The sequence below is a fragment of the Microbacterium sp. NPDC059771 genome (assembly GCF_042732495.1).
GTDB classification, from domain to species: domain Bacteria; phylum Actinomycetota; class Actinomycetes; order Actinomycetales; family Microbacteriaceae; genus Microbacterium; species Microbacterium sufflavum.
The window spans coordinates 620,714-675,609 of sequence record NZ_JBHWHK010000001.1; the positions used below are offsets into that span (position 1 = coordinate 620,714).

57 protein-coding genes (2 of these 57 running past the window's edge) are annotated in these 54,896 nt (G+C 70.6%); 32 read left to right on the forward strand and 25 right to left on the reverse strand.

What is annotated here, in order from left to right; genetic code table 11:
• Window positions 1-347: the 3' portion of a hypothetical protein gene (locus ACFV3I_RS02990; RefSeq protein WP_247638157.1), read on the forward strand. It extends 169 nt beyond the left edge of the window; the window shows 347 of its 516 coding nt (coding positions 170-516); the start codon falls outside the window, past its left edge; its stop codon occupies window positions 345-347.
• A gap of 10 nt (window positions 348-357) precedes the next feature.
• Here the strand turns inward: ACFV3I_RS02990 and ACFV3I_RS02995 are convergent, their stop codons facing one another.
• Entirely contained in the window at window positions 358-1,590 is a 1,233-nt protein-coding gene (locus tag ACFV3I_RS02995; RefSeq protein ID WP_378822346.1) for an MFS transporter, read from the reverse strand.
• 82 nt (window positions 1,591-1,672) lie between these two features.
• On the opposite strand from ACFV3I_RS02995, the gene ACFV3I_RS03000 reads away from it, so the two are divergent.
• Window positions 1,673-1,978, forward strand: coding sequence for an ArsR/SmtB family transcription factor (locus ACFV3I_RS03000; RefSeq protein WP_378822347.1), 306 nt, complete (start codon window positions 1,673-1,675; stop codon window positions 1,976-1,978).
• Here the strand turns inward: ACFV3I_RS03000 and ACFV3I_RS03005 are convergent.
• From ACFV3I_RS03005 to ACFV3I_RS03020, 4 genes are all read right to left on the reverse strand, one after another.
• On the reverse strand, window positions 1,975-2,199 hold the full coding sequence (locus tag ACFV3I_RS03005; protein WP_206252005.1) for a helix-turn-helix transcriptional regulator: 225 nt from the start codon (window positions 2,197-2,199) through the stop codon (window positions 1,975-1,977). The two genes, ACFV3I_RS03000 and ACFV3I_RS03005, sit on opposite strands and share 4 nt — an antisense overlap.
• Entirely contained in the window at window positions 2,199-2,687 is a 489-nt protein-coding gene (locus ACFV3I_RS03010) for a DUF2975 domain-containing protein (protein ID WP_378822348.1), read from the reverse strand. Before ACFV3I_RS03010 ends, ACFV3I_RS03005 begins: the two co-directional genes overlap by 1 nt.
• A gap of 79 nt (window positions 2,688-2,766) precedes the next feature.
• Window positions 2,767-4,269, reverse strand: coding sequence for a DUF4127 family protein (locus tag ACFV3I_RS03015; protein WP_378822349.1), 1,503 nt, complete (start codon window positions 4,267-4,269; stop codon window positions 2,767-2,769).
• Between the two features lie 48 nt (window positions 4,270-4,317).
• Window positions 4,318-5,031 (reverse strand): GntR family transcriptional regulator, encoded by a 714-nt coding sequence (locus ACFV3I_RS03020; RefSeq protein ID WP_136034445.1) that lies wholly within the window; start codon window positions 5,029-5,031, stop codon window positions 4,318-4,320.
• A gap of 130 nt (window positions 5,032-5,161) precedes the next feature.
• Between ACFV3I_RS03020 and ACFV3I_RS03025 the strand changes: the two genes are divergently transcribed.
• The 8 genes from ACFV3I_RS03025 to ACFV3I_RS03060 all read left to right on the forward strand — a co-directional run bounded on the left by ACFV3I_RS03025 (window position 5,162) and on the right by ACFV3I_RS03060 (window position 14,347).
• Window positions 5,162-6,451, forward strand: a complete 1,290-nt coding sequence (locus tag ACFV3I_RS03025) for an ABC transporter substrate-binding protein (protein WP_247638161.1) — start codon at window positions 5,162-5,164, stop codon at window positions 6,449-6,451.
• Window positions 6,452-6,461: 10 nt separating this feature from the next.
• A complete protein-coding gene (locus ACFV3I_RS03030) occupies window positions 6,462-7,430 on the forward strand; it encodes a carbohydrate ABC transporter permease (protein WP_247638162.1) in 969 nt (322 codons plus the stop codon).
• Window positions 7,417-8,283 (forward strand): carbohydrate ABC transporter permease, encoded by an 867-nt coding sequence (locus ACFV3I_RS03035; RefSeq protein ID WP_136036855.1) that lies wholly within the window; start codon window positions 7,417-7,419, stop codon window positions 8,281-8,283. Before ACFV3I_RS03030 ends, ACFV3I_RS03035 begins: the two co-directional genes overlap by 14 nt.
• Window positions 8,280-8,963, forward strand: a complete 684-nt coding sequence (locus ACFV3I_RS03040; protein ID WP_205814397.1) for an N-acetylmannosamine-6-phosphate 2-epimerase — start codon at window positions 8,280-8,282, stop codon at window positions 8,961-8,963. The genes ACFV3I_RS03035 and ACFV3I_RS03040 overlap by 4 nt, the downstream gene beginning before the upstream one ends.
• Window positions 8,960-9,895, forward strand: coding sequence for an ROK family protein (locus ACFV3I_RS03045; RefSeq protein WP_247638163.1), 936 nt, complete (start codon window positions 8,960-8,962; stop codon window positions 9,893-9,895). The genes ACFV3I_RS03040 and ACFV3I_RS03045 overlap by 4 nt, the downstream gene beginning before the upstream one ends.
• Before the next feature lie 41 nt (window positions 9,896-9,936).
• Window positions 9,937-10,569 carry a PadR family transcriptional regulator gene (locus tag ACFV3I_RS03050; RefSeq protein WP_247638164.1) on the forward strand — a complete coding sequence of 211 codons (633 nt, stop codon included), beginning with the start codon at window positions 9,937-9,939 and terminating at the stop codon, window positions 10,567-10,569.
• A 45-nt stretch (window positions 10,570-10,614) separates the two neighbouring features.
• On the forward strand, window positions 10,615-12,294 hold the full coding sequence (locus ACFV3I_RS03055; RefSeq protein WP_136045210.1) for an AarF/ABC1/UbiB kinase family protein: 1,680 nt from the start codon (window positions 10,615-10,617) through the stop codon (window positions 12,292-12,294).
• 82 nt (window positions 12,295-12,376) lie between these two features.
• Complete coding sequence (locus ACFV3I_RS03060) at window positions 12,377-14,347, forward strand: BCCT family transporter (RefSeq protein ID WP_372490604.1); 1,971 nt, start codon at window positions 12,377-12,379, stop codon at window positions 14,345-14,347.
• Between the two features lie 78 nt (window positions 14,348-14,425).
• Here the strand turns inward: ACFV3I_RS03060 and ACFV3I_RS03065 are convergent, their stop codons facing one another.
• The gene (locus ACFV3I_RS03065) at window positions 14,426-16,093 is read right to left on the reverse strand and encodes an SDR family oxidoreductase (RefSeq protein ID WP_247638166.1); all 1,668 of its coding nucleotides are present in this window, start codon (window positions 16,091-16,093) and stop codon (window positions 14,426-14,428) included.
• A gap of 143 nt (window positions 16,094-16,236) precedes the next feature.
• On the opposite strand from ACFV3I_RS03065, the gene ACFV3I_RS03070 reads away from it, so the two are divergent.
• From ACFV3I_RS03070 to ACFV3I_RS03080, 3 genes are all read left to right on the forward strand, one after another.
• Window positions 16,237-17,448 (forward strand): MFS transporter, encoded by a 1,212-nt coding sequence (locus tag ACFV3I_RS03070; protein WP_247638866.1) that lies wholly within the window; start codon window positions 16,237-16,239, stop codon window positions 17,446-17,448.
• Window positions 17,449-17,541: 93 nt separating this feature from the next.
• Window positions 17,542-18,024: an SRPBCC domain-containing protein gene (locus ACFV3I_RS03075; RefSeq protein WP_136032933.1), complete on the forward strand. Its 483-nt coding sequence runs from the start codon at window positions 17,542-17,544 to the stop codon at window positions 18,022-18,024.
• The gene (locus tag ACFV3I_RS03080) at window positions 18,021-18,338 is read left to right on the forward strand and encodes a metalloregulator ArsR/SmtB family transcription factor (RefSeq protein ID WP_168442859.1); all 318 of its coding nucleotides are present in this window, start codon (window positions 18,021-18,023) and stop codon (window positions 18,336-18,338) included. Before ACFV3I_RS03075 ends, ACFV3I_RS03080 begins: the two co-directional genes overlap by 4 nt.
• On the opposite strand, the gene ACFV3I_RS03085 is transcribed toward ACFV3I_RS03080, so the two are convergent.
• Window positions 18,335-18,880 (reverse strand): MarR family transcriptional regulator, encoded by a 546-nt coding sequence (locus tag ACFV3I_RS03085; protein ID WP_247638167.1) that lies wholly within the window; start codon window positions 18,878-18,880, stop codon window positions 18,335-18,337. The genes ACFV3I_RS03080 and ACFV3I_RS03085 overlap by 4 nt on opposite strands.
• Window positions 18,877-19,113, reverse strand: coding sequence for a hypothetical protein (locus ACFV3I_RS03090; protein ID WP_136032935.1), 237 nt, complete (start codon window positions 19,111-19,113; stop codon window positions 18,877-18,879). The genes ACFV3I_RS03085 and ACFV3I_RS03090 overlap by 4 nt, the downstream gene beginning before the upstream one ends.
• Window positions 19,114-19,241: 128 nt before the next feature.
• Here ACFV3I_RS03090 and ACFV3I_RS03095 point away from each other — a divergent pair, with 128 nt between their 5' ends.
• Both ACFV3I_RS03095 and ACFV3I_RS03100 read left to right on the forward strand, forming a co-directional pair.
• A complete protein-coding gene (locus ACFV3I_RS03095; protein ID WP_247638168.1) occupies window positions 19,242-19,688 on the forward strand; it encodes a MarR family winged helix-turn-helix transcriptional regulator in 447 nt (148 codons plus the stop codon).
• 67 nt (window positions 19,689-19,755) lie between these two features.
• Window positions 19,756-20,082, forward strand: coding sequence for a hypothetical protein (locus ACFV3I_RS03100; protein WP_136046103.1), 327 nt, complete (start codon window positions 19,756-19,758; stop codon window positions 20,080-20,082).
• A gap of 171 nt (window positions 20,083-20,253) precedes the next feature.
• Here ACFV3I_RS03100 and ACFV3I_RS03105 read toward each other — a convergent pair whose 3' ends face one another.
• Together ACFV3I_RS03105 and ACFV3I_RS03110 are read right to left on the reverse strand one after the other, a co-directional pair.
• Window positions 20,254-21,006 carry an SDR family NAD(P)-dependent oxidoreductase gene (locus ACFV3I_RS03105; protein ID WP_247638169.1) on the reverse strand — a complete coding sequence of 251 codons (753 nt, stop codon included), beginning with the start codon at window positions 21,004-21,006 and terminating at the stop codon, window positions 20,254-20,256.
• Window positions 21,007-21,115: 109 nt separating this feature from the next.
• Window positions 21,116-21,658, reverse strand: a complete 543-nt coding sequence (locus ACFV3I_RS03110) for a dihydrofolate reductase family protein (protein WP_247638170.1) — start codon at window positions 21,656-21,658, stop codon at window positions 21,116-21,118.
• A 99-nt stretch (window positions 21,659-21,757) separates the two neighbouring features.
• Here ACFV3I_RS03110 and ACFV3I_RS03115 point away from each other — a divergent pair, with 99 nt between their 5' ends.
• Window positions 21,758-22,396, forward strand: a complete 639-nt coding sequence (locus ACFV3I_RS03115; RefSeq protein WP_136036846.1) for a TetR/AcrR family transcriptional regulator — start codon at window positions 21,758-21,760, stop codon at window positions 22,394-22,396.
• Between the two features lie 66 nt (window positions 22,397-22,462).
• Here ACFV3I_RS03115 and ACFV3I_RS03120 read toward each other — a convergent pair whose 3' ends face one another.
• The 6 genes from ACFV3I_RS03120 to ACFV3I_RS03145 form a co-directional block, all read right to left on the reverse strand.
• On the reverse strand, window positions 22,463-22,813 hold the full coding sequence (locus ACFV3I_RS03120) for a YciI family protein (protein WP_247638171.1): 351 nt from the start codon (window positions 22,811-22,813) through the stop codon (window positions 22,463-22,465).
• A 1-nt stretch (window position 22,814) separates the two neighbouring features.
• Window positions 22,815-23,171, reverse strand: a complete 357-nt coding sequence (locus tag ACFV3I_RS03125) for a YciI family protein (RefSeq protein WP_136036844.1) — start codon at window positions 23,169-23,171, stop codon at window positions 22,815-22,817.
• Entirely contained in the window at window positions 23,168-24,439 is a 1,272-nt protein-coding gene (locus tag ACFV3I_RS03130) for an RNA polymerase sigma factor (RefSeq protein WP_247638172.1), read from the reverse strand. Before ACFV3I_RS03130 ends, ACFV3I_RS03125 begins: the two co-directional genes overlap by 4 nt.
• Before the next feature lie 297 nt (window positions 24,440-24,736).
• Complete coding sequence (locus tag ACFV3I_RS03135) at window positions 24,737-24,925, reverse strand: hypothetical protein (protein ID WP_206251989.1); 189 nt, start codon at window positions 24,923-24,925, stop codon at window positions 24,737-24,739.
• A 3-nt stretch (window positions 24,926-24,928) separates the two neighbouring features.
• Complete coding sequence (locus tag ACFV3I_RS03140; protein WP_206251988.1) at window positions 24,929-25,372, reverse strand: VOC family protein; 444 nt, start codon at window positions 25,370-25,372, stop codon at window positions 24,929-24,931.
• A gap of 33 nt (window positions 25,373-25,405) precedes the next feature.
• A complete protein-coding gene (locus ACFV3I_RS03145; protein WP_247638173.1) occupies window positions 25,406-25,834 on the reverse strand; it encodes a hypothetical protein in 429 nt (142 codons plus the stop codon).
• Window positions 25,835-25,946: 112 nt separating this feature from the next.
• On the opposite strand from ACFV3I_RS03145, the gene ACFV3I_RS03150 reads away from it, so the two are divergent.
• Window positions 25,947-26,504 carry an ABATE domain-containing protein gene (locus ACFV3I_RS03150; protein ID WP_136036862.1) on the forward strand — a complete coding sequence of 186 codons (558 nt, stop codon included), beginning with the start codon at window positions 25,947-25,949 and terminating at the stop codon, window positions 26,502-26,504.
• Window positions 26,505-26,632: 128 nt separating this feature from the next.
• Here ACFV3I_RS03150 and ACFV3I_RS03155 read toward each other — a convergent pair whose 3' ends face one another.
• The 3 genes from ACFV3I_RS03155 to ACFV3I_RS03165 form a co-directional block, all read right to left on the reverse strand.
• Window positions 26,633-28,051 (reverse strand): DUF5677 domain-containing protein, encoded by a 1,419-nt coding sequence (locus ACFV3I_RS03155; RefSeq protein WP_378803221.1) that lies wholly within the window; start codon window positions 28,049-28,051, stop codon window positions 26,633-26,635.
• Between the two features lie 709 nt (window positions 28,052-28,760).
• A complete protein-coding gene (locus tag ACFV3I_RS03160) occupies window positions 28,761-30,182 on the reverse strand; it encodes a hypothetical protein (RefSeq protein ID WP_378822351.1) in 1,422 nt (473 codons plus the stop codon).
• 225 nt (window positions 30,183-30,407) lie between these two features.
• Complete coding sequence (locus ACFV3I_RS03165) at window positions 30,408-31,745, reverse strand: DEAD/DEAH box helicase (RefSeq protein WP_378822352.1); 1,338 nt, start codon at window positions 31,743-31,745, stop codon at window positions 30,408-30,410.
• Window positions 31,746-32,055: 310 nt separating this feature from the next.
• Between ACFV3I_RS03165 and ACFV3I_RS03170 the strand changes: the two genes are divergently transcribed.
• The 3 genes from ACFV3I_RS03170 to ACFV3I_RS03180 all read left to right on the forward strand — a co-directional run bounded on the left by ACFV3I_RS03170 (window position 32,056) and on the right by ACFV3I_RS03180 (window position 34,934).
• Window positions 32,056-32,448 (forward strand): metalloregulator ArsR/SmtB family transcription factor, encoded by a 393-nt coding sequence (locus tag ACFV3I_RS03170; RefSeq protein WP_206251981.1) that lies wholly within the window; start codon window positions 32,056-32,058, stop codon window positions 32,446-32,448.
• Between the two features lies 1 nt (window position 32,449).
• Complete coding sequence (locus ACFV3I_RS03175) at window positions 32,450-33,427, forward strand: SRPBCC domain-containing protein (RefSeq protein ID WP_378803223.1); 978 nt, start codon at window positions 32,450-32,452, stop codon at window positions 33,425-33,427.
• Window positions 33,428-33,581: 154 nt separating this feature from the next.
• Window positions 33,582-34,934: an FAD-dependent oxidoreductase gene (locus ACFV3I_RS03180; RefSeq protein ID WP_378822353.1), complete on the forward strand. Its 1,353-nt coding sequence runs from the start codon at window positions 33,582-33,584 to the stop codon at window positions 34,932-34,934.
• Here ACFV3I_RS03180 and ACFV3I_RS03185 read toward each other — a convergent pair.
• The 5 genes from ACFV3I_RS03185 to ACFV3I_RS03205 all read right to left on the reverse strand — a co-directional run bounded on the left by ACFV3I_RS03185 (window position 34,925) and on the right by ACFV3I_RS03205 (window position 38,317).
• On the reverse strand, window positions 34,925-35,662 hold the full coding sequence (locus ACFV3I_RS03185; protein ID WP_378822354.1) for a Pr6Pr family membrane protein: 738 nt from the start codon (window positions 35,660-35,662) through the stop codon (window positions 34,925-34,927). The two genes, ACFV3I_RS03180 and ACFV3I_RS03185, sit on opposite strands and share 10 nt — an antisense overlap.
• An 87-nt stretch (window positions 35,663-35,749) precedes the next feature.
• Complete coding sequence (locus ACFV3I_RS03190) at window positions 35,750-36,601, reverse strand: ribonuclease H (protein ID WP_378822355.1); 852 nt, start codon at window positions 36,599-36,601, stop codon at window positions 35,750-35,752.
• 52 nt (window positions 36,602-36,653) lie between these two features.
• Window positions 36,654-36,920, reverse strand: coding sequence for a hypothetical protein (locus ACFV3I_RS03195; RefSeq protein ID WP_378822356.1), 267 nt, complete (start codon window positions 36,918-36,920; stop codon window positions 36,654-36,656).
• Between the two features lie 31 nt (window positions 36,921-36,951).
• Window positions 36,952-37,272: a protealysin inhibitor emfourin gene (locus ACFV3I_RS03200; protein WP_206251976.1), complete on the reverse strand. Its 321-nt coding sequence runs from the start codon at window positions 37,270-37,272 to the stop codon at window positions 36,952-36,954.
• Window positions 37,244-38,317, reverse strand: coding sequence for a M4 family metallopeptidase (locus tag ACFV3I_RS03205; RefSeq protein ID WP_378803226.1), 1,074 nt, complete (start codon window positions 38,315-38,317; stop codon window positions 37,244-37,246). The genes ACFV3I_RS03200 and ACFV3I_RS03205 overlap by 29 nt, the downstream gene beginning before the upstream one ends.
• A gap of 124 nt (window positions 38,318-38,441) precedes the next feature.
• On the opposite strand from ACFV3I_RS03205, the gene ACFV3I_RS03210 reads away from it, so the two are divergent.
• From ACFV3I_RS03210 to ACFV3I_RS03235, 6 genes are all read left to right on the forward strand, one after another.
• Window positions 38,442-39,647 carry a hypothetical protein gene (locus ACFV3I_RS03210; protein WP_378803227.1) on the forward strand — a complete coding sequence of 402 codons (1,206 nt, stop codon included), beginning with the start codon at window positions 38,442-38,444 and terminating at the stop codon, window positions 39,645-39,647.
• Between the two features lie 67 nt (window positions 39,648-39,714).
• Complete coding sequence (locus ACFV3I_RS03215; protein ID WP_136036832.1) at window positions 39,715-40,923, forward strand: hypothetical protein; 1,209 nt, start codon at window positions 39,715-39,717, stop codon at window positions 40,921-40,923.
• Between the two features lie 155 nt (window positions 40,924-41,078).
• Window positions 41,079-42,386, forward strand: coding sequence for an ABC transporter substrate-binding protein (locus tag ACFV3I_RS03220; RefSeq protein WP_378803228.1), 1,308 nt, complete (start codon window positions 41,079-41,081; stop codon window positions 42,384-42,386).
• 4 nt (window positions 42,387-42,390) lie between these two features.
• Window positions 42,391-43,353: a carbohydrate ABC transporter permease gene (locus tag ACFV3I_RS03225; RefSeq protein ID WP_136036830.1), complete on the forward strand. Its 963-nt coding sequence runs from the start codon at window positions 42,391-42,393 to the stop codon at window positions 43,351-43,353.
• A complete protein-coding gene (locus tag ACFV3I_RS03230) occupies window positions 43,350-44,297 on the forward strand; it encodes a carbohydrate ABC transporter permease (RefSeq protein WP_136036829.1) in 948 nt (315 codons plus the stop codon). Before ACFV3I_RS03225 ends, ACFV3I_RS03230 begins: the two co-directional genes overlap by 4 nt.
• Window positions 44,294-45,985, forward strand: coding sequence for an amylo-alpha-1,6-glucosidase (locus tag ACFV3I_RS03235; protein ID WP_378803229.1), 1,692 nt, complete (start codon window positions 44,294-44,296; stop codon window positions 45,983-45,985). Before ACFV3I_RS03230 ends, ACFV3I_RS03235 begins: the two co-directional genes overlap by 4 nt.
• 12 nt (window positions 45,986-45,997) lie before the next feature.
• Here the strand turns inward: ACFV3I_RS03235 and ACFV3I_RS03240 are convergent, their stop codons facing one another.
• Complete coding sequence (locus tag ACFV3I_RS03240; RefSeq protein ID WP_136032984.1) at window positions 45,998-46,654, reverse strand: GntR family transcriptional regulator; 657 nt, start codon at window positions 46,652-46,654, stop codon at window positions 45,998-46,000.
• A 147-nt stretch (window positions 46,655-46,801) separates the two neighbouring features.
• Here ACFV3I_RS03240 and ACFV3I_RS03245 point away from each other — a divergent pair, with 147 nt between their 5' ends.
• The 6 genes from ACFV3I_RS03245 to ACFV3I_RS03270 all read left to right on the forward strand — a co-directional run.
• Entirely contained in the window at window positions 46,802-48,883 is a 2,082-nt protein-coding gene (locus ACFV3I_RS03245) for a beta-galactosidase (RefSeq protein WP_378822357.1), read from the forward strand.
• Window positions 48,880-50,262, forward strand: a complete 1,383-nt coding sequence (gene gcvPA, locus ACFV3I_RS03250) for an aminomethyl-transferring glycine dehydrogenase subunit GcvPA (protein ID WP_136032989.1) — start codon at window positions 48,880-48,882, stop codon at window positions 50,260-50,262. Before ACFV3I_RS03245 ends, gcvPA begins: the two co-directional genes overlap by 4 nt.
• Window positions 50,259-51,842 (forward strand): aminomethyl-transferring glycine dehydrogenase subunit GcvPB, encoded by a 1,584-nt coding sequence (gene gcvPB / locus ACFV3I_RS03255; RefSeq protein WP_378822358.1) that lies wholly within the window; start codon window positions 50,259-50,261, stop codon window positions 51,840-51,842. The genes gcvPA and gcvPB overlap by 4 nt, the downstream gene beginning before the upstream one ends.
• The gene (locus ACFV3I_RS03260) at window positions 51,839-53,062 is read left to right on the forward strand and encodes an ATP-NAD kinase family protein (protein ID WP_378822359.1); all 1,224 of its coding nucleotides are present in this window, start codon (window positions 51,839-51,841) and stop codon (window positions 53,060-53,062) included. The genes gcvPB and ACFV3I_RS03260 overlap by 4 nt, the downstream gene beginning before the upstream one ends.
• A 17-nt stretch (window positions 53,063-53,079) precedes the next feature.
• Window positions 53,080-53,838 (forward strand): SDR family NAD(P)-dependent oxidoreductase, encoded by a 759-nt coding sequence (locus ACFV3I_RS03265; protein WP_136033934.1) that lies wholly within the window; start codon window positions 53,080-53,082, stop codon window positions 53,836-53,838.
• A gap of 62 nt (window positions 53,839-53,900) precedes the next feature.
• Window positions 53,901-54,896: the 5' portion of an SDR family NAD(P)-dependent oxidoreductase gene (locus tag ACFV3I_RS03270; protein WP_136033936.1), read on the forward strand. Its footprint extends 522 nt past the window's final position; 996 of the gene's 1,518 nt are visible here — the first part of the coding sequence; the start codon lies at window positions 53,901-53,903; its stop codon lies off the right edge, out of view.

Consider the following 54,896-nt stretch of genomic DNA (forward strand, 5'->3'; position numbering starts at 1 on the left):
ACGGCAGCGGCGGCTTCGTCGATTCCGAGGGTCGGTCGGTCGACCAGGCCCCCGTCTGCGTCTCGATGGCGCTTCAGTCCAACGTGCTGGTCTACGTCGCCCTCGCAGCGATCTTCCTGATCGCGCTCGGTCGCGTGACGAAGGCTGCCGACGAGCGTGCGGCACTGCGGACGCTGGAGCGCGCGATGTACGGAGCCGGCGTGCTCGTCGTGATCGCCGTCGTGGTGTCGCAGGTGTGGTTCCAGTCGATCGATCTCGAGCAGTTCACCTCGGGGTCCTGGTCCGTCGTGAGCCCCTTCCCGCTCGGGATCATCGACGTGTCGACCACCCCGATGACGACCCCCTGACCGCCCGGAGCTACCGCCCCGCCCGCACCCGCAGGGTGAACGCCACCGCGGCGAGCCCGATCACCACCACCCCGTACCCGACGCACACCGCCTCCAGCCCGACCACGCCGACGAGTGACCCGGCGACCACGGCGGGCACGCCGAACGCGAGATAGGAGAGCACGTACAGCACCGCGAAGGTGTCGGCGCGTTCGGTCGGGGGAATGCGCGGTGCGAGCGACGCGACCACACCGGAGAACGCCGTGCCGAAGCCCATGCCCGTGACCGCGGCCGCGCCCAGGTAGAAGGGGAGGGAGCCGACCCCGAGCGCGAGGAGCGACAGCAGGGTGCCGAGGCCGAGCGCCGCGGTGCCGAACAGCACGCTCGTGTGCGCCGAGCGCCCGCGCATCGCGAACGCCGTGACCGCCCCGACCCCGGCGAGCAGCACCACGCCGAGGCCCTGCCACACGTGCGCGACGCCGCCGAGCTCACGCGCCACGATGTTCGCGCCGAGCGACAGGAACAGCCCGCCCGTGGCCCACCCCGCCACGACGGCCGGGGCTCCACGCCAGAAGTCGCCCCGGATCGCGGCGGGGATCGACAGGCGGAAGCTCAGCGACGCCCACGCGCCCGGCCGCCGCAGAGCCGTCTCCGGCACGACGAGGAACAGCGCTGCGAGCAGCACGTACACCGTGGTGAGCGGGGCGAACACGTCGAGCAGCGCCTCCCGGGTGAGGTCGAGCATGACCGCCGACACGAGCGCACCGAGCGCGAGTCCGATGCCGGGGCTCAGCGCGTTCCACAGCGCGGCCGTCTTCGCTCGACCCCCGGGGGCGAAGTCGAGCACCGTCGCCGACAGCGCCGAGATCAGCGCCCCGCTCGCGACGCCCTGGAGGATGCGCGCCACGAACAGCACCCACGCGGCGTCGGCGTGCCAGAACAGGAACATGCTCCCCGCGAGCATCAGGAACCCCACGACCGCGACCGGTCGCCGCCCCACGTGGTCCGACAGCGACCCGGCGGTGAGGAGCGTCAGGAGCAGTGCGACCGCGTACACCGCGAACACCGCGCTGATCACGACCGGCGCGAACCCGATGTCGTGCGCGAGCACGGGGTAGAACGGCGAGGGTGCGCTCGCTCCCGCCATCATCAGGATCTGCGCGACCACGACGAGCACGAAGCCGAGCCGGGTGCGCGTCGCGGTCGGGCGGGGGTGCCGGGGCGCGGCGGGCGGGGCGGTGACGATGGGCTCGGTGGTGGTCATGCGCGGCTCCTTGACAGTTCGAGAATCATCGAACTCTCGGAGCGTACTCGCCCTCGCGCCATTGTTCAACTATTCTCGAACCATGCCTGGCGACCTGCCCCACCCGGAGCGCTCCGAGATCCAGCTGACCGGGGTGCTCTTCGCGCTCAGCGACCCCGAGCGACTGGCCATCGCGCGCCAGCTCGCCGACGGTCCCCTCGATATGGCCTCCTGCCACGCGACCGACCCGAACCTGCCGAAGTCCACCAAGTCGCACTTCATGAAGGTGCTGCGCGAGGCCGGCGTCATCCGCAACGAGCCCAACGGGCGGCGCCGCACCCTCACCCTCCGCCGCGACGACCTCGACGCCCGCTTCCCCGGGCTGCTCGACTCCGTGCTGCAGGGCTAGTCCGCGGGCGCCCCGTCGTCCGGCACCCACCGCAGCAGGTCGCCCGGCTGGCAGTCCAGCGCCACGCACAGCGCATCGAGCGTCGTGAACCGCACCGCCTTCGCGCGCCCGTTCTTCAGCACCGCGAGGTTGGTGGGGGTGATCCCGATGCGCTCCGCCAGCTCGCCGACACCGATCTTCCGGCGCGCCATCATCACGTCGATGTCGACGACCACCGGCATCAGATCACCTCGTCGTCGAGCTCGGACCGCAGGGCCCGCGCCTCCGCGTCGCGGTCGATCGCCTGCCGCAGCAGCGCCTTCATCACCACGACGAGCAGGGCCATCCCGGCGAGCACCACTCCCGCACCGCCGATCAGCGCGACGACACCGGGCGCCATCTCGCCCGGGGCGAGCAGGGCCGCGAGCGCCCACGCCAGCACCGCCGCCGCGCTGATCGCGCCGATGATCGTGTCGACGAAGCGGAACGAGGATGTCGAGAAGAGGGATCCCCGCCGCACCTTCCGGAGCAGGATCCACACGCACACCCCGAACACCTGCATCGTCGCGACGCCCAGCACCAGGATCGCGACCAGCGTGATGCGCGCCCACGTCGCCTCCCCCTCCAGGTCGGCGTACACGAGCGGCGCGATCACCGTCTGCACCACCAGCGACCCGAGCAGGGCGAGGGCGATCACCACCTGCAGCGCGATCGTCGTTCCCTTGGCCATGCGACACCTCCCGGCGAGAAACAACAGGAATCTATCGTTAATCGTTCGATGAGGCAAGCGCGAACGACGGCCGCCGGAACTACCGCAGCACGAGGCCGATCTCGAACGACCGCCGCCACGGCAGCGTCAGCTCGTCGATGCGCACGCCGTCGGCGGGGAGCATCGACTCCAGCAGCGCCGTCAGCTCCGCATGGATCACCCGCGACGCCTCGGCCACCCGCGCGTCGTCCGCCAGCGGGTAGATGTCGGGGAACAGCGACGGCCCGGAGTCCGTGCGCACGACGGCCTGATACGCGAAGTCGTCCAGCAGCCGGGTCAGCAGGGCGATCCGCGCCGCCCGCTCGTCGAACGACCCCGTGGCCCGGCCGACCACCGCGGCGGCCGCGACCGCGACCACACTGCCGAGCGTGTTCCCCGCCGTGTTCCAGCCGCCGAACGCCTCCAGCCGCCCGAGCAGGTCGGCGTCGGCGAGCGCGCGCACCAGCGCCTCGTCCGCCCCGTTCGGATACCGCACGTCGGCCAGCGCGACCCGCTCGCCCGCCTCCAGCCGCTCCCGCACCAGGGCGACGGTGCCGGCGACGGCCGCGGTGTCGACCACATCGGGCCGCCCGCGGAACATGTCGTGCCGGTCGGGATCGGGGGCGTGCAGCACCAGGGTCACGTCGGCGTCCGCCGCCACCTCGACGGCACCGGCCGCGCGGATCTGCCGGCTCGCCGAGGCCGCCAGCGACATGTTCTCGTACGGCGGGATCCGCTCCATCCCCGCGGCGTCGGCGCACGCCATCGCGAACGACACCGTCACCCCGGCGTTCCCCGCGAGAGCTCGGGCGACGAGCGCCGCCCCCACCTCGTCGGCGCCCGGGTACATGAGCACGCGACGGCCCGACGGCAGCATCCGCATCCAGTGCCGCAGCCACACCTGCTCGGCGCTTCCCGCCGCGAACGGCGCGGTGTCGTCGGCGGTGATGGCGAGGAAGTCGAGCGTCTCGTCCTCGACCAGCCCGAGGGTCGAGAGGTTGACGATGTGGTTGCGCAGGCGCCGCGTCGCGTAGTCCGACACGACATCGGCCGGCACGGGTGTCAGCTCCTCCAGCGGCAGCACGTCGGTCTCGCCGAGCAGCCGGTGGGCGTCGCCCCCGAGGGCGTGGATCTCCTTGCCGTGCGCCGTCCAGTACTCCGGCTCCTCGGCCGCGGAGTACGAGTTGCTGGCGCGCGTGACCAGGGAGACGGCCGAGAGCGGCAGTTCGGGGCGCATCCGCCGCACCTCGCGCAGCACGTCGAGACGCGCCAGCACGTCACGCGTCGTGTCGTGGCTCGTCCGGCTCGCGATGAGTCCGCCGTAGAGCAGCATGTCGACCGACACCACGAGGTGCACGGTCGCCGGGTCGGCCGCGCGCTCCCGCAGCCAGGCGCCGAGCGCGTCCGCGTCGCCCGCCGTCCGGTATGCGGGGAGGATCTCGGCGGGCGGCACGTCGAGCGTCACGCCCGCGACCGCGGCGACGTCGCCGGGCAGCTTCACGTTCACCGGTCGGTCGTCGAGGGGGAGCAGGGCGATGCGCGGGCGGAGGGTCGGGTCGGACACGAGGAGCCTTTCGTCGGTGAAGGGATTGCCGGTCGGGAGCGCGAACGCTCAGGGGCGGGAGATCGAGAGGAGGTAGGAGTAGCGGTCGCCCCGGTACACCGACTCGGCGTACTCCAGCGGGCGGCTACGGGCGTCGTAGGTGGTGCGCTTGACGAGGAACGCGGGCGAGAACGGGGGTGTCTGCAGGGCTGCGGCCTGCTCCTCGTCGAGCACGACCGCGTGGATCTCCTGGTCGGCACGCACGGCCGAGATGCCGAACCGGGTGCGCAGATCCTCGTAGAGCGAGTCGCCCACGATGCCCTCCTCCAGCCCCGGCACGGCGTCGGCCGCGATCGAGCACACCTCCAGGCAGATGGGGATGTCGTCGGCGGTGCGCACGCGGCGGATCCGCACCACCGGCGACTGCGGGCTGAGGTTCAAGGCGTAGCCGGTGGTCTGCCCCGCCGCGGCGGTGGACACGTCGACCGACAGCGATCCTGGCCGCATGTTGCGGGCGAGCATGTCCTCGGAGAACGACGTGAGCTCGAAGGCCTTGCTGATGCGCGAGGCGCTGACGAAGGTGCCGGCGCCCTGGAGCCGGTAGACCAGCCCGTCGCGCTCCAGCTCGTCGAGCGCCCGGCGCACCGTCTGCCGGTTGACCTCGAGCGACTCGGCGAGATCGCGTTCGGTCGGCAGCTTCTCGTGTGGCGCCAGGCCCTGCTGGATGACCTCCTCGAGATGCCGGCGCACCCGCTCGTGCTTCGTCACACCCTCGATCGTCATGGCTTCCCCCTCATTTGGACTAACCCAATCTTGACGACCGCCCCCAGGTGTGTCAATGTCTGTTCTCAGCGGTTCCGAATTGGTCTATTCCAATCCTTTTGCAAGGTCAACGATGAGCGGAGAACTCCCCATGCACATGAAGCAGCACATGCGCCGGCGCGCCCTGGTCGCCGCCGGACTGACCACAGCGACGGTCGTGGCCCTCAGCGGATGCGCGGGAGGCGGCAGCGACGCCGACGGCCCCACCGAGATCACGTTCTCGTACCTGTGGGGAGGGGAGGAGGCCAAGGCCCTGGAGGCGATCATCGCCGACTTCAACGCCAGCCAGGACGACATCGTCGTCAAGGGCGTCTCCAGCCCCGACACCCAGAAGCAGCTCACCTCGATGTCGTCGTCCAACGGCTCGTTCGACATCTCCGACAACTTCGGGAACACCGTCGGCGCCTGGGCCTCGAAGGGCATCCTCGCCCCGCTCGACGACGCGATCGCCGCGGAGGACATCGACGTCGACGACTTCGTGCCCAGCGCGATGGAGCAGATGACTTACGACGGCAAGATCTACTCGCTGCCCATCGCCATCCACAGCTTCCAGCTGCTCTACAACCCCCAGCTGCTCGCGGAGGCGGGCGTGACCCCGCCCACCACCATGGACGAGCTCGCCGCCGCCATCCCCAAGCTCACCAAGAAGGACGCCTCGGGCAAGATCACCCAGCTCGGCCTGGGCTCCGCCAACGACAGCACCACGCTCACCACTCTCGGCTACGCGTTCGGCGGCAGCTGGGACGGAGAGGACGGCCCGACTCCGGCGGAGGACGGCAACCTCGAAGCGCTGCAGTGGTACCAGGACAACGTGATCGAGCCGGTGGGCGCCGACGCCATGGCCACGTTCGTCTCCGGTCAGGGCGAGTACCTCTCGGCGCAGGACCCGTTCTTCAGCGGCCAGGTCGCCATGATCATCGACGGCGAGTGGCGTTCGGCCAGCGCGGCCAAGATCGCCCCCGACTTCGAATGGGGCGTCACCGCCATCCCCGCCGCCACCCCCGAGCTGGAGAACAGCACGCAGGTGACCGCGAGCACCCTGTTCATCCCCGCCAACTCGAAGCACAAGGAAGAGGCGGCGACGTTCCTCGCCTACCTCGTCAGCGACGAGCCGATGGAGAAGTTCGCCGTCGCGCTGGGCAACCTCCCCGGCCGCTCCTCCCTCGCCGGCAGCGCGGCCTTCGACGAGCTGGAGGACTTCGGCGTCTGGGCCGAGGCGGCCTCCTCGCCGAACGCCAAGTCCCTCGCGAGCCGCCCGTACAGCGCGGAGTACGCGACCGACCTGGCCACCGCGTTCGACGAGGTCGTGCGGCTGACGGCCACCCCGGAGGAGGCGATCGCGACCGTCGAGGAGCGGATGTCCTCCTACTCCTCGAAGTGAGCGGCGCTCCGTGACCACGGCCACCACACCCCGGGTCCGGCGGGAGACGACTCCCGCCGGGCCCGGCGCCCCCGTCCGGCGGCGCCGCAGCCGCCGCACGACGCTGATCGGCCTCGCCTTCGCCGCGCCGTTCATCGTCGGCTTCCTGTTCCTGTTCGCCTACCCGATCGTGGCCTCGGCGTACTACAGCTTCACCGACTTCAACCTCTTCCAGGCGCCCGAGTGGGTGGGCCTGGACAACTACACCCAGATGTTCGCGGACGGGGTGTTCTGGAAGTCGCTCGCCAACACCGCCGTGCTCACCGTGTTCGGGGTGCCGCTCGCGATCGGCATCGCGCTCGCCGGAGCCCACCTGCTCAACACCCCCGTCCGCGGCCAGCCGCTGTACCGCGCGCTGGTGTACCTGCCCTCGATCGTGCCCGTGGTGGTCGGCGGCTACCTGTGGCGCTGGCTGCTCAACGCCCAGTACGGCTTCATCAACCACTTCCTGTCGTGGTTCGGCATCGAAGGGCCGGCGTGGCTGCAGCAGCCGGAATGGACCAAGCCCGCGATCATCATGATGTCGCTGTGGACCGTCGGCGGCACCATGATCATCTACCTCGCGGCCCTCCAGGAGGTGCCGAAGGAGCTGTACGAGGCGGCCGAGCTCGACGGTGCGGGAGTCTGGCGCCGGTTCACGAGCGTCACCTGGCCGACGGTGTCTCCGGTGACCCTGTTCCAGGTGATCGTGAGCATCATCGGTTTCCTGCAGATCTTCACGCAGCCCTACATCCTGTCGCAGGAGCGGCTCAATCAGGCCGGCTCCGGGCCCGGGCAGTCGATGCTCTCCTACGCGATGTACCTGTACCAGAACGCGTTCGTGTTCCTGAAGATGGGCTACGCCTCGGCCATGGCCTGGACGCTGTTCATCGTCACGCTCATCGTGAGCCTCATCGTGCTCGCGTCGTCGAAGAAGTGGGTGCACGATGGCACACGCTGAGATCTCCGCCCCCGCCCGCCGGCCCCGCCGCACGCGCCGCACGCTGCGCCGCGTCCGGCAGCAGGTGTCGGTGGCGCTGCTCGCCCTGCTGTTCCTCTTCCCGCTGCTGGTGATGCTGTCGACCGCGTTCAAGACGCCGGGCGACGTGTTCTCCTCGCCGCCCACGCTGCTTCCGGCCGAGTGGACCATGGACAACTTCGCCGAGGCGTTCGCGCAGATCCCCGTGTGGCGTTACCTCGGCAACACGCTGTTCGTGTCGGGCATGAGCATCCTGGGCACGGTCATCTCGTGCCCGCTGGTGGCCTATGCGCTGGCGAAGGTGAAATGGCGCGGCGCCCGCCCGCTGCTCATCCTCGTGCTGGCCACGATGATGCTGCCGCCCCAGGTGACCCTCATCCCGCTGTTCCTGGTGTGGAACGGGCTCGAGGCGACGAACACCTACCTGCCGCTGATCGTGCCGGCCTTCCTGGGCACGCCGTTCTTCATCTTCATGATCCGGCAGTTCCTGCTCGCGGTGCCCGACGAGCTGATCGAGGCCGCGCGCCTCGACGGCGCCTCCGAGTTCCGCACCTACGCGACGATCGTGCTGCCCCTGGCCCGCCCGGCCATCGTCACCGCGGCGATCTTCCAGTTCGTGTGGGCGTGGACCGACTTCCTCAATCCCCTCATCTATCTCAACGACCAGTCGACGTACACGCTGTCGATCGGTCTGTACGCCTTCTTCGGGGAGAACGACGTGGCGTGGGGGCCGCTCATGGCGGCATGCGTGATGTTCACGCTGCCGGCCGTGGTGATCTTCCTCATCGGCCAGAAGTTCTTCATCGGCGGCGTCAGCGCAGGAGCGATCAAGTGACACACGACACCCTCGAACTGCTCCGTGACAGCCTCGTCGCCTCGGTCCAGGCGTCAGCGGGCACCCCGGCCCGCGACACCCACGTGATCGGTGCGCTCGCGGAGTCGGCGCTGCTCGGCGGTGCCAGCGGGCTGCGGTTGAACGGACCGGAGGACCTCCGCCGGGTGCGGTCGGCGACGGCGGTGCCGCTGATCGGACTGCACAAGGTGTGGAACGGCGTGCGCAACGTGATCACGCCCGACGTCGCTCTTGCGGAGGGCCTCGCCGCGGCGGGGGCCGACGTCATCGCGGTGGACGCCACGACCGAGCAGCTCGGCACGGACTTCGGCCTGCTCGGCCGGATCGCGCAGGCCACCGGGCTCCCGGTGATGGCCGACGTCTCCACCGCGGAGGAGGGCAGGAGGGCGTGGGAGGCGGGCGCCGCCGTGGTCGGCACCACCCTCTCCGGCTACACGCCGCACTCGCCGCGGCAGGACGGACCCGACCTCGATCTCGTCGCCGCGCTCGCCGCGGCCGGCATCCCGACCATCGCGGAGGGCCGCTACCAGACACCGGAGCAGGTGCGCGCGGCCTTCGACGCGGGGGCCTTCGCCGTGGTCGTCGGCGGGGCGATCACCGACCCGATCGCGCTCACGCGCCGGTTCGTCGCGGCGACCCCGAAAGCCGGGGAGCGGGTGTGATCGTCGGGGTCGACATCGGCGGCACCAAGATCGCGGTCGCCGGATTCGAGCCCGATCCCGCGGGCGGCCGTCGCCGGGTGACGCCCGTGCGCAGCTGTGCGACGCCGGCGCGCGAGGGCGGGGACGCGATCGTGCGGGCGGTCGTCGAGGCGGTCCGCGCGGTCGCCGACGGCGAACCCGTGACGGCGGTCGGTGTCGGCACGGCCGGCGTGGTCGCCCCCGACGGATCCATCACCTCGGCCACGGACGCGATCCGGGGGTGGGCGGGGTTCCCGCTGCGCTCGGCACTCGAGCGCGCCACGGGGGTTGCGGTCGCGGTCGTGAACGACGTGCACGCGGCGGCGGTCGCGGAGGCCGCCCAGGGAGCGGGTCGCGGAGCGGGCGGGCTGCTGATGGTCGCGGTGGGCACGGGCATCGGCGGGGCCGTGGTCCTCCCGGACGGGCTCCGCGCCGGGGCGACCGGCACCGCGGGATCGGTCGGGCACACCGAGCTGGCGCTGCCGGCCGAGCTCGCCGGGAGGCGCTGCGGCTGCGGGGCGCCCGGGCACGTCGAGGCCGTGGCGTCGGGGCCCGGACTCGAACGGACGTACCGGGAGCGCACCGGGACACCGCTCCCGTTGCGCGAGGTGGATGCCCTGGCCCGTGCGGGCGACCGGACGGCGGCGGAGGTGATCGCGCAGGGGGCGCAGTTCCTCGGGCGCGCTCTCGCCGCGGCCAACGCGCTGCTCGACGTCGAGGCGGTGGCGGTGGGCGGGGGTGTCGCGGGCATCGGTGAGCGGTATCTGGACGAGGTGGCGCGGGCCTATCGGGCCGTGGCGATGCCGGGCCCGGCGCGGGCCCGCGTCCTTCCGGCCGAGTTCGGGGTGGACGCGACGGCGACCGGCGCGGCCCTGCTCGCGCCGGTCGAAACTCCCACCCCACGCCCAGCGTGAGCGATATATCGTTAACTATCGTTCACGACTGGGAGGTCATCATGAGCAACGCATTCCCCTCCAACCCGTTCGGCGGAACCGGGAACACCGGCGGCAGCGGTGCCGGTGACTTCGCGTCCGGCCTCGGCAACCTCTTCGGCGGACCCCACGGTCCGGCCGGCGCGCTCTTCGAGGCGATGGACCAGCTCCGCAAGTCGTTCGACTCGCGCCCGTCCGGCGGCTCCCGCATGGCGCGCGGCGACGTCCGCACCGCCGTGCTCACGCTCCTCGCCGAGCGCCCCATGCACGGCTATCAGATCATCAACGAGATCGCCGAGCGCAGCGGCGGCACCTGGAAGCCCAGCGCCGGTTCCGTGTACCCCACGCTCCAGCTGCTCGCCGACGAAGGGCTGATCGAGGCGGAGGAGCAGAACGGCCGCAAGACCTATGCGCTCACCGAGGCCGGTCGCGCCGTCGCCGACGAGACCACCGAGACCCCGGCGCCGTGGGTGTCCACCTCCGACAAGGACCGCGGACGCGACCCCCGCTACAGCGCGCTGCCCAAGGCCGGCGTCGACCTGGCCGCCGCGGCCGCGCAGGTCGGTCGCAGCGGTTCGGCGGAGCAGGTGCAGCAGGCGATCGAGGTGCTCGACGACGCCCGCCGTAGGCTGTACACGATCCTTGCCCAGGACTGACCGCGTCGTGCGGCATCCGGCGCGGAACGGCGGAAGGATGACGCGATGACGGAAGCGGTAGCCCAGGGCGTCCATCGCGCCAGGTACCGCCGCATCCTGTCGTTCGCGAGCCGCGAGTTCGTGAAGATCTGGTGGTTCGAGCTGGTGCTTCCGCGCTTCGGGCTCGCCGCGGTCGCGGAGCGCACCCGCCCGCGCCGGATGCAGCGCTTCGCCCGGCGCTTCCACACCCTCGCGGTCGAGCTCGGCGGACTCATGATCAAGGTCGGGCAGTTCATGTCGTCGCGCCTCGACGTGCTCCCGCCCGAGATCACGAAGGAGCTGGAGGGACTGCAGGACGAGGTGCCCGCGGTGCCCACGCCGCAGATCCGGGCGCTCGCGGAGGCCGAGCTCGGCATCCCCCTGGAGCGCGCCTACGCCTGGTTCGACGACACCCCCGTCGCCGCGGCCTCGCTCGGTCAGGTGCACCGCGCGCGGCTCTCGGCCCTCGACGCGGAGGACACCGGGCTCGACGAGGTCGTGGTCAAGGTGCAGCGCCCCGGCATCGACGAGATCGTCGCGGTCGACCTCGCTGCCCTCCGCCGGGTCGCCCGCTGGCTCACGCGGGTGCGCATCGTCGCCGACCGGGTGGATGCGCCCGCCCTCGTGGAGGAGTTCGCCGTCACGAGCCTGGAGGAGATCGACTACCTGCACGAGGCCCGCAGCGCCGAGCGGTTCCGCGAGAACTTCGCCGACGACCCCCGGGTCGCGGCGCCCGAGATCGTGTGGGAGCGCACGACCCGCCGCGTGCTGACGCTGTCCGACGTGACCGCCATCAAGATCAACGACACCGAGGCGCTGCGGGCGGCCGGCATCGAACCGCGGGCCGTCGCCGACGCGTTCGCCGAGGTCATGTTCGACCAGGTGTTCACGCATCGCTTCGTGCACGCCGACCCGCATCCCGGCAACATCTTCGTCACCCCGGTTCCCACGGACGGGGGCTTCCGTCTGACGTTCATCGACTTCGGCATGATGGCCGAGGTCCCCGACAACCTCCGCGAGGGGCTGCGGATGCTCCTGATCGCGGTCACCGCGCGCGACAGTCGCGGACTCGTGGCCGCCGCGAAGGAGATCGGGGTGCTGCTGCCCACCGCCGACACCGCCGAGCTCGAGCGCGCCCTGACGGCCCTGTTCGCCCGCTTCGGCGGCATGGGCTTCGCGGAGCTGAGCCGCGTCGACCCGCGCGAGTTCACCGACTTCGCAGACGAGTTCGGCGACATGGTGCGCCGCCTCCCGCTCCAGCTGCCGGAAGACCTGCTGCTGCTGATCCGGGCGGTGTCGCTCACCTCGGGCATGTGCAGCGGCCTCGACCCCGCGTTCAACGTGTGGGATGCGGCGGAGCCCTACGCCGCTCGGCTGCTGCGCGACGAGTCCGGCAACCTGATGCAGGACATGGCCCAGCAGGCGATGGAGAACGCCGCGACCACGTGGCGCCTCCCTGGGCGCATCGACCGCATCATCACCCGCATCGACGACGGCACCGTGTCGTTCGACACCTCGCGACTGGAGCGGCGCCTCGATCGGCTGGAGGGTATCGCGCGCCGCATCGCCTCCGGGGTGCTGTTCGCCGCGATGCTCGTGGGCGGCGCGCTGCTGGTCGCCCCGGTGCCCCCGCTCGGGATCACGCTGCTGTGCGTCTCCGTGCTGCCTCTGCTCGGGGCGCTCTTCGCGGGGCGCCGCGGCCGCTAGACCCGCCCGGCCGCAGGAGAACGCGGCGGCTCCGGCGGAGGCGGCCCTGGCCGAGGCGGCCCGCATGGGAGGATGGGTTCTCATGGACAACCCGGTCGAGAAGCATTCCCCCTCCGACGGTCCGCAGACCCCCACCGGCACCCACCGCACCGCGGGAGAGGCCGCGCGCAAGATCGTGCGCGACATCACCACGGTTCCGCCGCGCAGCGTGCACCCCGCGCTCGTGCCGGGCGTCTCGGTCGAGGAGACCGGTCGCACCTACCGCACCGACCCGCTCGTGTTCGGTGTGGCGGCGGCGTTCGCCCTCGGGTTCATCGCGTGGGGCGTGTTCGCGGGCGACAACCTCGCAGGCACCACCAGCACCGTGCTCGCGTGGGTCGTGGAGTACTTCGGCTTCTTCTTCACCACGATCGCGACGATCATCCTCGTGTTCATGCTGTTCGTCGGCTTCAGCCGCTACGGGCGCATTCCTCTGGGTCGTGACGACGAGGAGCCCGAGTTCTCGATGTTCTCGTGGATCTCGATGCTCTTCGCGGCCGGCATGGGCATCGGGCTGGTGTTCTGGGGCGCCGCGGAGCCGCTGACGTTCTTCGAGAACCCGCCACCCGGAACGGTCGAGGCGAACACGCTCGAGGCTATGCACACCGCGCAGACGCAGGTGCTCTACCACTGGGGCCCGCAGGCCTGGGCGTTCTATGCGCTCGTCGGCGGGGCCATCGCCTACGGCGCCTACCGCCGCGGTCGCACCCCGCTGATCTCGTCGATCTTCGCGCCGCTGCTCGGCGAGCACCGCACGACGGGCCCGGTCGGCCGAACGATCGACATCTTCTCCATCATCGTGACGCTGTTCGGCACGGCCGCGTCTCTCGGGCTCGGTGCGCTGCAGATCGGCCACGGCGTCGAGCTGGTGAGCGGCATCGGCCCGCTCGGCAACGGCATCCTGATCGCCGTCATCGCCGTGCTGACGGCGTGCTTCATCGCGTCGGCCGTCTCCGGGGTCTCGAAGGGCATCCGCGCGCTGTCGAACATCAACGCGGTCGTCGCGATCCTGCTGGCGTTCTTCGTGTTCTTCGTCGGGCCGACGCTGCTCATCCTCAACGTCATCCCGTCGGTCGCGGTGCAGTTCCTCGGCGACCTGCCGACCATGATCGGCCGCTCGGCCTCGCAGGGTGAGGCCGCGGAGGCGTTCCTGTCGAGCTGGACGATCTTCTACTGGGCGTGGTGGATCTCGTGGTCGCCCTTCGTCGGCATGTTCATCGCGAAGATCTCGCGCGGGCGCACGCTGCGCCAGTTCGTGTCGGTGGTCATCGTCGTGCCGTCGGCGATCTCGCTCGTGTGGTTCGCGATCTTCGGCACCACCGCGATCCAGCAGCAGATGAACGGCGCCGGGCTCGTGGTCGACCCGCCCGAGGAGGTGCTGTTCGGCGTGCTGGAGAACCTGCCGTTCCCCCTCGTCACGAGCATCGTGCTCATCCTGCTCATCGCGATTTTCTTCATCACCGGCGCCGACTCCGCCTCGCTCGTGATGGGCACGCTCTCCCAGCAGGGGCGCCCAGAGCCGTCGCGCTGGGTCGCGGTGGTCTGGGGTGTGCTGGTCGGCGTGATCGCCGCGGTGCTGCTCGTGAGCGGCGCGGAGGGCAGCGGCCTGCAGTCGCTGCAGAACGCGACGATCATCGCGGCCCTGCCGTTCGCCATCATCATGGCGTTCATGATGATCGCGTTCATGAAGGATCTGCGGCGCGACCCGATGATCCTGCGCGACCGCTACGCCCGCGCCGCCGTGCGGCACAGCGTGATGGCCGGACTGGAGGAGTACGGCGACGACTTCGCGCTCGTGCCCGTCGAGTACGACCACTCGGAGGACGACCTGGCATGGATCGACGAGGACACGGTCGACGACACCCTCGCCGAGGTGTACGAGGCGGCGACCGAGGCGATCGACATCGTCCCGCCGGCCGACGTCGAAGCCGCAGTGGACGCCGCGATGGACGAGACCCTGAATCAGCCCGACGAGGCCGCGCAGCCCGGGGCCGAGGGTCCGCCCGTCCGCTGACGCCGCGGAGGGCCCGGGCGCGCGACGGCACCCGGGTCCCTCGGCTCAGGCGACCGCGCGGGTGAGGGCGGCCGTGGCTCAGGACGCCTGATGCGGCGCGTCCGCCTGTGTCTCCGCGTCCGCCGGGGTCTCCGCGTCCGCCGGGGTGTCCGCGTCCGCCGGGGTCTCCGCGTCCGCCTGTGTCTCCGCGTCGGCCGGGGTCTCCGCGGCCGCCGGGGTCTCTGCGGCGGCGGTGATGCGGGCGGCCATGCCCGAGAAGATCAGGCCGTGGAACGGCAGCACGGCAAGCCAGTACAGCCGTCCGGTGAGGCCGCGCGGGAAGAAGATCGCCCGCTGCTCATACCGCGCACCCGCGCCGTCTGGCACCGCCCGCAGCTCGAGCCACGCCTCCCCCGGCACCTTCATCTCGGCGCGCAGCCGCAGCAGGTGCCCGGCGTCGGTCTGCTCCACGGCCTCGACGCGCCAGAAGTCGATCGCGTCGCCCACCCGAGCGGCGGTGCGGCTGCGGCGGCCGCGGCGCAGACCAACGCCGCCCACCACGCGGTCCATCCAGCCACGCACGGCCCACAGCAGCGGCGAGGAGTACCAGCCGTTCTCGCCGCCGATGCCCAGGATCACGCGCCAAAGTTCCGCGACGGAGGCGTGCGTGCGCACCGAGCGGGCGTCGGTGAACACGGTGCGTCCGGCCCAGTCGGGGTCGCTCGGCAGCGGGTCGCTGGGCGCGCCGGACACCTCCGCATCTTGCCAGCTGGTCTCGATGGCGTCGGCGTCGACGCGGCCGAGGGCGAGCGCGACGGCGCGGCGGTACGGGGTGAGGCCGCCGTCCGGCCGCGGGATCAGCTCGTCGATCGCGTGGTCCTTCATGATGCACTCGTTCTGCAGGGATGCCACGAGCGGTCGGGCGATCGATCGCGGCACCGGCGTCACGAGGTTCACCCAGTGCGAGGCCAGCTCGGGCGTGAGCACGGGCAGCGCGGCGATCGCACGCTGACGGAGCCCCGCCTCGACCGCGTAGCCGTTCATCATCTGTCCGTAGCGCAGCACGTCGGGGCCGCCGATGTCGACCGCGCGGTTCACGTCGGGGTCGAGGCGGGCGGCACCGAGCAGGTAGTGCAGCACGTCGCGCACGGAGATCGGCTGGATGCGGTTGCGCACCCACTTCGGCGCGGGCATGTAGGGCAGCACGTCGGTGAGGTGGCGGATCATCTCGAAGGATGCGGAGCCGGAGCCGATCACGACCCCGGCCTGGAGCACGAGGGTCGGCACGCCGGAGTCGAGCAGGATCTCGCCGACGCGCACCCGGGAGCGCAGGTGGGGGGAGAGCGTCACGTCGTCGGGGTGCAGTCCGCCGAGGTAGACGATGCGCCGCACTCCCGCCGCGGCGGCGGCGCGGGCGACCGTGTGCGCGGCCCGCTCGTCGCTCTCCTCGAAGCCCTTGCCCGCGGACATCGAGTGGATCAGGTAGTACACGACGTCCACGTCGTCCATCGCGCGGGCGACGGCGTCGGCGTCGTCGGCGGATCCCTCGACGATCTCGCAGTCGTCCCCCCAGGTGAACGACGCGGCGCGCGCGGCGTCTCGGGCGAGCACCCGCACGCGGTAGCCGGCGTTGAGCAGGCGGGGGGTGAGGCGGCCGCCGATGTAGCCGGTGGCGCCGAGGACGAGGGCGCGGGGAGCGGAACCGTCGGCGCGGGGGACGGCCCGCAGCATCTCTTCGCGCCCGGTGGGCTGGGTGAGCTCGCTCATGGTCCGAGCGTAGGCGGGGGAGCGGACGATCGGAACGGGCTTGCGGCGGTCGCGATGCGCGGATAATCGTCCGGCTCGCGGCCTCGATCGCGGGCGGTCGCCGAGGGGGCGCCAGACGGGGTACGGTCGTACTCGTGACTTCCATCGAATCGATTCGACGCACGCGGCCCGACCGGCAGACGCGCCGCGCCAGGATCGCCGTCTCGGCGCTGTTCCTCACCAACGGCGCCCTGTTCGCAAACATCCTCCCGCGCTACCCGGAGATCAAGTCGGCCCTCGGCCTGGACAACCTCGGCTACGGCGTCGCGATCGCGGCCTTCCCCGCGGGAGCCATCGCGGCAGGGCTGCTCGCGGCCGTCCTGATCCGGCGGTTCGGCTCGGCCCGCGTCGCCGTGATCGGCACGGTGCTCACGAGCCTCGGGCTGCTGTCGGCCGCCCTCGCGCCGTCGGGAGTGCTGTTCGCCCTGGCGCTGCTGCTGGGCGGAGCCTCCGACGCGATCACCGATGTCGCCCAGAACGCGCACGGCCTCCGCGTGCAGAAGCGCTACGGCCGCTCGATCATCAACGGCTTCCACGCGATCTGGTCGATCGGTGCCGTGCTGGGCGGGGTCATGGCCGCCGGGGCGATCGCGCTGCACCTGCCGCTCGCCGTGCACCTGGGGATCTCGACGGCGCTGTTCGCCGCGGTCGCGCTCGTGGCGCTGGGCTTCTGCCTCCCTGGTCGCGACGACGACGCGGAGGAGGCCGCGGCCGAGCCGGGCGAGCTGGCGGGGCAGGTGCGCCGAGGTGTGCCGCCGCGGACGATCGTCGCGATCGTGGCGCTGACCCTCATCGCGATGGCGGGAGCGGTCGCGGAGGATGCGGGCAACTCGTGGGCCACGCTGTACCTGGGCGACTCGCTGGGGGCTGCCGCCGCGATCGCCCCGCTCGGCTTCATCGCCCTCGTCGGTGCGCAGTTCATCGGGCGGCTGCTGGGCGACCCCCTGACCGATCGGTTCGGGCAGCGCGCGGTGGCGGCGGTCGGTGGCCTGATCGCGGCGGTCGGGATGACGCTCGCGCTCGCCTTCCCGAGCGTTCCCGGCACGATCCTGGGGTTCGCCGCCGTGGGGTTCGGGATCGCCACGCTCATCCCGGCCGCGATGCACGCCGCCGACGAGCTGCCGGGACTGCGTCCGGGGGTGGGGCTGACGCTCGTGTCATGGCTGCTGCGCCTGGGCTTCCTGCTGTCGCCGCCGTTCGTGGGATATCTCGCGGAGACGCAGAGCCTGGCGGCCGGGCTGATCGTCGCCCCGGCGGCGGCCCTGCTCGCGGTGCTGCTGTCGGGCTTCCTCGACGGGCGGCGACCGCGCGACTGATCTGCAATACAAGGGTTGCAAGAGAGAGGGCGCTGTGCAACGCTAGAGTTGCAGTCGTCGTCATTCCGACGCCGACCCGAGAAAGGAACCATCATGGTGGACATGACTCGCAGTGACGCAGCGGTGGTCGACGAGGAAGCCTTCTCCGTCCGTCGGACCATCCGCATCGACGCCCCCATCGGCAAGGTCTGGCAGGCGGTGGCCGAGCCGGAGCACGTGTCGCGCTGGTTCGGTCGCACAGAGCTCGCGGGCTCCGGGGTGGGCGCGACCGGGACGATGACGTTCCCCGACTACGACGTGATCCCGCTGCGCGTGGAGGAGTTCGACGCCCCGCGCCGCATCACCTACCGGTGGAACAACGACGACGCGCTCGGCAGCCTGCCCGAGCGGATCGACGAGGCGACCTCCACCGTCTTCACCTTCACGCTCGACGAGGTCGACGGCGGCACGCAGCTCACGGTCGTGGAGAGCGGGTTCGACCGCACGTCCGACCCGCGCGCGAACCTGGAGTCGCACCGCACCGGCTGGGAGCTCGAGCTCGACAAGCTCGTCGCACTGGTCGAGGACCGCACGTGACGGCGCCGACCCTTCTGCCCGTGCTCTCGGCCCTCGCCGACGAGACGCGGTGGAGCATCCTGACCGCGCTCGGTGAGGGCGACGCCTCCGCGTCCGCCCTCGCCGGGCGGCTGCCCGTCTCGCGGCAGGCCATCGCGAAGCACCTCGGCGTGCTGCAGGAAGTCGGGCTGGTCGAGCCGGTGCGCGTCGGCCGCGAGGTGCGGTTCCGCGTGATCGGCGCCGAGCTGTCGGCCACCGCCACCGCGCTGGACGCGATCGGCCGCGAGTGGGACCGACGCCTCGCCGCGATCAAGCAGATCGCGGAAGGGCTCTAGGCCATCTCCTTCGCGGCCTCGGCGTCGCCATGCTCCCCGTCGGTCTCCGCAGCCTCTTCGATCGCGGCCGTCATGCCGACCAGGAAGCGCATCACGGTGCCGCGTTCGGCGTCGGACAGCTCATCGACGAGGCTCAGCATCCGGCGGTGCATGGCGCCGAGCGTCGCGCGCACCTCTTCATCGCTGCTGACGGTGGGGACGACGATGCCCGCGCGACGGTCGGTCGGATGCGGCTCGCGGCGCGCGTGACCTCCGCGCTCCAGGCGGTCGATCAGCGTGGTGGTCGATGCCGTGGAGATGTCGAGCATCCGGGCGATGTCGATCGGTCGTACGATGCGCCCGGCCCGCTGTTCGCGGAGCAGGAAGCGCAGGGCCACGAGGTCGGTCTCGTTCATGCCCATCGAGGCGCGGGTGCGGGCGCGCATGGCGGTCTCGGCGCTGCGGTAGCGGCGCAGCATGTTCAGCACGTCGACGGTGGAGGCGGTGTCGCTCTCGGGGTACCAGTATCCGGAGGCGTGGAACTCGCCTCTGCTGTCGGTCACGCGACCTCCCCCTCGTCGCTCGACCCGGCCTCCCGCTCGAGCATCTCCATCGCGCCCGTCTCGACCTCGGCCGGGACGATGCGCAGGAGGCCGCCCGTGATGGCGTCGGTCTCGGCGCCGATGATCTGCTCGATCCGGCGTCGCGTGACGGAGGGGAAGCGCTCCTCCAGGCGTTCGAGCAGATCGGCGTAGCTGATGTACGACGCCTCCTCGAGACTGAATCGCTCGGGCATGGCATCCTTTCGGGGGCGATGTCTCCATCATCGCATCCCGGAAGTGCCCGATCGCGCGGAATAATCGCTAGTCTGCCTCGTTGTCAGACTGTCGAGGTACCATGGGCTGCGGGGAAGGAGTACTCGGCATGGGGAAGACCAGCACGGATGTGGCGACGTCGTCGCTCGCGCGCGATGTGGACGACTTCCGTCGCGCCGACGCCCAGCTCAACCGCCGCCTCGCCGCCCGTCGCGAGCCCAACGACACCGACCGGGCCGCGATGCACTTTATCGGCACCGCGCCGGCCGAGCGTCCCCTCACCCCCCGCGACCTCGCCGGCTTCCTCGGCATCAGCACTGCGGCGGTGACGAGCGTGATCCGCCGCCTGTCGGAGCGTGGGCAGATCGTGGTCGCGCCGCATCCGCTGGATGCCCGGTCCAAGGTGCTGCGTCCCTCCCTGCGGGACCTCCACTCGCAGGGCGACGAGCTGTCGGTGCGGGTGGCGGCGCTCGCCGGCGAGTTCACCGAGCAGGAGGCGGCTGCGATCTCGCGGTTCCTGCGCCGCCTGACCGACGAGCTCGGCGACCTCCCCTGACCCGACTTGATTTAACTAGTTAAACTAGTAAACTATCCTCGTCCAGCTTTCTGCACGAGGAGAGATCATGGGAACCCTGACGTACGCGAATGCCACCGCTCCGATCGAGATCGACGACGAGGTGCTCGCGCATCTCCGAGCCGCAACCGTCACCAAGCTCCGCCGCAATGAGCCGTTCGCTCTCACCGTGCCCACGGGAGACGGACAGTCGGAGACGCTGTGGATGCACGCGTCCATCCCGGTGCGCTTCGCCCTCGACTCCACGGTCGAGCTGCACCGACCGCTCCTGGCGCGCCTGATGCAGGCCGCGAGCTCCACCGGAGGCCTCGACCTCACCGACGCCGAGCTGTCGCTCGAGCTGGCATCGCGTGAGCTGCACGCGATGACCGCCTGAAAACGGAGGATGCAAGCCAGCCTCACCGTCCATCGTGGTCCTCTCGAAGGGCTCTCGGACCACGTGCGGTGATGGCCTCGGCGAGAACGGAGCGGGGGCTCCGCCTCGCCATCGAGCGGCATCCGGCCGCCTGGGATTCGGGTTCCCGGCCGCCGGATGCCGCTCCGTCTGTCACAGGGCGGTGTAGCCGCCGTCGACCAGGTGGTAGCTGCCGGTGATGAAGCTCGCGGCGTCGCTCGCGAGGAACACCACGAGGTTCGCGACCTCGTCGGCCTGCCCGAGCCGACCGATCGGGTGCTTCGACACGAGGAACTCCTTCGCTTCGTCGCCCATGTTCGCCAGCAGCGGGGTGTCGATGAAGCCGGGGCCCACCGAGTTCACGCGCACGCCCTGCGCCGAGTACTCCAGTGCGGCCGTCTTGGTCATGCCGACCACGCCGTGCTTGGCCGTGACGTAGGCGGGCGATCCCGCGAAGCCGACGCTGCCGAGGATCGAGGCGATGTTCACGACCGAGCCGCCGCCGTTCGCGAGGATCGACGGGATCTGCGCCTTCATGTTGCGGAACACGGCGTTGAGGTTGATCGCGATGACCTTGTCCCACGCGTCCTCCTCGTAGTCGGCCGTCGGGGCGGTGGCGCCGCCGATGCCGGCGTTGTTGACGCCGATGCGCAGGGGCGCGAGGGAGTTCGCGAGCTCGACCGACGAGGCGATCCAGGCGGGGTCGGTCGCGTCGCCGACCGAGGCCTCGGCGGTGCCGCCCGCGGCGCGGATCTCGTCGACCGCGGCCTGCGCGTGCTCCGCGTTCAGGTCGTTCACGACCACCGACGCGCCGTTCTGCGCCAGCAGCAGCGCGACCGAGCGGCCGATGCCGCTGCCTGCTCCCGTCACGATCGCCGAGCGGTTCGAGACGTCGTACTGAGCCACGAGAGACTCCTCTTCCGGGCGGGCGCGGTGCCGGGAGATCTTCTCGGACGGTCCGTCCTTCCCTCCAGCCTACGCCGGAATATCGGAGGTGGATTCACGTGAATGGAAGTCAGCGGAGGACTCGGTAGCGCAGATGAGCCTCGCTCGCGAACGCCGACGTCTCCAGCCTCTCCAGCTCGATGCGCTGCCCGAGGCCCGCGAACAGGGAGATGCCGTCGCCGAGCAGTACCGGTGCCACGTCGAGATGGATCTCGTCGACCAGCCCGAGGCGAAGGCACTGGCGCGAGATGCTTCCGCCGAGCAGGCTCACCCACCCGTCGCCGGCGGCCTGCGAGGCGCGCTCGACGGCCTCGGCGATGTCGTCCACGACGAACGTGTAGGTGATGCCGTCGCGCTCGATCGGCTCGTGGGGGTGGTGCGTCATGAGGAAGACCGGCACTCGGAGCATGCCGCCGTAGGGGATCTCTCCGTCGTCGATCGTCTGCGTCCTGTTCGCGCCGCCGACGATGGCTCCGATGCGGCTCGTGACGCGCTCGACGACGGTGTCGTCTTCGGGGGCGGATGGTCGACCGAACATCCAGTCGACACCGCCGTCCGCATCGGCGAGGAATCCGTCGAGTGTGACGGTGGCATGGACGATCACCGTGGCCATGAGTGCTCCTTCGAAGAGATGAGTTGAGTGACTTGCCTCAAACCGTATGTGGAGTGGAGAGGGAAGTCAATGCGCTCACTACTATGGGATACTGGAGGCATGACTCGCGGCGACTCCTCCTATCACCGAGCGCTGGCGGCGACGAACCGGGAGGCGATCCTCGCCGCCGCGACACCGCTGTTCCTCGAATCCGGATATGACCGCACGTCGCTGGCTCGCGTCGCCGAGCGAGCAGGGGTCTCCACCGCCACGCTGTTCAAGCAGTTCCCGACCAAGGCGGCGCTGTTCGAGGCGGCGGTGCTCGCGGCCGGAGGAGCGCGCGACCCAGACCCCGTGGAGGTGTCGACGGACGACTTCGAGGAGGGGCTCGTGGCGCTCGGGCACGCCTACGCGGAACTGGTGACCCGTGCGCAGATGGTCGACCTGATGCGGACCGTCATCGCCGAGTCGCCGAAGTTCCCCGAGGTGCGGGAGCGGACCTTCGACTTCGGCACGCTCCCCGTGCTGGAGGCGCTGGGGCGCTTCCTTCGGGCATCGCACGCGGCGGGCACAGCGGACATCCCCGAACCGGACCGCACCTCGGCGCAGTTCCTCGGGATGATCGCCTCCGAGGTCTTCTGGCCGCGCCTCGTGCACGGCACCTGGTCGATCACGGGCGCCGAGCAGCGACGGGTCGTCGAGGAGGCCGCGCGAACGATCGCCGCGCGCCACGCGGCGCGGCCCGCGGCGGCTGAGTGATCGCCCCGCTCGTCGCCCCGGTCGCCCTGGCGTCGCTCGGGAAGGGAGGGGGCCCGTGAACGGAGATCACGCCGGGGGCGTGACGGAACCGCCGGTGTGCACCGGACGCACCTCGACGCCCCCGCCGGACAGCAACGACGGGTCCGTCCGAGCGAGATGGATGGCCTCGTCGATGTCGGCGGCATCCAGGATGTAGAACCCGGCGACGACGTCCCCCGACCCGTAGGGCCCGTCGGTCGGGCCGTCCGCCCGCAGCGTGCGCGCCATCGACCGAGGGGTCAGCGCGTACGCGGCCCGCATGCGGCCGGACGCGACCAGGGAGTCGAAGTGCTCATCGCACTCCTGCAGCTCCTCCGGGGTCGCCGTGGGGGCGTGTCGGGAGTCGCCGGCGTAGATCAGGATCGCGAACCGGGGCACGTCAGGACTCGTCCCAGGGGAGCTTCACCAGCGGCAGGATGTAGATCCGGCCCGCGATCGCGACGGGATGCTTCGCCATGAAGGCGGCGGCCTCGTCGATCGAGTCGGCGGTGACGAGGTCGTAACCCGCGAACCACTCCTTGAACTCCGGGAACGGGCCGTCGGTGATGATCGTCTTCCCGTCGCGGACCGCGACGGATTTCGCCTGTTCGGGTCCGGCGACCGGGCCGCCGTCTCCGAGGCGCCCCGCCGCGTCGCCCTCGGTCGCCCAGCGTTCGAGGATCTCCTGATCCTCCGCGCGGGCCAGCGGGGTCCCGGTGGAATCGGACATGTGGATGACGAGGTACGTGCTGCTCATGGGGTGTCTCCGTTTCTTGTGAGGTGAGTGCGGCGGCGGATGAGGTGCGCGGTCTCGGCGGTGTTGCCGCCGAGGGCGATCGCGCGGTCGTAGGCGGAGCGGGCCTCGGCCGGTCGGCCGAGCGCACGCAGCAGCTCGGCACGCGCGACGTGGAAGGCGTGGTGGCCGTCGAGCGTCTCGGCGAGCGGCTCGATCATCGCGAGGGCGACCTGCGAGGAGTCGAACTCGGAGACCGCGATCGCCTTGTTGAGGGTGATGACGGGGCTCGGATCGATCTGCTCGAGCCGCGTGTACAGCGACACGATCCGATCCCAGTCGGTGTCCCGCGCGTCGGCGGCGGTGACGTGCACTGCGTTGATCGCGGCCAGCAGCAGATACCGTCCCGGACGCCCGGCCTCCCGCTCGTCGGCGCGGGAGTGCAGGAGCTGCAGGCCCTCCGTGATGGCGGACCGGTCCCACGCTGTCCTGTCCTGTTCGTCCAGCCGCACGAGCTCGCCGTCGCGGGACACGCGTGCGGCGGCTCGCGCCTCAGTGAGCAGCATGAGGGCGAGAAGCCCGGTCACCTCCGGGTCGTCGGGGAGGAGGTCGTGGGCGAGTCTCGTGAGGCGGATCGCCTCGGCGGTCAGGTCCCGCCGGAGCGGGGGCGAGTCCGGGCCTGACGCGAGATACCCCTCGTTGAACACGAGATACAGCACGGTCAGGACGGCGTCGGTGCGGGCGGGGAGGTCCTCCGCGCGCGGGATCGTGAACGGGATCCGGGCGGCCTTGATCTTCGCCTTCGCCCGGGAGATGCGCTGGCCCATCGTGGTGTCCTGCACGAGGAACGCGTGGGCGATCTCCGCGACGCTGAGGCCGCCGACCATGCGCAGCGTCAGGGCGACGCGGGCCTCCAGCGGCAGCGTCGGGTGGCAGCAGATGAAGAGCAGGCGCAGCCGATCGTCTTCCACCACGCCCGCGGATGCCGGCGGGTCTGTGTCGTGCAGCATCATCGCCTCCCGGTGCTTCTCGTCGCGACGTGCCTCGCGACGGAGCCGATCGATCGCACGGCGGTTCGCGGTGGTCGTCACCCAGCCGGCCGGGTTCGGCGGGATGCCGTGCGCCGGCCAGTGCTCCACGGCTGCCGCGAACGCCTCCGCGGCCATCTCCTCGGCCAGATCGAGGTCGCCGAAGCGGCGCGCCAGTCCGGCGACGATCCGGGTCCATTCCTCCCGATGCGTCCGCGTGATGGCCGTCCTGGCCGCCCCCGCGTGGGAGGGCGTCGGCGTCACGATGCCCTCCGCGTCGACAGGGCCGCGAAGACGCGCCGGATCGGAGCGAGTCGTGCACCGCTCCCGCGAGGCGCGGGCGGGACGGCGATCCGGCGATCGGCGAGGGCCGCTCGTCTCTGCCACGCGACGGACCCCTGGTGCGTTGCCGTGTCGTGGAGCAGCAGCGCCATCATCGGATCAGTATGCACGGGTGCCGCCTTCCGGGGTGAGGGGAGCCCGAGGACTCCGGATACTCACACCACGAACGGCACCCGCGCATTTCGACACCTCCGGCGAGACAGGCTCCAGTCCTCCTGGTTACCTCGTCAGGGCGTATCCGTGTTCCGCGAGCGCCCGCGCGAGGAACGACGCGTACCAGGTGGGCCACTGCTCGTCGTAGACGCCGCCGAGCTGTTCGCGCTCGTAGATGCCGTGGGCCGCAGCGGTCGTGCGGAGCAGTTCCTCGAGAACGCCCGCTGCGCGTTCGGTGTCGATCGACTCGGCCATCGATCAGCGCCCGGGGAGTCGGTCGATCACCTGCTGGATGATCCACTCGTTGCCGTCGGGGTCGTCGAACGAGGCGTACGACGCGTAGCTGTCGTGCTCCTCGTTCGGCCCGTCGACGCGGTTGTGGCCGTCGGCCCAGTGGAAGACGCCGTCGGCGTCGTGCCAGATGGGGGTGATGTCGATCCCGCGGTCGGCGAGTTCCTGCCGGGCACCCGCGAGGTCGGAGGTCACCAGATGCAGCCCGCGCGCGCTGCCGGGCCGAGCCGACGTGAGCTGCTCGCCGAAGATGATCGAGGCGCTCGATCCTGGTGGGGTGAACTGCACGACGCGCAGTCCGCGATCGGTGGCGAAGTCGGCGTCCTCGCGGAAACCGATTCTGGTGTAGAAATCCTTGGCGCGGTCGACGTCGGAGACGGGGAGGACGACGATCTCGAGGGCGAGTTCCATGGTGCTTGTTCCTGTTCTTGCGGGTGGGCGCGGTCAGCGGGCGCTGAAGGCGGAGGTGAACGACTTCTTGAGGCCGGGGGTGCCGAGGAGGGGCAGGAGCGCGGCGAGCACCCGGGGGCCGAAGGCGGCAGGGGTTCTGGTCAGCGTGACGTCGATGAGCGTGCCGCCGCTCGCGGGGGTGAAGCGGAAGTCCCAGCCGCCGCCGGCGCCGAACAGCTTGGAGTCGTGGGTGACCATCGTCGCGGAGCCCGCGGCGGTGTCCCACTCGTAGCGTCCGCGCTCCCAGGCGGCGTCGTTGCCTTCGGTCACCTCGGCCCAGTTCGCTCCGCGGTCGTGCACGTGGAAGTGCTCGGGCTCGATGCCCGACCAGGCATCGGTGCGAGCGGGGCTGAAGTCGGTGAGGACGGCCATGGCGGCCGTGGGGGAGAGCGGCGAGGACACCTGGAAACGGGTGACGGACATCGGGGGCCTTTCGGAGAGTAACCGTTTGGAATGGTTACACTCTGACAGTGCCCGAGTAACCTGTCAAGCTGGTTACCCCGATCCGCTCGATACCCGTTAGAGTGGTTACGTGATGCACGCCTTCCCCTGTGGGACTCTCGCTCTCGATTTCGTGGGCACGCTTCGCGCGCGCCGCGATCCGGAGCCGCGCGAGATGCTCGCCGACGGGCCCGCGCTCGACGCCTGGTTCGTCGAAGCGGGCGTCATCGGCGAGGCGCCCGCGGCCAGCCGGACGGAGTTGGAGCGCGCGATCGAGCTGCGCGAAGCCATCTACGACTGCGCTCTCGCACGACTGCAGGGGCACGGACTGCCGAGTGTGGCCGTCGGCGTGCTCAACCGCTGGGCCGGCTCCGCCCCCGTGCGGCTGATGCTCGACGACGCCTCCACCCGGCGAGAGGGATCGGCCGCGAACGGGCTCGCGACGGTGGCGCGCAACGCCGTCGAGCTCTTCGGCGGTGACGACGCCGCGCTGCTCCGCGAGTGCGGGCGGCCGGGCTGCACGCAGGTGTACGTCGACCGTTCGCGGGGCGGTCGCCGGGAATGGTGCTCGATGCGCACCTGTGGCAACCGCGTCAAGGTCGCACAGTTCCGGGCTCGTCACCGCGACGCCCCCGCGAGCGCGTCCGCCTGAGCTTCACAGGGACGCTCGACGGAGGGCGAGCGATGTTCTGCTTGGTTACCACCCAACAAGACGGCCATACGGACAGGGCCTGGTGCGGGCTCGGAAGAAGTTCTATTGCTTGGCGCCAGGCGTTGCGTTCACGCGGAAAGTGCTCCTTCGCCTGGAGAATCGTCAGTCGATCCGTCCGGTTCAAGCCATGCGAATGCTGCCCGCCATACCTCTTCGTCCGGTTGGAGGATCTCGAGGCTTCGCCATATCAATGCGTAGAGCTGATCGACCCATGCCTTGGCGAGCGGCACGTTCCCGCCGGCGCTGAGGGACATGCTCGGGATGAGATGGCCACGATGCAGGACGTTTCGACACCGCTCCATGGCATGGGTCTCGAGTGACCACCACTCTCCATGGGCCACACCGCTGGCGAGAGAATACGACTGGCGGTAATAGTCGAGGAGTCCAGACTCTTCCGCCATGGAGCGCAGCGAGACTCCCGCGAAGGAGTCTCGAGTGTCCACGATGCGAGAATCGAAGATGTCGTCGTTGTAACTCAGCTTCTGCAGCTGCTTCACTGCCTCGCTGAACTCGTGGTCCCGGGCGGCCTCCGGGATCTCGTCGAGTATTCGTGAGTACAGTTTGGCTTTCCCCGCACCATAGTCCTTGTATGTCTGATAGATCGCGTGATCTTGCTTCGACATCCACTCGATGTGCACGCGCCCCTCGACGAGCACGCGCGTTACATGTGAGCCGTGCTCGGCACACCATAGCTCTGGTGATCCAAGCGCAACGATGACCTCTCGGCCAGCGCGCGACACCAGGCCGCCGTGCACCTCAGCCCGGGCAGGATTGCGGAGGTCTCGAGGTCCTTGAGTGGCGGCTTCGATGTAGCTTGCGAGGAGATCAAGCGCGAGTTGCCGCAGGTGCTTCCCGTCGTCTGGCGGGCCACTAGGCGCGAGCCGAATGTCCGGTTCCGGATTCTGTGATGCGTCCGCGCGAGTCCTCTCTGGGATTTCCTCTGAAGGAGCGTCGCGCTTACGCATGCAGCCAGAAGTCATCGAGTTCGTGCCCCAGAACACTCGGGACCAGGTTTCGCGTGCACCGGCATCATCGGGATCCTGGTCGAGCGAGGTCAGTTGTTGTTGTGCGCCCCACATCGCACGAACGACCGCGTCAGCCTGAGGAAGCTTGGCCACGTTAGTGGGGTAGTCGTGGAGGATGTCGATTGTCTCTTGCGACGTTCGGAAGGTGCCGGCCTGGACGCCGCTCCAGATGCTGAAGCACTTCAGTAAAGCTTCTCGGTGGTCGTCGAACATGCTGTCGTACACGGCTTCGCCCAGGAGGTCGATGACGTCCTGGGTGGGAGGCGCAACGCCCATACTTACCAGCCATTCCGCCGGGCGATGCGCGTATGAGGCAAGCGCCCGTTGGACGCGTGCCGAAAGCAATCCATTGCGATGCGCGTGGTGGCAAACTACCTTCCTCGCGTTCTCGCTTTCCCTCGCGAGTTTCTCGAGCCCTGAGAGCGTGCCGTCGAGGCCACGCGCAAGGCTGAGGTCCGCCACATCTGGACGAAGCTCTGCGACTACGTCCCTTTGCCACTGAACGAACCTTCGCGCCGCTGAGTTGCCCGCGTCTGCGAGAACGAGCGCGGGCCACAGCAAGTCTGGGAACGCATCTACGACCCAGTCGGATAGCGTGAGCGCGCCGTCCGCTACGAAGGGCGCTTTGTAGACACGTCCCTTTCGGACGTGGCCACGCATCGGTCCTGTCGTCTGGTTCGGCCTAGGGATGCTCACACTGGAACGCTATCTGCAGCTGGCGACATTCATAGTCTGTGCGGCAGATCGTCGCGTTCTTCGGCGGTTTGCAGGCATCCACATGTCCCATAGATTTGGGAGGTAGGGCGCAGGGATCTATGTGGGGCCATGGGGGGATGCGTCGGAAGAGCTCAAGGAGCGCGGCCGTGGGATTGTCGGGGGAAGGCTGATGTTCGCCAGGCATGGAGCCGACGCTTCGGCGCTGATCTAAGGCGTTGCTGGTTGTGCTAATACGGGAAAGGTGTGACTCACAGGGCGCTGCCGCCAACACCCGGGTTGCGCGGCATCCGCTCATAGAGCAGGGCTCCCACGAAGTCGATAAATGTCCACAGCGTGATCCGTCCTCCCGTGTGCCCTGCTTTGACCCTGAAAGGTGGGCCCGCTCAAGTAAGTCCGCAAGCGATTGAAGGCATCCTCGAGGGCGAACGGTGGCGTGGACGACGTCAATTCCTACTCAGGTTGAGCAGTAAAGCTCCACTTCGCTGAGGCCGCCGACTGCGTTGTGTATAAACGTCAAGAACTCCCTGACCTGGCCCGCGCCGACGTCGTTCGGGTCTGAAGCTAGTCGCTCGCGGAGCTGCCCTGCACTGAGTCCGGGCTGGACGACGACGATCTTGGACTCAAGCACCGGTGGATTGCTGGCAATGGATTCATCCATTCGCTCATCGATGAGTCCGCACAACGCTCGTATACCGTCGAGGTCGCCGGCTAGCAAGGTGAGCGGCGGAGACTCTGTTCCCTCCAGACGGCGTGCGATGCGATGCCACAGCCCCCGATCAGTAACGTGACGTCGACTTTTTGCAGCCTGTTGGGCCACGACTTCGAGGTCTTTCACTCGCACACCTGGTGTTGCGGAGCTGGATGGCTTCGAATGCCACAGCTCGATTCTGAGGCGCCCCGCGCGGGACTGCTCGATGACGACGTGGTCGGCGATCTCACCTCCGCCGTCATTGTGGAACACCCACCGTTGCCGCACATCGTTCGCGATGGGGTGGTTCTCGAGATGGGTCTCGACCCAGTGGTGGATCGACTCGTCGCCCCCGTTTCGTCGCGTTTCTTTTGTCAGATCGACACCGGTCCAGTCGGTCTCGATCAGTGGAACGTTGGGAAGATAACGCTCGCTGCGAGTGGCCGGGAAAGTCGTGCCCCCACTCACCGTCGTTCCGTTGAGGAAGTAGATCAGTGGCGGATGGGCATCGAACAGTTCCGCGAGTTCTGCCGCATGGCCAGCGCCTCGATGAAGCGTCGGGTCGCCTCGGACGGAGGTGAATCGTCCATCAACGGATTGCCGCCCCACCCAAATCTCGACCTCTGGGTCGGTGGGGTCGACCAAGCGCACATGCAGCTGGGTATCGTCGTTGGGGTCGACCGAACTTGTTCTAAGGTCCAAGACCTCCAGAGGGCGGCCGTCCGGCAGCGTCCAAGCGGCACCGTAGAGCGCTGGGCTCATCTCTGCCGCGATGGGGTGGGAGGGGAAGGCATCCGTTCGCGCGCCCTTAGAGACGTTCGGGAGCAGGGGTCCGGACTCGGTGACTCGCGGGAACCAGTACCGCCCCGCAAGCTCCGCCGCGAACAGGTCATACTCACGCAATCCCAGGTAGCGCGTCTCCCAGTACTTCGCCTTCTCGGCGGCGAGGCCGGCGGTTGCGGATGCCCCGGACGCAACCTTTACCTGGGCCATCGCATGTCCGAGCGAGCGAGCGTTGGTGTCGGCTTCGCGGAGACCCCGATCGATCCCGCTGCCGGCGAACGTCGAGTATGCGGGGGTGCCAGGAACGGCAGCAAACGTGTTGCGCACCCCCACAGAGGACACGGAGAGGCGCTCGAGCGAGTCGAAAGCGGCTTGGAGGAAGGCCGGATTCGCGTTCCTGAGCACCCCGGTCGGATCCAACGTGTCACGGCAATTCTTCGGGTACTCCCTCGCTGAAGTCTGGTGCCCACTCCACGCACGGGCGAACGCTTCATCGGCCGCGAGATTATCTACTCAGGGCTCGAACGGCGTTTGAGAGCCCGGTGTCTTGAGCGTTTACGAAGAGAAGGTGACCTCGCAGTCGTCAGCTGGATCCGCAGCAACGACACCCGACGCTCCCACAGCGGCACTTCATACATACTTGCGTGCGAGCGGTCGCACGGAGCGCAACGCGAATGTGACCGGAGCGCCATCAAAGGCAGACAAATACGCGCGATCTTGCTGTTCGCGTTGAACATCGTCGTCGATCAGAGTCGGCAGGATCTGCACCCAGTCCGCGTCCTCGAGATATAACTCGCGCAGAGCTCCCTGCAGCGCCGGGTAGACGTCCTCGTCGTGGACCGTCACCAAGACGGACTCTTGGGGGTAGTCGGCATTGGTTCTAGCAAGACGCCCGATGAACTGCATGGTCGCCGGCACAGACTTGTGTTTATCGTGATATCCCACGACGCGCAGTCGAGGAACATCGATCCCTTCCCCGAGCATGTCTACTGCGATTAGCGCTCGAAGCTCCCCGGCCCGCCATCGCGCGAGCATCGAGTCACGTTCGCCCTGAGAGGTCGTTCCGATGATGATCTCGGCGTGCAGTCCGCGATCCTTGTACGCGGTCTGTAGGAGGGTGGCGCGGTGGACGGTGCCGACCCGAATAAGGCCAACGCTGGTCCTATGCTCCTCGCTGGCCAGAGCCTGTACCACGGCATCAGCGATCTGTGCGTCCTTCGCGGCATCGGTGAGCGGGGCAGACGGTTCAAGGATCACGGGGCGGATGGTGTTGAAAAGACCGTCGTCGATCGCGGCTCGGAGTGGAAAGTGGTAGGCGTGAGTTCCGGGAAGAAGCTTGCCATCCGCACGGCGAGGCGTTGCCGTAAGGAGGACCGCGCGTGCGCGGGGAAAATACTCGAGAAGTTTGCGCCACGTTGAGGCGGGCGTGTGATGCGCTTCATCAAAAACCAAAAGATCGAAGAAGTCAGGGCTCGGGAGCTTCTCAACGGCCATGTGCTGCGGGCTGATGGAATTAGGCAGCGAAACAACCACGTCGCAAGCGGTGAGCTGTTCCCAATCAACATTCCGACCGGTGACTTCTTGGACGACGGGGCGCGGGCAGGATTGGTCAATCGCGCCAACCCGCGTGAGGTCGGGTTGATTTCGGAATGCCTCCGCGAGTTGCTTGCGAAGTTCCACGCTTGGTGCGACGACGAGGACCCGGTGAGAGCGGGCGATATATGGAAGCGCCGTCGCAACACCAGTCTTACCAGATCCGGTGGGCAGGGAGATAAGGAGGCGCTCCTCCGGCGCAAGCGTCCAATGGCTGGCGATGGCTGTCAGCGCCCCGAGCTGCGGTCGCCGCCACGCTGGTGATGTCGGGCTGCGGAGAAGAGAGAACCCGGCGAGGCCGCTCTGAAAAAGTGACTCGCGAGTCGGTGAGTCTGCGCCAATCGCCTCCAGCTCTGCGCTGGTCTCGTCCGTCATTGTGCCCCCCGGCATTCCGCTTTGAAGAGCACCCTAGCGGGCATCGAAGGGCGAACGCGCGGGGTTGTTCGCTTGCGCGGGTCAGTGCGCGCGGGGCCGAGACACGGAAGCAGCGATGATAGTGCGCCAGATCACTCGTGAATTCGCCCGCGAAGAGAGGTCATCTCGTGGTCTGGGCGAGACGGGATCGAGTCCGTTCTTATCCAGCTGGACCCTGATTCATCTCATCCAACGCGAGATATCTGATCGATCCAGGGTTCCTACACATACCTCTTGACACGCCCGCGGCGCAGGCATAACGTACAACCAAATGGTTGCACGAACAGAACTGAGCGAAGCGGAGGTCGACCGTGTGTTCCACGCACTGGCGACGTCGACCCGGCGCGACATCCTGCGCCGGACGATCGAGCGGGAGCAGTCCGTCTCGACCCTCGCCGCCGAATACGAGATGTCGTTCGCGGCTGTCCAGAAGCACGTGGCCGTGCTCGAGGCCGCGAACCTCATCGTCAAGCGCGCCGAGGGACGCGAGCGGCTCGTCCGCGCGAACCCCGAGATGATCGCCCGCGCCAGGGCGCTCCTCGCCCGTTACGAAGAGCTGTGGCGGTCGCGCATCGCCCGGCTCGACGACCTGCTGGCCGAGACGCCCGCCGGTCGCCCCGACAGCGACACCACCGACAACGCACGAGAGAACCCAGGAGACTGACATGCCCGTCACCGACGTCACCACCGATGCCGACGACCTCACGATGACTGTCACGGCCGACTTCGCCGCCCCCATCGAGCGGGTGTGGAACGCGTACAGCGATCCGCGCCAGCTCGAACGCTTCTGGGGTCCTCCCGGCTGGCCCGCCACCTTCACCGCGTGGGACCACACGGTCGGCGGCCGCGCGGTCTACACGATGAACGGACCGCGCGGCGAGAAGTCGACGGGCGTCTGGGAGTTCCTCGCCATCGAGGAACCGCACCGCTTCGAGGTGCTCGACTCCTTCGCCGACGAGCACGGAAAGCCCCTCGACGGCTTCCCCGCGCAGCGCATGAGCTTCACGTTCGATTCCACGCCCGAGGGCACCCGCATGGTCACCACGAGCCACTTCGACTCGGTCGACGCGCTCGAACAGGTCGTCGAGATGGGCCAGGTCGAGGGCATCAAGATGGCGATGGGCCAGCTCGACGCCGTGCTGCAGGACCTCCGCGACTACGCGCAGGGCAAGGGCACCCGGGTGGAGCTGCTCGACGACACCCACGTGCGCATCACCCGGCTCATCGAGGGTCCGCGCGAGCTGGTGTGGCGCGCGCACTTCGAGCCCGACCTCATCCGCCAGTGGATGCTCGGCCCGGACGGGTGGGAGATGACCGAGTGCGTCGCGGCCACCGAGGTCGGTCAGTCGTACCGCAACTCGTGGGCACCGGTCGGCGACACCGAGGGCGAGCCGTTCGGGTTCGAGGGTGAGGCGCTGCTGATCGACGCCCCGCGCCGCGCCGTCACCACCGAACGCATGCAGGGCATGCCCACCGAGACCGTCAACGACCTGAGCCTCTACGAGGAGGACGGCGCCACGCTCGTCACGGTGCTCATCGAGTACCCCGACAAGGAGACGCGCGACATGATCCTCGCCACCGGCATGGCCGACGGCATGGAGGCCTCGTTCGCCCGCCTGGAACGCGAACTGCTGGCGGTCTGACCGCCGCGTCGTCCACGACTCCTCGGAATCGGCCGGATCCCTCGTGGATCCGGCCGATTCCGCGTCCCTGCTCGCCGTTTCCGGGGAGTTGTGGACCGCCCGCCGCGGAGGCGCGGCGGCGGACCGGGGTGGAGCGGGATAAAGTGGCGGCACGATGAGGATCACGCGCCGCACCCTGCTCCTCGGCGCCGGAGCCGGTGCCGTCTCGGTGCTTCTCGCCTCCTGCACGCCGGAGCCGAAGCCCACGCCGACGCCCACCCGCACGCGTGAGCCCGAGCCGCCGCCCGGCGTCCCCGCACCTGCCGGCAGCATCCGCAGCACCTGGACCACCGACCCGTTCGCCCTGGGAGCTGCCAGCTTCACCCCCGTCGGAGTGCTCGCCGACTCCCGCGCCGCCCTCGGCCGCCCGGTCGACGATCGCCTCTTCTTCGCGGGCGAGGCCACCGACGAAGACGCCCCCGGCACTGTGCGCGGAGCCATCGCCTCGGGGGAACGCGTGGTCGACGAGCTGATGGATGCCGCGGGATCGGGGGAGCGCGTCGCCGTGATCGGCGCGGGCCTCGCGGGAGCCACCGCCGCCGCCCTCCTCGCCGACAGGGGCCTGCAGGTGACCGTGTTCGAGGCGCGCGACCGCGTCGGCGGGCGCGTCTTCACCCGCAGCGACGACTCCTGGCCGGTGCCGGTGCAGCTCGGCGCCTGGCTGTTCGGCGAGGACGACGCCGAGGTGCTCGACCGGCTGCGCGCCGGCGACGTGGGAACCGTCGACCTCACCGGCTCGCTGTGGCGCACCCCCGACGGCGACATCGAACCCGTCGACCCCGTGCCCGTCACCACGGCCATCGCCGCCGCCCAGGCCGCCCCGGAAGACGTCTCGGTCACCGACGCGCTGACCGCCGCGGGCATCGACCCCGCGGATCCCTCGACCGCCGCCCTGCTCGACATCCTCGCCGCGCGCACGGGTGCCGCAGCCGACGAGCTCTCCAGCTGGTTCGCGCCGCCGCTGCCCACGGGCGACCCGGCCGCCACCCGCGACAGCCTCGTGCCGTTCGTGGAGCACGCGCTCGACGGAGTGCAGGTCGGCCTGAACTCCCCGGTCGCCCGCCTGGCCTACGACGACACCGGGGTGAGCGTGCGCCTCGGCACCGGGGAGGCCCTGTCGTTCGACCGGGTGGTGGTGACGGTGCCGCTCGGGGTGCTGCAGGACCGCAGCATCGAGTTCGACCCGCCGTTGCCCTTCGCCAACCGCGGCGCGATCTCGGCGCTCGGCATGGGGGCCATCGAGACCGTGTGGCTGCGGTGGGACGAGGCGTTCTGGGAGAACGACGAGGCCGTGTGGCACGCGGTCGGCACCGACGCGGTCATCCCCACCTGGATCAATCTGCGCCCCGTCACGGGCGAGAACGTGCTGGTGGGCATCGTCGGGGGTGCGGCCGCCGCGGAGTTCGCGGAGCTCAGCGACGACGACGCGTTCGACGCGGCGCTGGCGTCGCTGACCGTCTACGTCTGAGCCGACGCGCCGACCCGCTCGCGCGCATCGACCGCACCGGCCGGGCTGCCGCGGTCGTCGTCCGGGGGATCATCGGGCTCGGGATCCGCGTCGGTGCGCAACCGCCGCGGCAGCGGCATCCGGCTGATCAGCACCAGGGCGGTCGCGACGATGCTGAACGATGCCAGGGCCACCGCGCACGAGATCACGAACTCGGGCGGACCGCTCACCTGCCGCGGGTCGAGGAAGTAGTACGGATACCAGCCGATCAGCGGGCCACGGATGAGCGTCGCGACACCCCACAGCACCGGATACACGAGGGTGATCGGAACCACACGCCACGGCACGGCTCGATGCCCCGGAGCCAGCGCCCAGGCCGCGACCGTGACCGCCGGCAGGTAGAAGTGCAGCACCTGATCCGACCACGGCACGTCGATGCGGATGCCGCGCACACCCGCCTGCCACACCAGGATCGCGAACACCAGGCCGGCCGTGATCGTCCACGTCAGCACGAGCGCCAGCGCCACCGTGAGCCACCGCGGGTCTCGCGCACGCCGCAGGGCGAGCACCCCCGCGATCGACAGCAGCACCACGAACGCGAGGTTGGACTGGTTCGTCAGGTAGGCGAAGAAGTTCTGGCTCGCGATGGTGTGCGACGCCAGGCCCCAGGCCATGCGGTGGATGAGGGCGACGAGGCAGATGGCGGCTGCGCTCAGACGGAGCAGGCCGAAGACCGTACGGGTCCTCACCGCCGCGTCACCGTCCCCACCATCATCCGCCGAGTCTACGGAGTCCACCCGAGCGCTCGCCGCGTCGCGGGTGGCTGCGCCGTGCGCTCAGATCAGCCGACGCAGGGCCTCTTCGAGCGAGACGCCCTGCGCCTCGGCGCGGTCGCGGAGGCGCGCGTGCTCATCGGACGACAGCGGGATCCGCAGTTCGATCGGGTCGTCGTCGGGGCGGTCGAGGCCGTCGAGCAGGTCGGACGGCTCCGCCCACAGCGGTTCCGCGTACGACCCGGAGACGGGGGTGGCGGCGGGGCCGGAGGCGGTGGGCGCCCCGGTGATGCGGTCGGAACCCGCGGCCGGAGCGGAGGTCGCCGTCGCGACGGAGGTGGTCTTCGCGGCCGGGGCTGTCCTCTCGGGAGGGGCAGCCGCCGGGGAAGAGGTGGTCGCGGCGTGCGCGGCGACGGGGGCGGAGGCGGCGACCGCGGCACCGGCGTCGGTCGCGAGGGTGAAGCCCGGGCCCCGGCGCGGTTCCTGCCCCTGCTGGTACGCCTTCGCCGCCGCGTTCGCGCGCTCGTCCGCTGCCTCGTTCAAGGGGTGCCCCGCGTGGCCCTTGACCCACGAGAACGCCACGTCCCGTCCGCGGATCGCCTCGTCGATGCCCTCCAGCAGGTCGCGGTTGAGCACGGGGCCGCCGTCGGACTTGCGCCATCCGCGGCGCTTCCACCCCGGCATCCACTTCGTCACGGAGTCGATCACGTAGCGGCTGTCGCACTCGATCAGCAGCTTCTCGTCGGTGCCGGCGGTCGCGCGGAGGAGCTCGAGCACGGCCCGCAGCTCGCCCTGGTTGTTGGTGCCGTGCGGGGAACCACCGGCCGCCCAGTTGGCGTCGTCGATGTACCAGGCCCAGCCGTTCGGGCCGGGGTTGCCCAGGGCGGAGCCGTCTGCGGCGGCGGTGATGGTCATCCTTCCACCGTATCGGTGGGGGCCGACGCGGCCGCGCGAGAGGGCAGCGCGGTCAGTCCTCGGGGTCGCTGTTCTCGATCGTCGCCGCCTCGGGCGCGGGCGGTGCGACCGGGAACACGATCGAGCTCACGGAGGCCGGGGCGCCGAGGCCGAGCGTGAGGGGGTCCACCGCGGGGGCCGTGTCGAGGAGGTCGGCGTCGGAGCGTTCGAGCGGCTCGGACGGCAGAGCCCACTGCTGCTCTTCTTCTTCGGGTCGCTGCTGGAAGAGTCCCATGGAGTCCATCATGACCCCGGCCGCACGACCCGCGGTCGCATTCACACGGGATTGATCGCTTGCCCGCGGGCCGGGCTCAGGCGGGGTCGCGGGTCGAGGCGGCGCGCACGGCCTCGACGAGCGTCCGCCAGGGGCCCTCGAGCGCGGAGTCGGGCAGCTCGCGCTCCCGACGTTCGGAGGGCGTGCGCGCGCGGATGCTCCACATGAAGCGGTCGGCCCCGGGTGACGCGTCGGCGTCCTGGTCCCACGGGCAGAGGTCGATGAGCGTGATCCACTCGTCCGCGTCGGACGGCTCCGCCTCCACACGCCACTGGCGACGGATGCCCGCGATGCCGCCCGATCGCACGACGGCGATCACGACGGGGGCGTCACTCGGAGGTGCCGGGTCCTCGCTCATGCTCATAGACTCCCACGGCGCTCCACGCCCGTCGAGCCGCGGCCGCCGTCTCCTCGTCGACCGCGACGGCCGCGGCCACCGTGGCGTCGGCGAACTCCGTGAACGTGGCCGTGCTCGACAGCCCGCCCGTGAGCGCCCGGTACCAGACGGTTCCCGCGCGCTCCCAGGCGTTGCCGCCGAGGTCGCGCGCGAACAGGGCGAACGCCCGGTTGGGGATGCCCGAGTTGATGTGCACGCCGCCGTTGTCCTCGGTCGTGCGGACGAAGCCGCTCATGTGGTCGGGCTGCGGGTCTTTGCCGAGCTCATCGTCGTCGTAGGCCGTGCCGGGGGCGATCATCGACCGCAGCGCCGAGCCCTGCACGGCCTCGGTGAAGATCTCGGCGCCGATGAGCCAGCTCGCCTGCGCCGCGGTCTGGCCCTGCGCGTACTGCTCGGTGAGCGCGCCGAAGACGTCGGCGATCGATTCGTTCAGGGCGCCGGGCTGGCCCTGGTACTCCAGGTTCGCGGTGTGCTGCACGACCCCGTGTGCGAGCTCGTGCCCGATCACGGTGAGCGAGCCGGTGAAGCCGCGGAACACCTCGCCGTCGCCGTCGCCGAACACCATGCGCTCGCCGTCCCAGAACGCGTTGTCGTAGTCGACGCCGTAGTGCACGGTCGCGTCGAGCGGCGCCCCCGCGTCGTCGAGCGAGTTGCGCTGGAAGGCGGCCAGCAGCATCTCGAACGTGGCGCCGAGGCCATCGAAGGCCTCGTTCACGGCGGGGTCGTCGACCGGCGCGTCGTCTTCGCCGCGGACCACGGCGCCCGGCAGCTGCTGCGTGTTGCCGGCGTCGCTGATCGTGCGGTTCGGCGCGTCGGACAGCTGGGCGACGAGGTCGCCGTTCTCGTCGATCGAGAGGTCGATGCGTGCGCGGAACGGTGGACGACCGGCCGTGAGGGTCTGCCGGGCGGCGGCTGCCGCCCTGGGGAAGCGGCCGGACTCGGCGAGGCGCGCGAGCAGGTAGGAGGGGATGACGCCGTGCCGCGGGAGGGGTTCTGCGCTGCTCATGGTGCGACCCTACGCCCCGCCTCGGACGTTCGTCCGCTCGCTCGTCGCACCGGACGGGCCGCAGGCCCGCTCCCTCACCTGCTGACTTGAGATTGAGAATCGTTCTCAATAAGGTGACAGAGTCATGAACCTCGCACTCCTCCGGCGGGCAGCCCTCGCCCCCTCCGCCCTCCTCGTCCTCCTCGCCGCCGGGTGCGCCTCCCCGGTCGCGCCCGCTGCGACGGCGGATCCCGGTGCGCACGGCATCGACTCGGGCGGCGCCGCGGAGGTCGCTGCGCCCGCCCTCGCCCTCGCCGTCGCGGACGAGCGGGGCGCCCTCACCCTTCTCGATCTCGACAGCGAAGAGCGCGTCGTCCTCACTGACGCCGGGGCCGGGAGGGCCGCGGTGTCGGGCGATGGGCGCCTCGTGTTCCTCGCCCGCACCGACGGCGACGAGGCGACCGTGGACGTGGTCGATACCGGGCGCTGGACCGTGCCGCACGGCGACCACACGCACTCGTTCCAGGGCGAGCCGCGGCAGGTCGGCTCGCTGGACGGCGACGGAGAGGTGCGGGTGAGCGGGGCCGGTCAGAGCACGGCGATCGGCTTCGGCGGCGCGGAGGTCGTCGTGCTCCCGCACGACGACCTCGCCGGCGGACTCGACACCGCCCGGCTCGACCTGGCGCACGCGGGCCCGGTCCTCCCGTTCGCCGACCGGCTCCTCGTGCCCACCGCCTCCGGCACCATCCGGATCGTCGACGGCGAGGGCGCCCCTGCCGCCGCGGCCGAGATACCGTGCGGCGCGGTCTCCGACGCCGACCTCACCCGCGTCGGCGCGGTCTTCGCGTGCGCGGAAGAGGCGTTGCTCTTCACCCGGCAGGTGGGCGGTGAGATCGTCGGCGAGGCGATCCCGTATCCGGCCGGAGCACCCGCGGCGACGCGGCTCGACGGTCGCGCCGACCGGCCGGACCTCGCCGGCGTCGCCGGTGACGACGGTGCGTGGCTGCTCGACGTGCGTCAGCGCACCTGGACGCTGATCCCCTCCGACGTCCCGCTCATCCGTGCCGTCGCCATCGGAGACGACGCCGGTCGCACGGTCGCGGTCGACGCGGAGGGACGGCTCCGCGTGCTGGCGCCGGACGGATCCGTGCTGGCCCGCACCGAGCCCCTGCTCGCGGCGACCATCGCAGACCCGGCGTTGCGAGACCGCGTGGAGTTGCGGGTGTCCGCACGACGCGTCTACGTCGCCGATCCCGCCGCGGGAACGGTCTACGAGATCGACAACGGCGACGCGCGCATCACCCGTACCTTCAGCGACCTCGAGGCCGTGTTCCTCCAGCTCGTCGGCTGATCCAGAGTCCTCGGCGCCCCGCGCCGCCGCGCATCCGCGCACCCTGAGAAGAAAGAGAGACGAACCCATGTCCCGACCCCGCAGGCGCCTCGCGCTGGGCGCCCTCGGCGCGATCGCCGCCGTGGCCCTCACCGGATGCGCCGGAGCCTCCCCCGCGTCCGAGAACACCACCGGTGCCGCGCCGGAGCAGCACGACCATCACGAGGCGGAGACCCGCGTCGCCCTCACCTACGACGGTGGCGTGGTCGTGCTCGACGGCGACACCCTCGAGACCGTCGGCGAGGCCGAGCTCGACGGATTCCTGCGCGTGAACGGCGCGGGCGACCACGACGGCCATGTGTTCGTCACGGCCGAGGACGGCTTCCACGTGCTCGACACCGGTCTCGCCTCCGGAGCCGTCGAGTTCACCGGGGAGGTGTTCGAGGCGGTGGCCGCCGGACACGCGACCCCGCACGCCGGCCGCACCGCGCTGTTCGACGACGGCACCGGAGAGGTGCGCGTGTTCGACACCGACGCGGTCGGCACGGGCACCCTGCCGGAGTTCGACACCATCGCGTCGGAGGCGGCGCACCACGGGGTGGCCATCGAGCTGTCCGACGGCACCGTCCTGTCCACGATCGGCACGGCGGAGGCCCGGAGCGGCGTGCGGCACCTGGCGGCGGACGGCACCGAGCTCGCGCGCGACGAGCGGTGCCCGAGCGTGCACGGGGAGGGCGCGCTGAAGGGGGAGGTCGTGATGTTCGGCTGCGAGGACGGTGTGCTGCTCTTCGCGGACGGCGCCTTCACCAAGCTCGACGCCCCGGACGAGTTCGGGCGCACCGGCAACGCCTACGTGACCGACACCAGCGCCGTCGCGGTCGGCGATTACAAGACGGATCCCGACCAGGAGGGCTACTTCCTGTCGCAGCTGGTGCTGGTCGACACCGCGGCCGCGAGCCTCTCGGTGGTCGATGCCCCGGCCGAGTACACGTGGCGCGGTGTGGGTCGCAGCGCCCACGACGACATCGTGGTGCTGGGCGCCGACGGCAGCCTCACCGTGCTCGACGAGTCCGGTGCGGTGCAGGACTCCTGGTCGGTCATCGACGCGTGGGAGAGCCCGGCCGAGTGGCAGGACCCGCACCCGGGCCTGCGGGTGGTGGGCGACATCGCCTATGTGACCGAGCCGGCGAAGAAGCGCATCGTCGCGGTCGACCTGCACACGGGCGAGGTGGCGGCCGAGGCCACGCTCGACGTGATCCCGAACGAGTTCGTGGTGGTGGGTGCCGCCGGGCACTGAGCGCCACGGGACAGGAGGGGCGGATCCGGGTGGGGTCCGCCCCTTCGTCGTGCGGCGATGGCTCACCCTTGACAGGATTGCGTTCTGTATACAGAATACTGGAGAGCCCCGCGGGGTGATCCGACCCGAACTTCAACGATGAAAGAGGTAGCGAGATGGCACGTGCTGCGACACGGTATCTGGCCCTGGGCGCCGCCGGAGCGCTCGCACTCGGACTCGCCGCGTGCAGCGGTGGCGGCGGGGGCGGCAGCGTCGACGCCGACGGCAAGGCCACCGTCGTGTGGTCCACCTGGGGCACTCCGGAGGAGCTCACCCGCTACGAGGAGTTCAACAAGGACTTCATGGAGCGCCACCCCGACATCACCGTCAAGCTGCAGCCCGTGGCCGGCTACGGCGACTACCACTCCAAGCTGCTCGCCCAGCTGACCAGCAACACCGCGCCCGACGTGTTCTACGTGGGCGACGACATGATCGGGCAGTTCGTCGACTCGAACCGGCTCATGCCGCTGCGCGAGCTGATGGACTCGAAGGACAGCAAGACCGCCTACGACGACTTCTTCCCCGGCCTGTTCGGTGCGGCCGAGCACGACGACGAGGTCTACGCGGCGCCCAACGACTCCAACCCCGACGTGTTCTGGTACGACAAGCAGGCGCTCGCCGCGGCCGGCATCACCGAAGACCCCGCGACCCTGGCCGAGAACGGCGAGTGGACCACCGAAAAGTTCCTCGAGATGAACGCGGCCCTGCACGACGCGGGCCTCACCGGCACCATGTACTGGAACTACTGGGCCACCCACTGGAGCTGGCTGTCGTCGCAGGGCCTGGACGCCCCGTACGACGACAAGCGGACGTTCGTCGCCAACGAGGACGCCGACACGGTCGAGGCCATGCAGCAGTTCGGCGACCTCTTCCAGGACGGCACCTTCGTGGTCGCCGACACCCTCCCCGACGGCGCCGGTGCCGACAGCGTGTTCGTGACGCACAAGGCCGGGTTCTTCGTGCAGGGCCGCTACACGATCGGCACCGTGAGCGCGGCGGGCGAGCAGGACAGCTACGACATCGTGCGCTGGCCCACCCCCGACGGTGCGGAAGCGCCGACCGGCGTCGCCACGTCGTTCCTCGCGATCAACGGCAAGACCAAGGTGAAGGACGCCGCGTTCACGTTCTGGACCGAGTTCCTCTCCGCCGAGGGACAGACCTTCCGCCTCGAGGGCGGCGGCAACGCGGTCCCGTCCATCAAGGGCGCCGACGAGGTCGTGCTGGAGGGTGACTACCCCGCGCACGCGCAGACCTTCCTCGACATGCGCGACATCGGCTTCGAGGACTACCCCGCCGAGGCGCGCATCCCCGGGCTGCCCGTCGCCATCGCGGAGGAGTTCCAGAAGCTCTACGAGGGCAAGGTCGACGCGCAGACCACGCTCGACACGATCGCCGACGTGGTCGCGGAACGGTCGGAGAAGTAGACCGGTGACCACTCTCACCGAGAACGGACGGATGCCGCAGGCCGAGCCTGCGGCATCCGCCCCGCCCCTGCGCCCCGAGGCCGCGTGGCGCCGCCGCGACCGCCGCTGGGGCTACGTGTTCGTCGCCCCGCAGCTGCTCGGCATGGCCCTGTTCGTCATCCTGCCGTTCGGGGCCAGCCTGGTGCTGGCCTTCGCGGAGTGGGACGGGCTGAGCGACCTGGAGTGGGTGGGCTTCGCGAACTTCGCCGAGCAGCTCACCGACCCGCTCCTCGGCCGCGCCATCCTCAACACCCTGCTGATCGCGGTCATCACCGTGCCGATCGGCCTCACGCTCGCCGTGATCGTCGCGGTCGCGCTCGAACGGCTCAAGACCCGCACGCTCTACCTCATCCTGTTCTTCGCGCCCGTCGTGACGTCGACGGTCGCGGTCGCCATGATCTGGCAGCAGATGTTCCGCGCGGACGGCCTGCTGTCCACGACCATCGCCAACGTCTTCGGCATCACCCCGCCCGACTGGCTGCAGGACCCCAAGCTCGCGCTGCTCGCGGTCTGCATCGTCACGATCTGGTCGTCGATGGGCTTGAACGTGGTGATCTTCCTCGCCGGGCTCCAGAACATCTCGCCCTCGGTCATCGAGGCCGCCCGCATCGACGGCGCCGGCGCCTGGCGACTGTTCACCGGCATCCGCCTGCCGCTGCTCTCCCCGATCGTGTTCTTCTCGTCGGTGATCGCCTTCATCTCGTCGCTGCAGACGTTCGACACGGTCTACGTGCTCGTCTCCGGCGGCGGCCCGGACAACGCCACCCGCACGATCGTCTACCACATCTTCGATCTGGGCTTCGGGCGGTTCGAGTTCGGTCCGTCGAGCGCCGCGAGCGTGATCCTGCTCGTGCTGACCCTCGTCATCACCGCGATCCAGTTCGGCGCGCAGAAGAAGTTCGTCCACTACGAGGATGACCCGGCATGACCCTCCAGACGCCCTCGCTCATCGAGCCGGCCGCCCCCGCGACCGACTCGACCGTCGCCCTCACGGCCCCCGGCTACCGTCGCCGCGGTCGCGGAGGGCCCGGCGCCGACCGCGCCCGCCGTCGCCTCGGAGCCACCGCGCTCCACGTGGTGCTCACGATCGCCGGCATCTCGATGGTGTTCCCGTTCGTGTGGATGCTGCTGACGTCGTTCAAGACGCTGCCGCAGCTGCTGAAGAACCCGCTCGAGTTCCTCCCCAACCCGTGGACGGTGGAGAACTACGCCGACGCCTGGAACGCGGTGCCGTTCGGGCAGGCGTATCTGAACAGCGCCTACATCGCGGTGCTGGTCGTGGTGGGCACGCTGCTGACCGCATCGATGGCGGGCTACGCGTTCGCGCGCATCCGCTTCCGCGGCAGCAAGGTGCTGTTCATCGTGTTCCTGGCGACACAGATGATCCCCGCGCAGGTCACGCTCATCCCCTTCTACCTGCTGATGTCGCAGATCGGGTGGGTGGACTCGCACCTGGCGCTGATCGTGCCCGGCATGATCGCGAACCCGTTCGCGGTGTTCCTGATGCGGCAGTTCGTGCTCGCCCTGCCGCGCGAGCTGGAGGAAGCGGCGCTGGTCGACGGCGCGGGCCGGTGGCGCATCTTCTGGAGCATCGTGCTGCCCAACCTCAAGCCGGGACTCGCCGCGCTCAGCATCATCACGGCGCTCGGCGTGTGGAACGCGTTCCTGTTCCCGCTCGTGCTGCTCAACACCCCCGACCTGTTCACGGTGCCGCTGCTGCTCACCTCGTTCCAGGGGCAGTTCGGCTCGATCAACTACGGGCTGGTCATGGCGGCCTCGGCCATCGCGACCGTGCCGATGCTGATCGTGTTCGTGATCGGACAGCGGAAGATCCTCAACAGCATGGCCGCGTCGGGCCTGGGCGGGCGATGATGGCCGACGACCTCGACCTCGCCGGGCTCGCCGGCCGGCACCTCGACCTGATCACCGCGCCGTTCACGCTGCCCCGGTCGCGGGTGCTCGTGTTCGGCGAGGGCGACGGCGTGCGCGTGCACACCTCGGAGTACGAGCGGCGGCTGTCGGAGTGCCGCGTGCTCGACCTCGTGGAGGTGCTCGACGCGGACGGCGCCGTGCTGCCGGTGGCCGACGTGCGACCCGAGAGGATCGCGTTCGGGGCCCCTCGTCTCGCTACGCCCGCTCACGAACCGGGGGCGGGTGCGGAGACGCAGCGTGCCACGCTCACCTTCGCCGACCCGGCGACGCTGAGCATCGGCGGCGACCCCGGCCTGCGCGTGCGGCTCACGCGCCCGGACGGCCGGAGCGAGGAGCACGCGCTCGGAGAGGGACTGCGCCTCCGCGTCGCTCCCGACCGCTCGGTCACGGTCGAGTCCGGCGATCACCGGGCCGCCCTCGCCGCCACGGCCCACGTCTGGGACGACTGGTTCGCCCGGTGTCCGCGCGTGCGCGACGACCTGCAGGAGATGACCGCCTTCTGCTGGTGGGTGCTCGGCGCGAACATCGTCGAGCTGCCCTCCCTCGGCGACGCCAGAGCGATCGTGCCGTCGAAGATCGGCTACGTGGGACTGTGGCAGTGGGACGCGTACTTCATCGCCGTCGGCCTCCGCCACGGCGACCCCGCGCTCGCGCGCGAGCAGCTCGACATCGCGTTCCGGTTCCCGCAGCCAGACGGACAGCTCCCCGACGTCGTGCACGAGGTGGGCGTGCTCGCCACGAGCGACGACCTGCCCGAGAGCGACCGCGCGAACCTGCGCCGCGCGGGCTCGCAGATCGCCGACCCCACGGCGCCCGTGCCGCTGACCAAGCCGCCGCTCGCCGCATGGGCCCTGCGCGCGGTGCTGGAGGTGGAGGACGCGCCGGAGTGGGCACGGCGCCAGCTCGCCACGGTCGTCCGCTCGCAGGACTGGTGGTTCGCGGGCAGCGATCTCGACCACGACGGCATGCCCGAGTACGGACACCCCTATTCCTCGGGGCTCGACGACAGCCCGATCTTCGACGGCCCGCTCCCCACGGCCGCCCCCGACCTGGGCGCCTACCTCGTGCGGCAGGACCGCGAGCTCGCCGACCTGCTCTCCCGATACGAGCCCGGCGCCGACGTGAGCCGGTTCCGCGAGCGCGCCGAGGCGACGCAGGAGCTGCTGCTGCGCATGTGGGACCCCGAGAGCGGACGCTTCCTCGCGTTCGGCGGCGGCGAGACGCTCACGAGCGACACCGTCGTGGGCCTGATGCCGCTGCTCACCGGAACCCTGCCGGAGCAGATCGCCGGTGCGCTGCGTGCCGCGGTGGACGACCCGGAGCGGTTCGCGCTGCCGTGGGGCCTGCCGACGGTCGCCGCATCCGACCCCGACTTCTCGGAGGAGCGGATGTGGCGCGGCCCGGTGTGGGTCAACACGGCCGCTCTCGTGGCGGAGGGCCTGGAGGCGTCCGGCTTCGCCGAGCGCGCACGGCAGCTGCGGGAGCAGACCGTGGCGCTCGTGATCCACGGCGGCGGCCCGCACGAGTATTTCCACCCGCGCACGGGTCAGAAGGCACGCACGGCCACGACCGCGTTCGGCTGGTCGGCGGCGCTGTTCATCGACCTCGCCGTGACGCTGTCGCGGTGAGCCGTGGCCGGGTCAGGCGGTGAAGTAGCTGCTGGTGGCGTTGTCGAGGATGCGCTGCATGCCGTTCGTCCAGTTCAGCTTGAGGGCCTGGACGGCGGCGGGCACGTCGCCCGCCGCGAGGTGCCGGGCGATCTCGGCGTGCTCGGCGGCGACGCGCTCGACCTTCACGTCCTCCGGCACGAGCAGCGACTCGTAGCGGTGGAACGAGCTGCGCACGCTGTCGATCACCGCGAGGAGCCGGGTGTTGGGGCACGACGAGAGCATCAGGCTGTGCCACTCGTCGTCCTTCGTGATGACGAGCTGGTGCTCCACGAGCTCGTCGGCGAAGGCGTCGGCCATCTCCTTGAGCCGGGCGCCGATCGTCCGCAGCTCGTCGGGCGGGCTCAGCTCGAGCGCGAGGCTCTCGAGGGCGGCCATGACGGGCGCGAGGTCGCGGAACTCCGACGCGCTGAGCGGCACGAACCGGAAGCCCTTGCCGTTCTCGCTCTCGATCTGCCCCTCGGACTCGAGGGCGATGAGGGCTTCGCGCAGCGGTGTGCGGCTGACTCCGAGCTCGGTCGCGAGCTGCACCTCGTTGATGCCCTCGCCCGGCTGCACGAGTCCGGCGCGCATACGGGTCAGCAGCTCCTCGCGCACCTGCGAGCGCAGGTTCTTGCGTTCGATCGCCATGACCTTCCCCTTCTGCCGCCTGCCCGTCAGCCTATGGGTTGACGCCCGGCCGGACGGCGACCTAGTGTGTTGTATACAGAATACAGCGGGACGTCGGAATGCGCCAGAGCGCCGACACGGCGGCCCGTGACTCAGAGAGGAGCCTCCGTGTCCGGACCCCGCGCCGACCAGCCGCTCCGCCGCGTGCGCCTGGATGCGCTCGCGTTCGGCGGCGACTACAACCCCGACCAGTGGTCGGAGGAGACCTGGCACGAGGACATCCGCCTGATGCGCGAAGCGGGCGTGAACATGGTGAGCCTCCCGATCTTCAGCTGGCCGCAGCTCGAGCCCGAGCCCGGCGTCTACGACTGGGCGTGGCTCGACCGCATCATCGACCTGCTGTGGGACGCGGGCATCGCGATCGACCTCGCCACCGCGACCGCCACCCCGCCCTCGTGGCTGCTGCGTGCCCACCCGGAGATGGCGCCGTGGGACGCCGACGGACACCGCCTCGAGTTCGGGTCCCGCCAGACCTACTGCCCCTCGTCGCCCATCTGGCGCGAGAACGTCGCCCGCATGGCCCGTGCCATGGCCGAACGCTACGGCGAGCACCCCGGCCTGGCGATGTGGCACATCTCCAACGAGTACGGCGACCACACGTCGCGGTGCTGGTGCCCCGAGTCGGCCCGCCACTTCCGGCGCTGGCTGCAGGAGCGCTACGGAGACCTCGACGGCCTCAACGAGGCGTGGGGCGTGAACGTGTGGGGCCAGCGCTACACATCGTGGGAGCACATCGAGACCCCCAAGCGCGCGCCGGGACCGGTGAACCCCACCAAGCTGCTCGACTTCGAACGGTTCTCCTCCGACGCGCTGCTGGAGCTGTTCCAGATCGAGATCGACGTGCTGCGCGAGGTCACCCCCGACATCGCCGTGACCACGAACTTCATGAGCATGTTCCGCGACCTCGACTACTGGGACTTCGCCGCGGTGGAAGACGTCGTGACCGACGACGCCTACCCCGACCCCGCCGACCCCACCTCGCACGTGGGTGCGGCCCTCAACTACGGCCTCATGCGGGCGCTCAAGGACGGGCAGCCGTGGCTGCTGCTGGAGTCGTCGGCGAGCGCCACCAGCTGGCGCGACGTGAACGTGCCCAAGGCCCCCGGCAAGATCCGCGTGGAGAGCCTGCAGGCCGTGGCCCACGGCTCCGACGCCGTGATGTTCTTCCAGTGGCGGCAGGCCAAGTACGGCCAGGAGAAGTTCCACTCCTCGATGCTCGGCCACCGCGGCGAGAGGTCGCGCAGCTTCCGCGAGACCAAGGCCCTCGGCCTCGAACTGCAGAAGCTGGAGGCCGTGCGCGGCACCCGGGTGCGCTCCCGCGTCGGCCTCGTCGTCGACTGGGACTCCTGGTGGGGATCGAGCGCCGCGGAGTCGCTCCCCTCGCAGCGGCTGCAGTGGGCGCAGCAGGCCCGCGCCTGGCACCGGGCCCTGTACGCCCTCGGCCAGCCCGTCGACGCGGTGCGTGCCGCCGGTCCGTTCGATCGCTACGACGTGGTCGTGGTGCCGAACCTGTACATCGCGGAGCAGGAGCACGCCGACGCGCTCGCGGCCTTCGTGGAGCGCGGCGGCCACCTCGTCGTCGGGCCCTTCTCCGGGGTGGTCGACGCGACCGAGAAGGTGCACGACGGTGGCGCGCCCGGCCCGCTGCGGACGCTGCTCGGCATCGAGGTGGACGAGCAGTGGCCGCTCGCGGACGGTGAGACGGAGCAGATCGCCTACGCGGGCGAGACCCTGACCGTCCCGAGCTGGAGCGAGTGGATCGAGGCCGACGACGACGTGCAGGTCCGGGGCACGTACGCGAGCGGAGAGCTCGCGGGGCTCCCCGCCGTGACCCGTCGCCCGGTCGGACGCGGCTCCGCCTGGTACGTCAGCGCCATGATCGACCACGACGGCATGCTGCCGCTGTTCCGTGACGTGCTGCGCACCGCGGGTCTTCCGGCGCGCGACCACGTCGACCTCGACGTGGAGGTCGTCACCCGCGCGGACGACACCACCGACTACACCTTCTACCTCAACCACGGACGCGCGCCCGTCGCCGTCGAGCTGCCCGGCCCCGGGGTCGACCTGCTCACCGGCGCCCGGCACAGCGACCGGCTCGACCTCGACCGCTACGGCGTCGCCGTGCTCGCCTCGCCCCGCGCCGACACCATCCCGACCGCCACCCCCATCCCCGTGAAGGAGGACGCATGACCGCCCCGTTCGTGCATCCGTACATCCCCAACACCGCACCCGAGTCGCGCGCCGCGATGCTCGCGGCCGTCGGCGCCGAGACCGTCGACGAGTTCTACGCCGACGTGCCGGAGGCGCTGCGGCTCGGCCGCCCGCTCGACCTGCCGGCGCCGTTCGTCGCCGAGCAGGACCTGGCGCGGCACGTGCGGGGGCTCCTGGCGAAGAACCGCTCCACGCAGGAGCGCCTGAGCTTCCTCGGCGCGGGCACCTACAACCACTACGTGCCCGCGGTCGTGGACGAGGTGATCGGCCGCAGCGAGTTCCTGACCGCCTACGCCGGAGAGCCGTACGAGGACCACGGCCGCTTCCAGGCGCTGTTCCAGTACCAGTCGCTCATGGCGGAGCTGCTGGAGATGGACGTCGTGAACGTGCCGACCTACGACGGCTACCAGGCCACCGCGACCGGGCTCGCCATGGCCGGACGCCTCACGGGACGCCCGCGCGTGCTGGTCGCCAGCGACGTCCTGCCCGCGAAGACCTCGAAGGTGCACGACTACATCCGGGCGCACCTGACCCTCGACCACCTCCCCACCGTGAACGGCACCGCCGACGTGGCCGCCGTCCGCGCGGCCCTCGGCGACGACGTGGCCGCGGTCTGGGTCGAGACTCCCAGCGCCACGGGCGCGGTCGAGGCCGCGCTCCGCGAGATCGCCGACGCCGCGCACGCTGCGGGCGCCGTGCTCGTGGTGGGCACCGACCCCATCGGCTACGGCGTGCTCGCGCCGCCCGCGCTCGCCGGAGCCGACATCGTCACGGGCGACATCCAGTCGCTCGGCCTGCACCAGTGGTTCGGCGGAGCCCACGGCGGCTTCATCGCGGTGCACGACGACCCCCGGTTCGTGATGGAGATGCCGTCGCGCCTGTTCGGTCTCGCCACCACCGACGTGCCCGGCGAGTACGGGTTCGGCGACGTCGCCTACGACCGCACCTCGTTCGCGCACCGCGAGGAGGGGAAGGAGTGGGTCGGCACGGCCGCCGCGCTGTGGGGCATCGCCGCCGGGGTGTACCTGTCGCTGATGGGACCCGCCGGGATGGCCGAGCTGGGGGAGGTGCTGCTCGCCCGCACCCGCTACGCGCAGCAGTCCCTGTCCGCGCTGCCCGGGGTCACGCTCGACGACGACGCCGTGCACCTGCGTGAGTTCACCGTCACGCTGCCCGTGCCGGCCGCCGAGGTCGTGTCCGCCCTCCGCGCCCAGGGCATCGAGCCCGGCGTGGTCGTGGACGAGCACCGCCTTCTCGTCTGCGTGACCGAGCTCACGTCCCAGTCCGACATCGACCGTCTCGCGTCCGCGCTCGCCGCGGTCGTCGCCCCCGAGCTCGCAGAGGAGCAGAACCGATGAGCCTCCCCGTCGCCCCCAAGCCGGCACTCCGCCGCTTCCAGCAGGCCCGATGGGACGAGCCGATCGTCTTCGAGCTCTCCACCCCGGGCGAGCGCGGCGTGCTCGTCTCGGCCGTGGAGCCCGAGGTCCGCAGCGCCGTGGGCGACGTGGTCGCCGACCTGCCGCCCGCCCTGCGCCGCCCCGCCGCTCCCGCGCTGCCCGAGATGGGGCAGATGCGCGTGCTCAAGCACTACCTGCGCCTGTCGCAGGAGAACCTCGGCGCCGACTTCAACGTCGACATCGGTCAGGGCACCTGCACCATGAAGTACGCGCCCAAGATCAACGACCAGCTCGCCGGCACCCCGCAGCTGACCGCGATGCACCCGCACCAGGACCCGGCCGACGCGCAGGGCGTGCTGGAGATCGTGTGGCGGCTGGAGCGGATGCTCGCCGAGATCTCCGGCATGGACGAGGTCTCGCTGCACACGCAGGGCGGCTCCGCGGCGATCTGGTCGAACATCGCGATGATCCGCGCCTACCACGAGGCGAACGGCGAGGCGGAGCAGCGTCGGGAGGTCATCACCACGATCTTCAGCCACCCCTCGAACGCGGCAGCCGCGAAGGCCGCGGGCTACGAGGTCATCACGGTGTATCCCGACGCCGACGGCTACCCGTCGCTCGACGCGCTCAAGGCGGCGCTGTCCCCGCGCACGGCGGCCATCATGGTCACGAACCCCGAGGACACGGGCATCTACAACCCCGCGATCCGCGAGTGGGTCGACGCCGCGCACGCCGTGGGCGCCCTCGCCTCGTACGACCAGGCGAACGCGAACGGCATCCTCGGCATCACCCGGGCTCGCGACGCCGGGTTCGACGTGTGCCACTTCAACCTGCACAAGACGTTCGGCACCCCGCACGGCTGCGGCGGCCCCGGCTCGGGCGCCAACGCCGTGAGCGCGGCCCTCGCCCCGTTCCTCCCGGGCCCCCGCGTGGTGCGCGAGGACGACGGGACGTTCGCGGTCGCCGAGGCGGGCGAGCGGTCCATCGGCGCGGTCGGGCCCTTCTTCGGCGTGATCCCCGCGCTCGTGAAGGCCTACTCGTGGATCATGGCGCTCGGCGCGGACGGGCTGCTCGCCGCCGCCGAGACCGCGGTGCTCAACAACAACTACCTGATGGCGAAGGTGCTCGCGATCCCCGGGGCCTCGGCGCCGTACGCGACCGGCCGCCGCCGCATCGAGCAGGTGCGCTACTCGTGGGAGGAGCTCTACCAGGAGACCGGTGTGTCGTCGGAGGAGATCGGCGTGCGCATGACCGACTTCGGCATGCACTACTGGACGAGCCACCACCCCTACGTGGTGCCGCAGCCGTTCACGCTCGAGCCCACCGAGTCGTACTCCATGACCGAGCTCGACGAGTACGCCGCGACGCTGGCCGAGGTCGCGCGCGAGGCCAGGGAGAACCCCGAGGTCGTGCGCACCGCCCCGCACAACCAGACCGTGCACCACACGCACCACGACGACCTCGACGACCCGGAGCGCTGGGCCGTCACGTGGCGCGCGTACCGCCGCAAGTACTTCGCCGCGGAGACCGCCGCGTCGTGATCGGTCTCGTCGTCAACCCCGTCGCCGGCGTCGGCGGACCCGCGGGTCTCGCGGGCTCCGACGGCCCGGAGGTGCAGCGCCTCGCCGTCGAGCGCGGAGCGCGCTCGCGTGTGCAGGAGCGCGCGGCCTCGGCGTTGACGACCCTGGCCGCGCGGCACCCGGGGCTCGAGGTGGCCACGGCCGCAGGAGTCCTGGGTGCCGACGCGGTGCGCGCCGCCGGGCTCCGGCCCCGCGTGCTCTCCACCCCCGCGGAGGCCGTCCGGACCGAAGCCGCCGACACGTCCCGGGCGGTCGCGGCCCTCGCGGCGGACGGGGTCGAGCTGATCCTCGTCGTCGGGGGTGACGGCACACTGCGCGATGCGGTCGCGGGGCTCGACCTCGCTGCGTCCACGACTCCTCCGAAACCTGACGGTCGCGCGACCGTGGCTCCCGCTCCCGGCCGGACCTCGACCGAACTCCGCGGTCGCGCGGGCACCCCGGCCGTGCTCGGGGTGCCCGCGGGCGTGAAGATGTACTCGCCCGTGTTCGCGGTGAGCCCGCGCGCGGCCGGAGCCCTCGCGGCCGACTGGATCGACCACGGCGGGCTTCCGACGGCGGAGCGAGAGGTGCTCGACATCGACGAGGCCGCGATGCGCCGGGCCAGGGTCGAGCCGACGCTGTACGGACTCGTGCGGGTGCCCGTGCACGCCGGTCGCACGCAGGCGCGCAAGGCCCCGACCCCCGCGACCGAGGCCGCCGCCGTCGAGGCCGCAGCCCGCGGCGCGGTCGCCCGGATGCAGCCCGGCGTGCGCTACCTGCTCGGCCCCGGCGGCACCACGGCCGAGATCGCGCGGCAGCTCGGCCTCGACGGCACGCCCCTCGGGGTCGACGTCGTGCTCGACGGACGGCTCCTCGTCCGCGGCGCGAGCGAACGGCAGCTGCGGGACGAACTCGCGCTCGGCGCCGCGCAGGCCGTGGTGACCGTGATCGGCGGACAGGGGTTCCTGCTCGGCCGAGGCAACCAGCAGCTCTCCGCGGCCGTGCTCCGTGCGCTCGGCGACGACCCCCTGCTGGTCGTCGCGCCCGAGCAGAAGCTCGTCGACCTGCACGGCCGGCCCCTGCTCGTCGACACGGGCGATCCCGTGCTCGACGCCCGGCTCGCCGGGCACATCCGCGTCGTCACCGGCGTCGGCACGAGCAGTCTCTACCCTGTGACCGCACCCGAACTCTCCCCCGTCTGACCCCCGAAAGGACCCCTATGCGACTCCAGAACAAGAAGGCCATCGTCACCGGCGGCGCGGGCGGCATCGGCCGTGCCACCTGCCTCGCGCTCGCGGCGGAGGGTGCCGCCGTCGCCGTGGTCGACCTGAACGCCGAGGCGGCCGAGGCCGTGGCCGCCGAGATCCGCGATGCCGGTGGCACGGCGGTCGCGGTCGCCGCCGACGTGTCCCGCGAGCCCGACATCGAGCGGGTCGTCGCGACCGCCGTGCAGGAGTTCGGCGGGGTCGACGTGGTGTTCAACAACGCCGGCATCATCCGCCGCCAGACCGCGGTCGAGATCGAGGTCGACGAGTGGGACCTCGTGTTCGGCGTGAACGTGCGCGCCATCTTCCTCATGTGCAAGCACGTCGTGCCGATCATGGAGGCCGCGGGCGGTGGCTCGATCGTCAACACCGGCTCGGGCTGGGGTCTGAAGGGCGGCGGCCGCGCCCTGTCGTACTGCGCGTCCAAGGGCGCCGTGGTGAACATGACCCGTGCGCTCGCGATCGACCACGGGCCCGCCGGCATCCGCGTGAACTCGGTCAACCCGGGCGACGTGAACACGGGCATGCTGCGGGACGAGGCGCGCCAGCTCGCGCAGGACGCGGACTCCTTCCTGGCCGAGGCCGCCGACCGCCCGCTGCGCCGCATGGGCGAGCCAGAGGAGGTCGCGCAGGCCGTGGTGTGGCTCGCGAGCGACGACTCCTCCTACGTCACGGGCGCAGCCCTCGTGGTCGACGGCGGCGGCATCGCCTGAGCGCCGGGAGGGCGTCGGAGGCGCGGGGTCGGCACCCAGGCGACTCGCGTAAAATCGGCACAATGACCGATGCCCCCGACGCCACCCCCGACCTGGGCCCCGGCATCGACCCCGACGACCTCGCCACGACGCTGCGGGTGCTCCGCGAGCTGCACACGATCGACAACGAGCACCCCGACTTCATCGCCGTGCGCCAGGCGACCGCCGCGATGTTCAAAGACGTCAAGCGCGTGCGCCGCAAGCAGATCCGCGATGCGATCGCCGAGGCCGACAAGGCCGTGGTCGCCCGCACCGCCACGGGCGCTCCCGACCGCATCGACGACGAGACCCGCGGCAACGACCTGGCGTCGAGCGTGGTCGACGCCCCGATCGCGGGGGAGCTGCTCAAGCCGCGCAACTGCTACATCTGCAAGCAGCCGTACACGCTGGTCGACGCGTTCTACCACCAGCTGTGCCCGGACTGCGCGCGCTTCAGCCACGGCAAGCGCAACGCCCGCACCGACCTCACCGGCAAGCGCGCCCTGCTCACGGGCGGTCGCGCCAAGATCGGCATGCACATCGCGCTGCGGCTGCTGCGCGACGGGGCGCACACGACCATCACGACCCGGTTCCCGCGCGATGCCGTGCGCCGCTTCTCGGCCCTGCCCGACGCGAGCGACTGGCTGCACCGCCTGCGCGTGGTCGGCATCGACCTGCGCGACCCCGCCCAGGTGATCGGGCTCGCCGACTCGGTCGCCGCTCAGGGTCCGCTCGACATCCTCATCAACAACGCCGCGCAGACCGTGCGCCGCTCACCGGGCGCGTACTCGCTGCTCGCCGACGCGGAGCTGCAGCCCCTGCCCGACGGGCCGCTGCCGGAGATGGAGACCTTCGGCCACACCGCCGATCCGCATCCGCAGGCGCTGCAGGCATCGGTGGATGCGCACCCGCTGCTGTCGGTCGCGGCGCTCGGCGGCACGGTCGCGGAGCAGGGCGGGCAGGCGCTCACGGCCGAAGACCTCGCGCGGCTCGCGATGGCCCCCGGCTCGTCGTCGCTGGAGAAGCACGCGGACGGCACG

Coding starts and splice junctions, on each gene's coding strand:
- ACFV3I_RS03000 (WP_378822347.1), top strand. CDS start 1,673: ATGCCTGGCGACCTGCCCCACCCGGAGCGCTCCGAGATCCAGCTGACC.
- ACFV3I_RS03165 (WP_378822352.1), bottom strand. CDS start 31,745: ATGACGGACGAGACCAGCGCAGAGCTGGAGGCGATTGGCGCAGACTCA.
- ACFV3I_RS03125 (WP_136036844.1), bottom strand. CDS start 23,171: ATGAGCAGCACGTACCTCGTCATCCACATGTCCGATTCCACCGGGACC.
- ACFV3I_RS03190 (WP_378822355.1), bottom strand. CDS start 36,601: ATGACCATCACCGCCGCCGCAGACGGCTCCGCCCTGGGCAACCCCGGC.
- ACFV3I_RS03140 (WP_206251988.1), bottom strand. CDS start 25,372: ATGGAACTCGCCCTCGAGATCGTCGTCCTCCCCGTCTCCGACGTCGAC.
- ACFV3I_RS03135 (WP_206251989.1), bottom strand. CDS start 24,925: ATGGCCGAGTCGATCGACACCGAACGCGCAGCGGGCGTTCTCGAGGAA.
- ACFV3I_RS03025 (WP_247638161.1), top strand. CDS start 5,162: ATGCACATGAAGCAGCACATGCGCCGGCGCGCCCTGGTCGCCGCCGGA.
- ACFV3I_RS03170 (WP_206251981.1), top strand. CDS start 32,056: ATGGTTGCACGAACAGAACTGAGCGAAGCGGAGGTCGACCGTGTGTTC.
- ACFV3I_RS03100 (WP_136046103.1), top strand. CDS start 19,756: ATGGGAACCCTGACGTACGCGAATGCCACCGCTCCGATCGAGATCGAC.
- ACFV3I_RS03150 (WP_136036862.1), top strand. CDS start 25,947: ATGCACGCCTTCCCCTGTGGGACTCTCGCTCTCGATTTCGTGGGCACG.
- ACFV3I_RS02995 (WP_378822346.1), bottom strand. CDS start 1,590: ATGACCACCACCGAGCCCATCGTCACCGCCCCGCCCGCCGCGCCCCGG.
- ACFV3I_RS03010 (WP_378822348.1), bottom strand. CDS start 2,687: ATGGCCAAGGGAACGACGATCGCGCTGCAGGTGGTGATCGCCCTCGCC.
- ACFV3I_RS03240 (WP_136032984.1), bottom strand. CDS start 46,654: ATGGCGATCGAACGCAAGAACCTGCGCTCGCAGGTGCGCGAGGAGCTG.
- ACFV3I_RS03205 (WP_378803226.1), bottom strand. CDS start 38,317: ATGAGCAGCGCAGAACCCCTCCCGCGGCACGGCGTCATCCCCTCCTAC.
- ACFV3I_RS03090 (WP_136032935.1), bottom strand. CDS start 19,113: ATGCCCGAGCGATTCAGTCTCGAGGAGGCGTCGTACATCAGCTACGCC.
- gcvPA (WP_136032989.1), top strand. CDS start 48,880: ATGACCGCCCCGTTCGTGCATCCGTACATCCCCAACACCGCACCCGAG.
- ACFV3I_RS03230 (WP_136036829.1), top strand. CDS start 43,350: ATGACCCTCCAGACGCCCTCGCTCATCGAGCCGGCCGCCCCCGCGACC.
- ACFV3I_RS03065 (WP_247638166.1), bottom strand. CDS start 16,093: ATGAGCGAGCTCACCCAGCCCACCGGGCGCGAAGAGATGCTGCGGGCC.
- ACFV3I_RS03050 (WP_247638164.1), top strand. CDS start 9,937: ATGAGCAACGCATTCCCCTCCAACCCGTTCGGCGGAACCGGGAACACC.
- ACFV3I_RS03110 (WP_247638170.1), bottom strand. CDS start 21,658: ATGGCCACGGTGATCGTCCATGCCACCGTCACACTCGACGGATTCCTC.
- ACFV3I_RS03055 (WP_136045210.1), top strand. CDS start 10,615: ATGACGGAAGCGGTAGCCCAGGGCGTCCATCGCGCCAGGTACCGCCGC.
- ACFV3I_RS03035 (WP_136036855.1), top strand. CDS start 7,417: ATGGCACACGCTGAGATCTCCGCCCCCGCCCGCCGGCCCCGCCGCACG.
- ACFV3I_RS03210 (WP_378803227.1), top strand. CDS start 38,442: ATGAACCTCGCACTCCTCCGGCGGGCAGCCCTCGCCCCCTCCGCCCTC.
- ACFV3I_RS03005 (WP_206252005.1), bottom strand. CDS start 2,199: ATGCCGGTGGTCGTCGACATCGACGTGATGATGGCGCGCCGGAAGATC.
- ACFV3I_RS03145 (WP_247638173.1), bottom strand. CDS start 25,834: ATGTCCGTCACCCGTTTCCAGGTGTCCTCGCCGCTCTCCCCCACGGCC.
- ACFV3I_RS03215 (WP_136036832.1), top strand. CDS start 39,715: ATGTCCCGACCCCGCAGGCGCCTCGCGCTGGGCGCCCTCGGCGCGATC.
- ACFV3I_RS03235 (WP_378803229.1), top strand. CDS start 44,294: ATGATGGCCGACGACCTCGACCTCGCCGGGCTCGCCGGCCGGCACCTC.
- ACFV3I_RS03175 (WP_378803223.1), top strand. CDS start 32,450: ATGCCCGTCACCGACGTCACCACCGATGCCGACGACCTCACGATGACT.
- gcvPB (WP_378822358.1), top strand. CDS start 50,259: ATGAGCCTCCCCGTCGCCCCCAAGCCGGCACTCCGCCGCTTCCAGCAG.
- ACFV3I_RS03095 (WP_247638168.1), top strand. CDS start 19,242: ATGGGGAAGACCAGCACGGATGTGGCGACGTCGTCGCTCGCGCGCGAT.
- ACFV3I_RS03265 (WP_136033934.1), top strand. CDS start 53,080: ATGCGACTCCAGAACAAGAAGGCCATCGTCACCGGCGGCGCGGGCGGC.
- ACFV3I_RS03220 (WP_378803228.1), top strand. CDS start 41,079: ATGGCACGTGCTGCGACACGGTATCTGGCCCTGGGCGCCGCCGGAGCG.
- ACFV3I_RS03075 (WP_136032933.1), top strand. CDS start 17,542: ATGGTGGACATGACTCGCAGTGACGCAGCGGTGGTCGACGAGGAAGCC.
- ACFV3I_RS03180 (WP_378822353.1), top strand. CDS start 33,582: ATGAGGATCACGCGCCGCACCCTGCTCCTCGGCGCCGGAGCCGGTGCC.
- ACFV3I_RS03020 (WP_136034445.1), bottom strand. CDS start 5,031: ATGACGATCGAGGGTGTGACGAAGCACGAGCGGGTGCGCCGGCATCTC.
- ACFV3I_RS03115 (WP_136036846.1), top strand. CDS start 21,758: ATGACTCGCGGCGACTCCTCCTATCACCGAGCGCTGGCGGCGACGAAC.
- ACFV3I_RS03060 (WP_372490604.1), top strand. CDS start 12,377: ATGGACAACCCGGTCGAGAAGCATTCCCCCTCCGACGGTCCGCAGACC.
- ACFV3I_RS03200 (WP_206251976.1), bottom strand. CDS start 37,272: ATGAGCGAGGACCCGGCACCTCCGAGTGACGCCCCCGTCGTGATCGCC.